The following is a 57,671-nucleotide window of genomic DNA, read 5'->3' on the forward strand; positions in this document are numbered from 1 at the left end:
ATCCCTCTTGTCAAACGGTCCCTATGTCCCGTCCCTGTCTCTCAAAGCGGGTGCAAATATACAACCCTTTTCGAAACCGCCAAATAAAAAAGAAAAAACTTTTTTTCCCTTAAATCCGACTCAACAAACGATCAATGAACGTGGCCGCAAAGGACCTTTTTTCCCAACGACCTGAATCGTTTCGGGCTGCAAATCTACAACCATTTTCCAGTTCAACAATACTTTTTTGAAAGGTTTTTTCAGATATTCAGAAAAAGGCTTACTAAGATACTGAATATCAGACAACCTAGCAAGAAAAAAATTTAAAAGAACAATGTTTTCAGTACACAGTCCAGGTGACACGTACGGCCAATACCCTTACAAACATATACGTATCTATTCCCAAATCCAACCCCACAATTATTCAAAACACTGAAACACAGTACAATACACCTTTTAATCCCAAAAAAAACATCATGAAAGCATCATCATTATGGAAAAAAGGGGTGATTTTACACCAAACAGGGTTTAACGCATAGGAGCAGCAAAGTAAAACCTTACCTTATACATGTATGTTAAGCCTCAACGTCCCATACTTTGTACAAGAGATACCACGCTTTGGCTTGGGCATCGATCAGGAAAAGAAATTCCAGACCAATCCGAAACGAATTACGAAGTCACGATAGGGGTAATTGGGCGCGGAATAAAAGTCATATCCCGAAAAGGAGGAATTGAAATGCTCAGCCTTCAGATAAATACGTGTCTGCTTCACCTTGGCATTGATGAAAAAGTCGAGCATGGGGTAACCACCTAATTTCTCGTCGTTCTGAATATAGAACTCTCCCAGTAATGGATTATAAGCATCCATATTATAGGATGTGAAATACTTAAAGGTAATACCTGTTTGCAGGTACATGGCCTTCTTAAAAACATCGGAAGAGAAATAAAGGGTATTCCTGGTTACCAACTGGGGGACATTGAGCACATCATTGCTCTGGGAAACATTTTGGTACATTACCGTATTGTTTAACGCAAAACCACCCAATTTAAATTCCTTCTGATACTTCACCTTTAAATGACCGACACTGGCATTCTCTTGAAAGGGGGTCAGGGTTGCCTGTTCCTCGTCCTCTACCAATTCCTGATCCGGGTCTGCCCCGAAATAGGTATAGTTATCTATGTTCGAATATTTAGCCGACAAGTCGCCCCATTTGTTGGAAGAGAATTGAAACTGCAAACTATTCACTTTTTCGTTTCCGAAGTTTGAAGTATTGTCCCAATTGTAATTTTCATAATCGCTTTGATACAACAAGAAATTAAAGTCGGGCATCCTAGCCGATGAATGCAATGTAAACTCAATTTTATTGTTTTCATTGAACCGATAGCCCGCCGTTGCATCCAAAATACTGGTCGATAAGTCCCCTATAAGGTTATACTTGGCATTCCCATTGACCAAAAAACCCCCAATTTGTTTGGAATATCTGGCCCCAAGACTAATTTCATCACCTTTCAACTGACTCGGGATCGATTCCCCATCGGCAGTTACCAACAAACTGTTGAAGTAATAATTGTATTGATAATGGCTGATATTACCTTGCAACCTTCCTAATGTGGCATTGTAAAATTCCGCATAAAACTCGTTGAAGGTCGTTTTTAAAACCGCCTTGTCCTCGACTTCCGATAAATAAGCGGACCCAAAATAATCATTGGAACTATCCTGCAGAAATTGATAATATTTCGTTTCATAACTAAAGGTATGCCCTAACGACAGCGAGGTCTTTTCGACACGACTGGAGTCCTTATCCTTTCTCAGCACCTTATATTGATGCTCTAAATAGTAACGTTTTCCCAAAACCTTACTTTCTCCATAATCCGAAGAAGAGAACCTGGTGTCTACCCGGGAACGATCTATATAATCGGGGTCACCCGATTCAAACTGTTCTTCCCCTTTCGTAATCCCCCCGTTTTCTTCGGCATCTATATTTTGACCGGTAATATGGGCCCTGATGGCATACCTCCCATTTTTGGTGATGTAGTTTGCCGTAGTCCTGAAATTACCGGACTCCGTTTCACTATAATCATATTTACCCAAAGACCTGAATCCTTTAAAGGCCAAGGAAAAATTAAAACGCCTAGAGGTGTTCACCGCTAGGGTGGCATCCAACATTTGACCTTCTTCAAACGTAGTCTTGAAAAACAGATCGGTCATTGGCGTAGCTACATTATAATAATCGATATCCTCGATCTCGAAATAATTGAAATGTCTTGCCCTGGCACCCAATTTGGGATACATCCGTGACCGTTCAAAATCAACGCCCAATTTATTATAGGGTTGCCCTACATTGGCAAAGGGCATTAATTCAAAATCGTCCTTGCGCAAATAGTTGTACTTGTACTCTTTCTTTATCGTTAAGGTGGTGTCCAAATAGGTCGTATCCCTCTCAAAAGAAATGATCTTATAATCCTTATAAGTGATTTCAGGGACATCTGCATCAGGGGCTTTCTTTTTGTCGAAGCCCTTGAATTTGGTGGAATCTGATTTTTTTTCGGGCCGATCAGGTTTCCCTTGCGCATGGAGCATAGGGAAACTGAATACAAATAGCAGTAGGAAAAAGTATTTCATATAACAGGTTACCCCGCAAAGTTAATTTTTTTGTTTCGAATAAAATGTGAAAGTTTTTACAAGAAATATTAATTATGTTGCACTTTATGACAATAACCCTTCCTCTGATGGATACAAAAAATTATCTTCGTTTTTCGTGAGAACTGATTTTTATGCTTAAAAGATTTCACCACACCTGCGATATAGTCGGTACAGATGAAGCCGGTCGCGGCTGCCTTGCCGGACCGGTAACGGCATCGGCCTTGATTTTGCCCAAACGATTCAAGAACATCCTATTAAACGATTCGAAACAACTCTCCGAAACGAAGCGCCAAATCTTACGGCCCATCATTGAAGAGAACGCCCTATGCTATGGTGTGGCACACATCTTTCCTGAGGAGATCGACAAAATCAACATCCTGAATGCATCCATATTGGCCATGCATAAAGCCATTGACCAGCTTAATGAAGACCTCAAATACATCATCGTGGATGGCAATAGGTTTAAACCCTATAAAGATGTTCCCTTTGAATGTATAATAAAAGGAGATGGGAAATATGTAAGTATTGCGGCCGCCTCTGTCTTGGCAAAAACCTACCGGGACGACTATATGGCCAAATTGCACGATGAGTACCCTATGTACAATTGGAAAAAAAACAAGGGATATCCCACAAAGGAACACCGGGAAGCCATTCGAAAATATGGCATTACCAAATACCATAGAAAAAGCTTTAGACAATTACCCGATCAGTTGACACTGAAGCTTTAAAAAAGTAACTTCGCCCCAAATTCCATTCAATGAGATCCAGATTTTTTTTAGGCCTTGTATTTCTATTGACCCTAAGCTGTTCCAAAAAACAAAATACCACCACCTCTTTATTGGATTTCGTTCCGAAAAATGCTTCCATTGTCATTAAGATCAACAATCTTGATGGACTTAAAAGCGATTTGAACAACAATGATTTCATGACCCAATCGGAATCGACCGGAATGTACCAAGAGATATTGAAAAAAATAAAACATTTAGACTTGGTAAAGACCCGATCGGAATCCTTATTGGCTTTTTCCGTTTTGGACAACAACCATTACGAATTCACCTTCATAACCCCGGACAGCACCTTTACCACTGTTCTCGACAGTGTACAGGACATCAAAAAGGAATCGTTATACATTGAAAGCAGGTCTGTAGACAAATACGAAATAGATGGCGACTCCCTATTTGCCATGCATTTCAAAGGACTGCACACCTTGAGTTCTTCGAAAGCCATACTTGAAAACCTTATGAAATATCCCGACACCCCCAAAAACCGGGAAGGGCTAAGTAAACTTTATGAAGTTTCCAATACGACCAAGAATGCCTCCATCTTCATTGACCTGAAAAATAGCGACCCCTTAATGGACCACCTTACCAAGAAGAATGCGGGGGTACGACTTTCCGATTACTCGGACTGGGCACTCTTGGATATAAACGCCGACCAGAACCATTTACACCTGAACGGTATTTCGGTTGTCGCCGATACGACCCCAAAATTCCTAAACCTCTTTAAGGATACGCATCCTCTTGCCGACAGGACTTCCTCGTACGCACCAAGCTCTACTGACGCGGTCATCTCTTATACCTTTGACGATTATACTATTTTCTCCAACAACCGACACCTCTATCTAAAACTGGATTCACCCAAGGATTCACTTTTGAATACGGTTGAAGAAATCGGGGTGATCCTTAAAGGAGAGGAAAAAGCCATTTTCCTGAACACTTATGGTTCGGAACGATTATCGCAATACCTTTCGGACATTAAAAAATCAGAGTACGAATATCAAGGCAACCAAATTCTTCAGCTCAACGCTCCTGATTTTTTGGTTTCCCATTTAAACCCCTTGGTCAATAATTTTTCGGCTAATTTTTGTACCCTTTTTGAAAATGCCTTTGTTTTCGGGGAAAGCCAAGCTATGATCCAGGACATTATCCTGAACTATAAAAATGGAGTTACCTTTGATAAGACAGATGAGTATGCCTCTGCCAAAGACGCCCTGGCCGACGAATCAACGATATTATACATTTCCAACCCCAATGGCATACAACAAATTACAAAGGAAGGTTTTTCAAAAGAATCCATCAGTGATATCCAAAAAGCGACATCAGGGAAAAACACCTTTGCGGCACAGGTAGTAACTGACAAAGGGTTCTTTCATACCAATTTCGCCGTTCAACAGACGGCAAGAAAATCGAAGATCGCCAACGTCTCCCCCCTGTTCACATTTACCTTGGACGCCGATTTGGCCACCGCACCCCAATTTGTAACCAACCACCGCACCCATAAAAAAGAGATCGTGGTACAAGACCAGGAATACAATCTGTACTTGATTTCCACCAACGGAAAATTACTTTGGAAAAAGCAATTGGAAGGCCCCATACAAGGAAAAATACATCAGGTAGACATCTATAAAAACCGAAAATTGCAGCTGGCTTTTACGACCAGCAACCAATTTTTGGTCCTAGATCGCAATGGTATGGAAGTGGCACCTTTCAATAAAAAGTTTGAAGGCGGCAACCTTAACGGGTTGGCCGTTTTTGATTATGAGAAAAATAAAAATTATCGCTTCGTAGTAACCCAAGGAGACAAAATATTCATGTACAACAATACAGGGAACATTGTTCAAGGGTTTAAGTATACAAAAGCGGAAAGTGCCATTATAGCCCCTCCAAAACATTTTCGAATAGCAAATAAGGACTATTTGGCCTTTATGCTCGACAACGGTTCATTAAAAATCATGAACCGTGTGGGAAGTGTTCGAACCAAAGTCGACAATCCCATTGATTTCTCAAGGAATAATGTGCAACTCTATAAAAACAAGTTTGTTTTAACCGACAAAAAAGGGGTGCTTTACCAAATTGGAGGCAATGGGAAATTGAATACGACCAACCTTCGATTAAACGAAGATCATGGCATTGATGCCACCAGCAATACCTTTGTCTATATGAACGACAATGTACTGAGTATTAAAGGCAAAAAAGTGGAACTTGATTTTGGCGTGTATTCAAAACCTGAAATATTTTACATTTACGATAAGATCTATGTAGGGGTTACCGATATTCAAAACCAAAAAGTTTACCTCTATGACAGTCAAGCCAAACCCATCTCCGGATTTCCTGTTTTTGGGACCTCCCCTATAGCGCTGACCGACATGGAGAATGATCGGAAATTGGAAGTAGTCGCTAAAGATCAAGGGAACTCCATCATAGTTTATCAAATGAATTAACTCCGATTTACCTCTTGTACTTGATTCTTAACTGATTATACATTTCTTTCCACCGTATATAGGATTTCACTTTGAATTGGGGTTATTCTTGTTATTTTTATATACCTCCTGAAAACCAACCTCAATTACCTATTGCAACCCATTGATTATCAATGGATCTTGCGAATTCATTGACTTGTAGAGAACACCTAATGTATAAAGATCATGAAAACTCCCATAAGATTTTTAAGGCAACTGATATCTTTCCTTTTAATAGTAGGATTCGCGACCCAGGTGAATGGTCAGATTTTAAAAAAACTGGGCAAGGTGGCCGAAAGGGCAGCAGAACGGACCGTGGAGCGACGTGTTGATAGTGAAACCTCCAAAAAGACCGATGAAGTCTTGGACAGCATTTTGGAACCCGGAAAAAAGGAGGAGCAGCAAGTCCCACAAATTCCACCTATGGATGGTGGCAATGATCCCGGAACCACTGGAAATCCCCAAGGTACAAACAGCCCAGTGGGTAATGGTGGGAGCAGTGGCGTTAAGCCCATTGAAGTTTACAGCAAATTCGACTATGTACCCGGTGACAAACTTCTGTTCTTCGACGACTTTTCAAATGATTTTATTGGGGATTTTCCATCCAAATGGAATACCAACGCGGGGGGTGAACTCGTGACCATTGGTGATTCACCCCAAAAATGGTTTGAGCTGAAATCCGGATATAACATTTATTTTATTCCTGACGTACCTAAACTTCCAGAAGAATATACGATTGAATTTAATATAATGGCCTTGGGCCTTACCAAAAGAACTTCTTCAACGGCCCATTTGAGAGTTGATTTAAGCGATGATCAAAAATTCAAGGAAGGGGGCAACTTTGCCCAAGCACACATCCCCTTCTGTCAATATTCACCCATAGGCATTACCATTGAGAACAGAATCAACAATAAGAGGGAAATCTATAGTACCGTTAAAGCCGATATCAGAAACGAAATAGTGGATGGCCCCCATGTTTCCATAGCCGTTAACAAGGAACGATTCAGGCTCTGGGTAAATGAGGTCAAATATATTGATGTCCCAAGGCTAGTGCCTTCGGGAAGTATCTTGAGCACCTTGAAATTTCATGCCAATAATTTCAAGGACGGGGAAGAACGGGTTTTTATAACCAACCTGAAAGTGGCCGAAGGTGGACTTGATTTGCGCCAAAAACTCATTTCAGAGGGTAAAGTATCTACCAATGGCATTTTGTTCGACTCGGGATCGGCCAACATCCAACCCCAGTCTATGGGTATCATCCTCCAGATTTCACAGGTATTGCAACAAGAAAGTGGAATGAATCTCAATATTATCGGGCATACCGATGCTGATGGGGATGACGCCTCTAATATTCAACTCTCCAAAGAAAGGGCAGATGCAGTTAAAAAAGCCCTTGTAGAGGTTTACAATATTGACCCGAATAGGCTTCGGACCGATGGGCGGGGAGAATCAGAACCGGTGGGCGACAACGGTACCCTGGATGGTAAGGCCCAAAATCGTAGGGTTGAATTCGTAAAACAATAAGTATAAATTAAAAAACCCATAGAAAAGAGATGAAATACCCAAGAAAAAACCTGAAAACCTTAGTTATCCTATTAGCTTTTTGTCTACCAGGAGGTCTGGCCGCCCAAATGTGTGATACCTTTTTCCCTATGAAAGAAGGCCTACGGTTGGAATATACCCTCTACAACAAGAAAGGAAAAGTCGAGGGATCCCAATGGCAGGAATTCAAAAATGTCCGGAAAACGGCTAATGGCACCGAAGCGGAAATCAATATGGGTTTCATGGATGACAAAGGGAAAAACCCATATGAAATGTCCTATACCATGACCTGTGACGGCAATGTCATCCGTATCGACTACAAATCCCTGCTTTCGACCCAGATGATGGAACAATACGGTGAAATGGAAGCGGAAATCACCGGAACTGATATAGAATGGCCCACACAAATGCAATCAGGTATGGAACTACCCGATGCGGGAGTAAGCATGAAAATCAATATGGGGGCCATGAATATGAAAATGGAGGTGGAAATGACCAACCGTAAAGTAGAGAAGAAAGAAACCATTACCGTACCGGCCGGGACATTCGATTGTTATGTGATCTACAGCGATAATCGTTCAAAGATGATGATGGTCGACAAGAATTTCCCGAGTCGTAGCTGGATTTCCGAAGGAGTGGGTACCGTAAAGACCGAATCCTACAATGGCAAAGGGAATCTCCTGAGTTCCATGGTACTTAGTTCTATTTCTGAATAAAGCACGGACTTCGAAAATACCACCCCCCTAAGAAGGTCTTAACTCAAAATGCCAAAAGGTCTGGAATTCTTGATCTAAACAGGGAGCTATCCCAGGTAACCGTATTCGAATCCACTTGCGCCTAGGTACCGAATAGCTTGCTGAAAGATTTGAACATGTCAATCATAAACTTCTTCGGTAAGATTAACCATCCTTCCCGAATGCCAATTAGAACCAACCAAAAGCACGGGAACTTGATATTACCGATATACCTTAAAGAACCTTTATAACCGACATATTAGAATAATATAAAAATCCAAGGACTAAACCGGTTTATTTTGTTTGATGAATTGCGCATGAAACAAATTCTCGAAATGTTTCAATAATTTTCCCTTAACCTCATCCATTGGCACCTCTTGCTTTCCCAATTCGACATTCAGGGAAGTAACTGCTTTGCCCCTGATCCCACAGGGAATCATCAAGTCAAAATAGCCCAGATCGGCATTTACGTTCAATGCAAACCCGTGCATGGTCACCCAACGGCTGGCGCGTACGCCCATAGCACATATTTTTCGGGCAAACGGGGTGCCTACATCCAACCAAACCCCGGTCTCCCCTTCGGAACGCTCGGCTTTTAGACCGTATTCGCCGAGGGTCAATATGACCATCTCTTCCAAAAACCTCAGGTATTTATGAATATCGGTGAAAAAATTGTCCAGATCCAAAATAGGGTAACCCACGATCTGTCCAGGACCGTGATAGGTAATGTCCCCACCCCTATTGATCTTATAAAAGGTAGCCCCTTTTTCTTCCAGGACTTTTTCATCGACCAACAAATTGCCGATATCCCCACTTTTACCCAGGGTATAAACATGGGGATGTTCCACAAAAAGAAAATGATTGGGCGTTGGCACTGCCGATCCCTCCCTTCTATTTTTGATTTTCAGGTCAACGACTTCCTTAAAAAGGAGTTCTTGGTAGTCCCAGGTCTCCTTATAATCCTTCAGTCCCAAATCCCGTAATTCAACATTCTTGTTCATAGGTGCAAATATACGAAAAGCGAATGCCTAATTCCCCAATTCAACTTCAATCAGAATGGATTCCGGGTCCTTGATCATATCCAGGAAATTGACCTCATAGACCATGGTTTTTCCATCGATGGAAAACGTGGCATCCTCGACATTCGTTTTCTTTACCCTTTTCGGAAAATGGTATTTAAACGTATAGGTAGAACTTGATAAAAACATTTCCGCGACCTCAAGACTATCCAAGCTTTGACGAAATAGTTCTTGATCTACTATGGTCGCCTTTCTTACAAACCTTTTTTTATCGAATACGTAACTAACCTTGGTCGCCTCATTCCCCGAATTCCCGGGCATGGGTTTGCCGCCTGCCACCGGCCCTACCGAACTAGCGCTTTGAAAGGCATTAAAAGCATCGTTTACCTCGGATACGTCCTTAAAATCGGTAAACATATCAAAGTTCATTATACCCTTTTCGGTATCGACCAACATATGAAGGCTAAAGGGTTCGAGCTTTTTGAGTTCTGCCTGTTGTTCTGGGGATAATTGGGCAATGCTATCCTTTTTTTCATGAAGTAAATCTTTGAATACAATGGTTGAATCGACAACTTCCTCTATCCGTGTCGAATCTGAGGCAGGCAACATCCTTAGCATTTCACTGCCGTCAAAACCTATGTCCATCTTTCCGGTACCATCTGCGTTAAAATAAATTTCCTCTGTAAAATTGCAACCGGTAACCAAGGCCAGAACAAGCAGTAATGACCAAAATCGAAATTTGAACATATTTAGATCGTCAATTAGGGTTATTCAGAATGACCAAAGCCGCTATGACTCCGGGAACCCATCCACAAAAAGTCAAAAGTAAGACAATCAGAAACGACCCACAACCCTTCCCGATAACCGACAAAGGTGGAAATATGATGGCCAAAAGCACACGAATTAAACTCATAGAAGTAGGATTTTATTGATTGATGTACTTATATGACGTAAAAGAAAGTACTATGTTACAGTTTTGTTCAAAAAGACCCCTTATCATCTAAGGCCTTTATCCCATATAAAACTCAAACCAATGCCGCCTTTATAAAACTTAAGGTGAATTTGACCTGGAAGCCGCTGGTTTACAAAGCGCTTCAAGGGTATCCTCAATGTCCCCGGGGGTACTCATTATCTTCATGAAGGTCCCCATCGTCAAATTGGGCCAATGAAGTGCAATCCTGTATTTGCCGTGCAACATAGTGGCCTGTTTACCTTGTAAAATTATCTCATAAGGAAGGGCCGCCACATGCTCAACGCCAATTTTAGGTAAAAAATAGGCCTCACCGTCTTCTTTGCCAGTAAGTCCTACACCAAAGACCGCAACTTTATTATTGGGATATACCAATTTGTATACTTGTACGGTTTGTCCTTTTTTTGCCTTTAAATTGGCCTCAATGATTTTCAGTCCTTCTTCAAATGAAGCGAATTCATTGAGTTCTACCGGATCGGTAAAGTAGGGCATCATTATTTTATAATGGTATTTTTTAAGCTTATCGGCGGGTACGGTACCTCCAAAAGGAACAAAATCATTGCCAATCGCGGAAAAAGTACTTTTTAGATCGGCACTGAACTTTTCGAAAACACCTTGATTGGAAGTATAATCATCCCTTAAATAGGCCCTAAGGATATAATCGGGATTTGTATAGGACACGGTAACCTTTCCGCCTTTCTCAACCAGACCCACTTTGAATGCTGCTGCGAGTGCTCCCCTATCGGCTGTCTTTACAACCGTGTTTTCCAAATCCTTTCGGGTGAATACGATTACCTTCAATGAACTTCGGTTTGCAGGGTAATACGACCCTAAAATCCGGAAAGAATTTTCCTTGAGTACTTCGATGATCTTTTCTGAAGATTGTTCAATGGATCCATTGGTCCCAACAATCCTTATGTACGGTGCCAAATCTTGCGCCACAGTGTTAAAACCAAAACCCAAAACAGCGACAATACCTATTATAATATTTTTCATTGAGTAAAATTTAAAGTTTCCTTAAGCTTGATAATACAGACACTTTTTTCCTGACTAAAGGAAAATTTTCGGTGATTTGGGTATTATTGAAACCGATTAACTTAACCTTACAAAAGAAGTACTGAGTTCTTCGGTATCCTATGATTTTTATCATAATCATCAATAGTCATCATTAAATAAGCTTAAAAATCAAAAAGTAGCTTTTCTCTTTTTTGAAATAATGTAATTTTGCAGCCTTAATACCATTATATGCAACTTTCAGAACAAGAAGTAATCCGGAGACAAAAATTGACCAAATTGAGGGAATTGGGAATAAACCCATACCCCGCACCCTTATACCCCATTAATGCCAAATCAAAGGACATTAAAACAAATTATGAGGAAGGGAAAAAAGTAATCATTTCAGGAAGGTTAATGTCCCGTCGTATTCAAGGTAAGGCATCTTTTGCCGAGTTGCAGGATAGTGAGGGTAGAATACAGCTCTATTTCAATAGGGATGAAATCTGCCCTGGGGAAGATAAAACCCTATATAATGAAGTGTATAAGAAACTTTTGGATATTGGGGATATTATCGGTGTCGAAGGGGAATTGTTCACCACCAAGGTAGGTGAAAAAACAGTGATGGTCAAAACCTTCACGATGCTCAGTAAGGCATTACGACCTTTACCCCTACCCAAAAAAGATGCGGAAGGACATGTTTTCGATGAATTCAACGACCCCGAATTAAGATATCGACAACGCTATGTTGATTTGATCGTAAATCCGTCGGTAAAGGAAACCTTTGTAAAGCGTACCAAAATTACCAATAGCATACGTGAATTCTATAATGAAAGAGGTTATTTGGAAGTGGAAACCCCTATTCTACAGCCCATTCCCGGTGGGGCCGCAGCCAGACCGTTCCTTACCCACCACAACGCATTGAACATTCCGTTGTACCTGAGAATTGCCAATGAACTGTATTTGAAAAGATTGATCGTCGGTGGTTTTGATGGTGTCTATGAGTTCTCCAAAGATTTCAGGAACGAAGGTATGGACCGTACCCATAACCCTGAATTTACGGTAATGGAACTCTATGTTGCTTACAAGGATTACAATTGGATGATGGACACCACGGAGAAACTGTTGGAAAAAGTGGCCATAGATGCCAATGGAACCTCGAAGGTGACCGTTGGCAAGCATGAAATCGAATTCAAAGCGCCTTATGCAAGAGTGCCTATTTTGGAAGCCATCAAAATACATACCGGTATTGATGTAGCCGATATGGATGAAGAAGAGCTACGTGACACTGCGAAAGGATTGGGTATCGAGGTCGACGATACCATGGGGGTCGGCAAATTAATCGATGAAATTTTCGGGGAGAAATGTGAGCATCACTACATTCAACCTACCTTCATCATCGATTACCCAAAAGAAATGAGTCCGTTAACGAAGGAACACCGAAACAATCCTGCGCTGACCGAACGTTTTGAATTGATGGTCAACGGTAAGGAATTGGCCAATGCCTATTCGGAATTGAATGACCCCATTGACCAACGGGAGCGTTTTGAAGAACAGCTGAAACTTTCCGAAAAAGGGGATGACGAGGCCATGTTCATCGATCAGGATTTCTTACGTGCCTTGGAATATGGGATGCCCCCAACTTCGGGTATAGGGATCGGTATTGATCGTTTGGTCATGTTATTGACCAACAACTCCTCGATCCAAGAGGTTTTGTTCTTTCCTCAAATGCGCCCTGAGAAAAAACAGATCGAATTATCGGAGGAAGAGAAATCGATATTGGACCTGTTAAAACCTGAAGGTCAAATGGAATTGGCAAGCCTTAAGAGCACCGCCGGTTTAAGTGGCAAGAAATGGGACAAGGCCATGAAAGCCCTTTCCAAACATGATTTGATCAAGGTCGTTGTTGAAGGGGACTCAAAAACCGTTCAACTCAAATCCTAGGTTCGGGCTGCCCGCAGCAGGCAATGAAGGAAGTCCCTTAGCACCGTGATATTCAGCAATACGCGCCTCTGGACGATATAACCATATACACCCGGAAGTATCCATGAAATGTAGGATATCGCCAGGGTATTGCTCAATAGTCAAAAAAAAACTAGTTTAGGGGTCATATAATATCCTATGACGCTAGGCAGAAAAATTGGACTCTTTCTTGGACCCCTATTATTTATTATCCTTTTAAAATTTCCCGTATCCCTTATTTCCGTTAAGGGCGATATGGTCATTGCCGTTGCCCTTTGGATGGTCGTATGGTGGATTACCGAAACCGTCTCCATTTCGGTAACTGCTTTATTACCGTTAATTCTATTCCCCGTTTTGGATATTATGCCCATGGAGGATGTAGGGGCCAATTATGGTAGTCCCATCGTATTTCTCTTTTTCGGGGGATTTGTTATGGCCTTGGCCTTGGAAAAAGTAAATCTTCATCGAAGAATTGCCCTGAACATCATTCGATTGACAGGAACTACCCCAAATAAGGTCGTATTGGGTTTCATGATTGCTACCGCCACGTTGAGTATGTGGATCAGCAATACCGCAAGTACGGTAGTCATGCTACCCATAGCCATGTCGGTAATCGGCTTATTGATCGATGATCGGGACGGATATACCAAGAATGACAAGAACTTCGCTTTGAGCGTCATGCTCGGTATCGCATTTTCAGCCAATGCAGGAGGAATCGCAACGGTCATTGGCACCCCACCCAATTCCGTAATGATCGGACTATTGGAAAACGAATACCATATTGAGATTTCATTTTTGAAATGGATGATCATTGGTGTGCCCTTTTCTGCCGTAATGCTGGCCATCAGCTATTTCGTTTTGGTAAAATGGATGTTCCCCAATAAGGAATTGAAGTTTACCGCCTCAAAGGAAGTGATACAGAACGAACTGGCAAAACTTGGGCCAATGGGCGGAAAAGAGAAAATGGTTTTGGTCATTTTCGGTATTACCGTATCTCTATGGATTTTCAGAACGTTGATCAATTCGATCGTCCCCGGCCTGGGACTTTCGGACACCACAATAAGTATGGTGGCCGCCGTCCTTTTATTTACGGTTCCCTACAATATAAAAAAGGGGGATTTCATAATCGTATGGGGAGACACCCATAAATTGGCTTGGGGAATATTGGTGTTATTCGGGGGTGGTTTGGCCCTCGCCAAAGGGATGTCGGTGAGTGGCATCGTCGATATGGTGGCCCAATTAATAGCCGCTAGCGAAATAAGCATATTATTTACGGCTATCCTATTGATATTCTTGATGTTGTTCATGACCGAGATAATGAGTAACGTGGCATTGGTGGCCGTTTTGGCCCCGGTGGTTGCCGGTATTGCCATAGGTCTTGAGGTTCCCGTGCTCTATTTGCTCATTCCTGTTACCATAGCGAGCAGCTGTGCCTTTATGCTCCCGATGGCCACCCCACCCAATGCGATCGTTTTTGCCAGTGGGTACATTAAGGTACATGAAATGGCCCGAATCGGTTTCATATTGAATTTGGTCGCGGTCGCCTTATTGGTATTCATGTTCCAATTTGTGATTCCCTTGATTTTTTAAATATAAAAACCCCCGTACATACGGGGGTTTTGTTTTACATTCTAATTTTTGAATTTATTTTTTGGAGAACGCATTAAAATTTTCCGGCAAGTATTGTTCGGTGTCGAAACCAACTTCGACCGGCGTGTCTTCAACCACATTATAATAGTTGATACTTTGTACATCGGTAGGATAAGCATATGCATCGAACCCTATAGGTAGATATGGTTTGGTGTTGAAATCGTTGTCGTACTCGTCTTCCATAAAGGAAAGCCCAGCCACATCAAAATAAAATTCATAGGCATTGAAGCCTTCCGGAAGGTAATCCGATGTATCAAAACCAAGTTCAACTTCCGTATCCTCCTCGATATAAACTATGGAATTGATATCGAAGTTATCATCATTCCTATGGAGGTCTATTGCAAACATCCCGTTTACAAATAACAGACCAGTGATAAGACCTAGAAAGATTGCTTTTATATTCATAACATTTCATTTAAATATCATACAAATATATAACAGATTTGAGCAGCTATTATTGTTTGTGAATTTGCACTTACTCAATATCTACCCTAATTTAAAAAATTTTTATCAATAAAACACCATATATTTTGTCATATTATCAATTATATTTCGTGAAATGTATCTGGAATACATGCTTTTCAATGGATTGTTGCGAAGGGAATAAATCGAATTCGAGGTGTTATTTTTTTGTTAAACCCCATATTGCTAACCATTTAACGACCAAAACCGTTGTTTTTAAGATAAAAAAATAAAGCCATTGCAATGCAACAGCTTTATTTACCGACTAATTCAAATCCCGATATCCATCGGGGTGGAAAGAATGAAATTCTCTAACCATAAGACTACATCATCCCAAAAATGTTACACCCCCGAGACGATTTTCCACGATTTTTCCTTTCTTCATTTCATTATTCCCCGCCCATAAAATGGGAAAATCCGTTGAAAAGCAGCATTCATCGATAAGCAAAAAACCCTAACCACAGAAATCGGATATTTCACCTTATAAAATGTTTCATTGGCAACAATTCAAAATACGAAGCTGAATCTATACCTATATTTGATGGTATAATCAAAAAGCCCCACACATTATGACCTATTTTATAGCTTTAGGAACTTACATGGTATTAATGTTACTTTTCAAAGTTTATTTCCATTATAACCATTAATGTATCTTACATAAAAATCGAATCGGGTCGATACATCCGGTTAAGATTTCCAAAGATTTCATAATAAGGGCAAGGAGACATCTTCTTGCCCTTTTCTTATGTCAATATCTGTTAAACTAAATACAAATCAAATTCGGTTGTTAAACCATTGTAGCTAATAAAAGTCTTACTATCAAAATCCATTAAAAATAAAAAACATGAAAAAAGTAATCGTATTGGTTGCCTTGATAGTAGGTACAACCGCTATGGCGCAACAAAGAAAAGGTAACAGGGGAAATTCAATGAAGGATTTGACCGTTGAACAAATAGCGACCCTTCAAACTAAAAAAATGACTTTGGAACTCGATCTTACCGAAGCACAACAAACGAAAATCCAGGCATTGAATTTGGAGAATGCCACCAAACGAAAAGCCAAAATGGAAGAACGCAAGGCGTTAAGGGATTCCGGGGAACGGCCTAAATTATCAGCCGATGAAAAATATGCACTTCAATTGGAACGTATGGATGCAGCCATCGCCCAAAAGGCCTCAATGAAGAAAATCCTTAATGACGAGCAGTACGCCAAATGGGAAATGAAGAGGCAAAAAAGAGGGAATCGCGACATGGGCGAGGGAAGAGAATCCAAAAGGAGGAAATAACATCAAATAAAGAATAAAAAAAGGCGCTAAATGCGCCTTTTTTTATTTTAAGTCATCCACAATTCTTTCCAAGCTTTTTATGGTAAAATCCAAATCGCCATAGGAAAGGGCATCATTCAAGAAATAACTTTCAAAAGCGCTGGGGGGCAAATAAACCCCTTGCCGTAACATTCCGTGGAAATATTTTTTGAAGGTCTCGTTATTCCCTTTGGCCGATGATGCGAAATCCACCACAGGTTCGTGGGTAAAATGCACCGAAACCATACTTCCGAATCGGTTTATTTGATGTGGAATCCCATTCTTGACCAAAACTTCCTCCAAACCGTTATGCAAATAGGCGGTCTTATCGGCTAAACTCTTAAAAACACTTGGGTTTTTATCAAGCTCGGTCAACATGGCCAACCCTGCCGCCATTGCCAAGGGATTCCCACTTAAGGTACCTGCTTGGTAAACGGGTCCGTCCGGTGCCAAATGCCCCATGATCTCATCCTTTGCCGCAAAGGCACCGACAGGCAAACCTCCACCGATAACCTTCCCGAAGGTCACAATATCGGCATCGATTCCCAAAGCCTCCTGGGCACCACCTTTTCCCAATCGGAAACCGGTCATTACCTCATCAAAAATCAATAGGATATTTTCTTGCGTACATAGTGTCCTCAATCCGTTGATAAATTCTTTCTCAGGGATAATACATCCCATATTCCCGGCGATAGGTTCAATGATCACGGCAGCTATGCTCCCCTTATTGGCTTTGACCAATTCCTTTACGCTTTCCAAGTCGTTATAATTGGCCAATAAGGTATCTTTGGCCGTTCCTTGGGTAACCCCCGGACTGTTGGGGCTTCCGAAAGTAACCGCCCCACTGCCGGCTTGGATCAAAAAAGAATCGGAATGCCCGTGATAACAGCCTGCAAATTTTATGATTTTGTCCTTTCCCGTATATCCACGTGCCAATCGAACGGCACTCATACAGGCTTCGGTCCCACTATTGACGAACCTGATTTTATCGATATTGGGCACCATGGATACCGCAAGTTCGGCCAAATCGGTTTCAATCTCGGTCGGCATACCGAACGAAGTCCCTTTCTTGGCCTTTTCAATAACAGCATCAATTACCGGACCATGGGCATGACCTAGGATAAGCGGCCCCCAGGACGCAATATAATCGATCAATTTATTTCCATCCTCGTCATATAAATATGCCCCTTTTGCCTGTTTTACAAAAATGGGATCACCGCCAACGGCCTTAAACGCCCTTACCGGGGAATTGACCCCACCGGGGATATACTTCCTGGCCTCGGCAAACAAGGCACTACTTCTTTTATAAATCATTTCTATTTTTTGGTCTACTTGGTCTGGATAGTGATTTTCTGTCCTATCGCCAAATTATTGGAATTCATATTATTGATCCGTTTTATCTCGTCAACGGAGATAAAATATCTTCTTGAGATGGAATATAAAGTGTCGCCCTTTTTCACTACGTGAACCTTGTTCGCCATAACCTTAGGTTCCGCAGCGACTATTGCATTGTCCAATCGTACTCCCTTGTCGAACCTGTAAAGCTTGTACTTCTCTATAAGATATATCAGTTTTTGTGGATATTTACGATCGGTGGCATAACCGGCTTCACGAAGGCCTTTCGCCCATCGTTCGTAGTCGGTACTGCCATAGTTGAACAAAAAGGCATAACGGGCCCTACTGGTCAAGAATTCACTATGGTCCCTATAAGAATACATGGGGTGATTGTATTTCCGAAAGCATTCCCCTTTTTCATCGTCGTCGTGATAATCATAATCGCCTTGCCAACCCTTATGGCATTTTATACCAAAATGGTTATTGGTCTTTACCGCCAACTCCCCTTTTCCATATCCACTTTCGAGCAGGCCTTGTGCCAAGGTTATACTCGCCGGGATGCCATACGCCTTCATTTCGTATTGTGAAATTTCAGAAAAGGTATCTATATACTCTTCCGCAGAGCCTATCGAAAATCTTTTGAATTTCCCGTCATCCTCCGGGAGGGGATAACGTCCGGTGGATGCATAGGTATGCCGGGTATTTTCATTCGTGGTTTTAGCCTCCCTTTGAACGGACCTATCGGTATGTGTGGTTCGCTTACTGGCCTTACAACCGATAAGGAAAATCCCTAAAACCGCTATTGAAATCAGTTTTTTCATCATAAATCGATCAATGGTAAGTTCTTTATTTTCAATTTGGCATTCATTCCTTTTATTCCCTGCAACCCTCCTGTGTGGATGGCCAATATTTTGGTGCCCGGTTTAAATTGACCCTTTTGGACCATATCCAACAAGCCAAACATCATTTTACCCGTATACACCGGATCTAAAGGAATTTTGGTTTCTCGTTTAAAATCATTCATGAATCTTATCAGCTCAGGAGTTACTTTCGCATACCCCCCAAAATGATAATCGGTCTGCAAGTCCCAATTCCCTTTGACGGCAAATTTACGAATATCTTCCTTTAAAAAATCCCCTTTCAAGGCAGGGAAACCCAAGACGTGTTGATCGATTCCCGAAGCATTGATGATCCCCGCAACGGTACCTCCTGTACCCACACTACTGCATATGATATCAAAATCGGCATCCTCCCCGGTCAAGATCTCTTCACAACCTTTAACCGCCAAGGTATTGGAACCCCCTTCCGGTAAGGGATAAAACCGACCGAATTCATCATTCAACCGGGCCAAAAATTCCCCATTCTTTATTTTTCTATAATCCCCTCGAGGAACAAACTTCAACTGCATCCCCATTTCGGCCGCCAGTGCCAAAGTCGGGTTATCCTTCCATTTAAAAGCCAATTCCTCACCACGGATCACCCCTACACTCTGTAATCCATATTCCTGTGCAGCACATGCAGCAGCTGCGATATGATTGGAATACGCACCGCCGAAGGTCAAAAGGGTATCATGCTTCCCGAGCATGGCCTTTTGGATATTGTATTTTAATTTACGGTATTTATTCCCCGAAATGAGCGGATGTATTTTATCCTCCCTTTTTATAAAGAGGGCAACCCTTTTCTCCTCCAAAATCGGGAGGTTCACTTTTTGGTTCTCAATTCGCATTTAACGGATTTTCAGCACCAAAGATATTTAATAAAGCTGAAAAAGGAACGGTTTGCAAGGTAATCCAAGTTTTTTTCATTGCGATAGGCCTCCCGTTCAAAACTAAGGTTTTGATACCCTTTATAACAGTTTAAATAGTACAGGGACTTTACGAGCCATTCGGTTATATAAAGGATATAGAAAGGGAAAATCAACAATTCCTTTTGTTGAACCAGGTGTATTCGCTCATGGTTAATGAGATAGACATCGTTTTTTAAGGCATCATTTTTTAAAAAAATGAAAGGCCAAAGGGAAAGACCTACATAATTTTTATAGAAAAAATGTCTGAATACTAAAATCATGATCCGATTATATAACGACTTATTCCAAATATAATTGTTAAAATATAAACGTCCTCGATAAATCAGGGCGTGTTACCCCAAAAATCGACAAAAACACCCTTCCCTTCAAAAAAGCAATAAATTCAAAGGACTTAACATTCCCAAAACAGGCTATATCGACAGAAACCATTAATTTTGGCGCATAGGACAAAAAACATTCCGTTCCCAATGAAAAAAATAATCAAGCCCGAAGAAGGTGATTTTTACCTCTCAGAAATGGGCTATAAGGTCTTTACGGAACAGTACCATCTTAAACGTGGCTATTGCTGCGAGAGCGGATGCAGGCACTGCCCTTTTGGGTATAATTCCAAGACAAATTCAAGATGATTTTTTAGTCTTTCGGCACGATTTTTGAGCTTATTTATTTTAACATGAAGCATTAATTCCTAAATAAAATAAGTTATGAAAACAACGAAAATTCTAGCGCTCCCCATAATGGCACTGCTTTTTTTAAGTTCCTGTGTATCGGTCCGCGTTTTATCCGATTATGACAAGGAAGTCGATTTCAACGGTTACAACACCTATGCTTTTTATAAAACAGGAATCGATAAGGCACAAATATCGGACTTGGATAAAAAGAGGATCCTTAAAGCCATAGATGCCGAATTAACTGCTAAGGGCATGGTAAAATCCGATAATCCGGATGTTTTGGTGAGTATATTCACTCGGGAACAGGAACAGGTTGATGTATACAACAACTACTGGGGTGGTGGTTGGGGATGGCATCCCTACTATTGGGGTGGTTTTGGTCCCGGTTGGGGATGGAACAATCCGGCGGTAAGTACACGCACCCAAGGTTCGCTCTATATCGATTTGATCGACGCCAAAAACAAGGAATTGGTATGGCAAGGTAAGGGAATCGGCACCTTGGACAACACCAGTAATATTGAAAAGAAAGAACAGCGTATACGGGAATTCGTTTATGAAATACTACAACAATATCCCCCTGGAAGTGCTTCAAAATAAAAAATAAAACGAGTGAAACCGCCTTTAAATTGGCGGTTTTTTATACCCAAGCCCAAAAGAGTCCAAATCACGACCCATTTTCGTAACTTTAGATAAAACAAAACCAAAAAAAGTGTCGTACAAGAGCAATCCCATACTGGACAAACTTCCCGGTCATCTGAGGCAGTTCATAAAACCCCAGGATTACGGGGAATATTCTGCCATAGATCAGGCCGTATGGCGTTACGTAATGCGAAAAAACGTGGATTATTTAGGTCGTGTTGCACATGGCTCCTATCTGGAAGGCTTAAAAAAAACAGGGATTTCGATTGAACAAATCCCGAACATGTACGGCATGAACCGAATCCTTAAAGATATTGGATGGGCAGCGGTAGCGGTAGACGGTTTTATCCCGCCTTCGGCATTTATGGAGTTCCAGGCCTATAACGTTCTCGTTATTGCCTCCGATATCAGACAACTGGAGCATATTGAATATACCCCTGCCCCGGATATCATACATGAAGGTGCCGGGCATGCCCCGATTATCGCAAATCCTGAATACGCGGAATACCTAAGACGCTTTGGGGAGATCGGATGCAAGGCCATCTCAAGCGCCAAGGATTTTGAGTTGTTCGAGGCCGTACGGCATCTTTCCATTATCAAAGAAGCCAGTGGTACTACGCAAAGTGAGATTCAAAAGGCCGAGGATAAGATCGGTACACTACAACAAAATATGGGGGAACCCAGTGAAATGGCCCTTATACGGAATTTACATTGGTGGACGGTTGAATACGGCCTAATCGGTACCTTGGACAAACCTAAGATCTACGGTGCCGGACTTTTGTCATCCATAGGGGAAAGCAAATGGTGTATGACCGATAAAGTAAAAAAAATACCTTATTCCATCGAAGCTGCCCACAAGACTTTTGATATCACCAAACCACAACCCCAACTGTTCGTTACCCCTGATTTCGCATTTCTAAGTCAAGTATTGGAGGAATTCGCAAACACCATGGCATTACGACAAGGTGGACTACTAGGCATCGATAAATTGATCAACTCCAAGGAATTGGGAACCATTGAATTAAGCACCGGTTTGCAAATTTCCGGAAATTTCGATAAGGTACTATCCCACAAAGGCCAACCAATATTCTTCAAAACCAATGGCCCCACCGCATTGGCGTATCGCGAAAAAGAACTGATCGGCCATGGGATCGACAAACACCCTGCAGGTTTCGGGAGTCCATTGGGAAAATTAAAAGGCATCAATTTGGCCATTGAGGACATGAGTCCCCGTGACCTTAAAGCCTATGACATTTATGAAGGAAAGCAAGTTACACTCGATTTCGAGGGAGGCGTGACCGTTTCGGGCCAAATCATTACCGGAACACGTAATTTAATGGGGGAAATTATTTTGATTACCCTCAAAAACTGCACGGTTGTTTACCGTGACGAAATCCTTTTCCAATCCCATGGGGAATTTTACCATATGGCCATCGGGGAACACATCGTATCGGCATATAACGGTCCGGCCGACTTAAATAGTTTTAACCTTATGACCCATAAATTACATACAACTACCATAAAACCGGAGAAAGACACCAAAAGAATCCAGCTCGAGCAGCTTTACCGACAAGTTCGGGATTTTAGGGAGGGTAAGAATACCACGATCTCCCGAAACAAGATCTTTAAGGCCATTAAGGACAACTACCCTGAAGACTGGCTGTTGTCCGTTGAACTTTATGAACTTGCCAAATCCAACAACGATTTCATATTTGCAGAAGATATACGTGACCATTTGGAAAATGTAAAACTAGACAACCCGACAGTAGGTCATTTGATCGATGACGGGATTGCACTGGTCAATGAAAATTTCCATACACATCGCGCCAAATGAAAATGAATCAATAACCTTACCGCCCAATACTATGAGAACCTATGCCTTAATCGCTATATTATTCTTTAGCGCCCTAGGCCTTGCACAATCGCAGGCCAATTACGACGAAACAAAAGTTCCCAAATTCACACTTCCGGATGTGTTAACTTCCTTTAGTGGCAATCCTATCACCAATCAGACCGAATGGGAAGAAAACAGGCGCCGTGAAATCCTGCAATTCTTCGAAAAGCAGGTATACGGTAAGGTTCCCGATCGGTTGGATGAGTATGGCTTTAAACTTTTGGAAGAAAGCAATGACGCCTACGGTGGAAAGGCAAGGCGCAAACAGGTGGCCATTACATTAAAGAAGAACAAAAAAAGCATTACTTATTACATGCTTATTTATCTTCCAAAAGGAAACCCAACAGCACCCGTTTTCCTCGGGTATAATTATTACGGCAATCATACGGTGACCAATGACCCCAACGTACCGATTACAAAAGCTTGGGTAATGAACAATGATTCTTTTGGCATAACGGACAACAAAGCTACCGAAAGCAGTAGGGGGATAAGAGCACACAGGTGGGCCATAGAAAAGATGTTGGATAATGGGTTTGGCCTTGCGACCATTTACTATGGCGAAATCGACCCGGACAAAAACGATTTTTCAGATGGTGTACATCCACTATTTTACAGGGATGGACAAACCAAACCCAAAACGAATGAATGGGGAAGTATTTCTGCATGGGCCTTTGGGTTGAGTAAAGCGATGAACTATCTGGAAAGCGACGTCAATATTTCCAAAGTGTTCGTTTTCGGACATTCGCGCTTGGGTAAAGCCGCACTCTGGGCAGGAGCTACCGATAAAAGGTTTGCAGGGGTCATAAGCAACAATTCCGGTTGTGGCGGCGCGGCCTTGAGCAGGCGTAAATTCGGTGAGACCGTAGCGCAGATCAATACTTCTTTCCCACATTGGTTTGCAGACAGCTTTTTAAAGTATAACAACAATGAAAGAACACTTCCGGTAGACCAACATCAATTATTGGCTTTGATAGCGCCAAGACCTTTATACGTGGCCAGTGCACTTGAAGACCAATGGGCAGACCCCAAAGGTGAGTACCTCTCTACATACCATGCCTCCAGTATCTATGCACTTTATGGTAAAAAAGGGATGACGTCCAAAGAAATGCCTGAAGTTGACCGCCCCTTGCAACAGACCGTGGCCTACCATATAAGATCGGGAAAACACGACGTTACCGATTATGACTGGGAGCAGTACATTAAATGGGCAAAGAATTTTGCTCTATAAAAATCCAATCCCCAAAGGGGTAGGTCGGGCGAATTTACCTAACCCTTCCCTTACCCTATAATGGCCGAGGCTTAAAAGGTGATGAAGGGGTGTTTTTGTTGTAGCTTTTCAATTTTCAGTTTCAACGATTGTAAGAACTTACGATGCTGTTCCGATTCAGGGAAGAAGGGACGGTGCATTATACCTTTCTGTATTTCTTCAACGGCCCCCATAGTTTGTTGGGCGTTTGCTGAAATCCATACCCCGCTGAATTTCTCCCAAATATAATCCACCGCCAAATCATTGGGATGTACCATATCATTTTTATAAAACCGATAATCGCGAAGCTCATCCATCATAAGCTCAAAACTCTCAAAATAAGCCACTTGGGCCTCTTGTCCCGATTGACTAACCACTTCATGTATCGCACTGATCAAATGGGCCTTACTTCTTTGGTTCCCTACAAAGCCATCCTTAAGATGCCTTATAGGCGATACGGTCAGTACGCATTGGATTTTCGGATTCACGGATTGCAACAGACCTATCATTTCTTTTAGACTGTCGACGACTTCAGTTGCCGAAAGCAATTCCTTGGCAAAGGCTTTCTGCGGCACTTTATGGCAATTGGCCACAAGTGCATTGCTTGCCCTATGCCGATATACCCATGATGTACCTAAGGTAACCAAGACATGGGTAGCAACGGTAAGTTGTTCCCTGCTTAGGGTTAGGGCACCATTCAGTTTCGATAACAGCTCGTCTTTGGACGAATCACTCAAATCGGAATGTACGTCAAAGCAATGCCATCTTTCATTGTAATGGAAAATATCATCCTCTGAATAAAACTCTCCCCTAATGGCCTTCGAAAGCAACTTTTCAATCGCTTTGGGGTGAAACAAAATACCAAACGGATTCTGGAGTGTCCTAAATTTATAATACTCCAATTTAGCCCCGATATTCTCCACAAAACAAGAACCCAATAGCAGTACTCGACTTTGATAATCAATTTGATTATTGGCGGATTGTAGCGGTACTCGGGTCTGTAGTTCCATAGGTCTAGGAAAGGTATCCTTTCGCTTGTTCCAATGCCTTCGCAATACCTTCAGGGTTCTTACCCCCAGCCGTGGCGAAGAACGGTTGCCCTCCTCCGCCTCCCTGGATAAACTTACCCAGTTCCCGGACAATGGCCCCTGCATTCAAGTTCTTTTTAGCCACCAATTCCTTGGAAATATAGCAAGAAAGCAGGGCCTTTCCATTCTGTTCCGTACCAAAAAGCAAGAACAGATTATCTTTATCATTCCCCATTTCAAAGCAAAGGTCCTTGATTCCCGCAGCATCCAAATCCAATTTTTTGGCCAAGAAAGCCACGCCATTGATCTCTTCCATCTGCCCCAACAATTCCCCTTTAAGATTTTTGGCCTTATCCTTCAATAAAACTTCCACTTCTTTTTTGAGTCTGGCATTTTCAGTCTGAAGGGCTTCTATGGCCTTGACCGGGTCTTGGGCATTGTTAAGAAGGTCCTTTATTTCGAATAGGCTACGGTTATTCTGATGGTAAAAGTCCTTTACGGCATCCAGGGTAATGGCCTCTATCCTACGTATCCCTGCGGCAACGGCCCCTTCCGACCTAATTTTAAAATGCCAGATATCCGCTGTATTCCTTACATGGGTCCCCCCACACAATTCTATGGATTGCCCAAAACGGATGGTTCGTACGGCATCACCGTATTTTTCACCAAATAGGGCCATGGCCCCTTCCTTCATGGCTTCTTCCATTGGAACGTTGCGATTTTCCTCTAAGGGCAATTGGCCATCGATCCTTGCATTTACGAAATTCTCAACAGCCCTCAACTCCTCTACCGTTAATTTTGCGAAATGGGAGAAATCGAAGCGTAGATATTTGGAATGGACTGCAGAACCCTTTTGCTCTACGTGCGGACCTAAAATCTCCCGTAGCGCTTGATGCAATAAATGCGTCGCCGTATGGTTGGCGGCCGTTCGCAAACGTTGTTTCCTGTCAACTACCGCCTTATAGGTCTCCCCCGTATGCTTTGGCAAATGCTTTACAAAATGTACGATCTCATTGTTTTCCTTCTTCGTATCCAAGATATAAACCACATCGCCATTGGCGGCCTCCAAGTAACCTTTATCCCCTACTTGTCCGCCTCCTTCGGGATAAAAAGGCGTAAGGTTGAATACCAATTGATATTGCTCCCCTTCTTTTTTAGAAGTCACTTTTCGATATTTGACCAGCTTTACCTTGGTTTCCAGGATGTCGTACCCTACAAACTCCTGTTCGGCGTCATTCATCAGGACTATCCAATCCCCTTTTGCCACCTCGGAAGCCGATCGTGATCGATCTTTCTGTTCTTGCATGGACTCATGAAAACCTTTTTCATCCAGGGTATAGCCTTTTTCTTCCAATATCAATGCGGTAAGATCGATGGGAAAGCCATAGGTGTCATACAATTCAAAGGCTTTTCTACCGGAAACTTCCTTTCCTTTGGTTTGTTTGACCACATTGTCCAACAAGACCAAACCCTGCTCCAAGGTATGTAAAAAGGAATGCTCTTCTTCCTTGACCACATTCTCTATCAATTGGCGCTGCTCCTTCAGCTCCGGGAATGCATTTCCCATACTTTCCGTAAGTACATTGACCAACCGGTACATAAAAGGTTCCTTGGTATCAAGGAACGTAAAGCCGTAGCGAATGGCCCTCCTAAGAATCCTACGTATGACATAACCCGCCCCGGTATTGCTAGGCAATTGTCCGTCAGCAATTGAAAATGAAACGGCCCGAATATGATCAGCGATGACCCTGATGGCGATATCAGAAGCTTCATCCTTACCGTAATCCGTTCCTGTAATGGCTTCAATCTCACGGATGATCGGTGTAAAGACATCGGTATCGTAATTCGATTGCACGCCCTGCAATACCATACACAAACGCTCGAATCCCATTCCGGTATCCACATGTTTTTCCGGTAAGGGTTCCAAACTGCCGTCTGCCTTACGATTGTATTGCATAAAAACCAGGTTCCATATCTCAATGACCAGGGGATGATCTTTATTCACCAAGGAAGCACCGGGTATTTTGGCTTTTTCTTCCGCCGAACGGATATCCACATGGATCTCTGAGCATGGACCACATGGACCTTGGTCTCCCATTTCCCAGAAGTTATCTTTTTTGTTCCCCATGATAATGCGGTCTTTGGGCACAATGGCACTCCATAATTCCAAGGCCTCCGAATCGACCCCAAGCTTATCGGCATCATCGCTACCTTCAAAGACGGAAACATATAGACTCTCCTTGTCTATTTTCAGCGTCTCTGTCAACAACTCCCATGCCCAGGCGATGGCTTCTTTCTTAAAATAATCGCCAAAACTCCAATTGCCGAGCATCTCGAACATCGTATGGTGATAGGTATCTTTCCCAACCTCTTCCAAGTCGTTGTGCTTACCACTTACCCGCAAACATTTTTGAGTATCGGCAACACGTTTGTCCTTGACCACGCTATTCCCCAAAAAGAACTCCTTAAACTGGTTCATACCCGCATTGGTGAACATCAATGTGGGGTCATCTTTTATGACCATGGGTGCCGAGGGTACGATCTTATGGTTTTTTTCTTTGAAAAAGTTTAAAAACAGGGTCCTAATTTCCTTGGAATTCATCTAAAATGGTAAGGTTTTAATAATTTTCAGAAATTGTACGAAACAATTTTTATATTTGTTTGTTGCCTAAAAATGAAAGCACAAAAATAGGATAAAATCCATTTATGTCTAAAGTAAAGTATTATTACGATCCCGACACACTTTCATATCGAAAGATAGAGCCAAAAAAATCAAGACGGTACAGAAATATCGCATTCTTTTTTTTAGGCTCCTTTCTTTTTGGATTACTATCATTGGTATTGCTTTTAAATACCAATTTAATAAACACGCCCAGGGAACTTTCCTTACAGCGAGAGGTCAAGAACTACGAATTGCAGTTTGAGCTCCTCAATAAAAAAATGGAACAGATTGAGGATGTCCTGGCCAATGTGGAAGATCGTGACAACAACATATATCGGTTGTATTTTGAAGCGAACCCAATACCCGAAGAACAGCGTAGGGCAGGTTTTGGTGGGGTAAACAGGTATAAGGCCCTTGAAGGCTTCAACAATTCGGAAATGGTGATCGCCACCACGAAAAGGCTCGATATCATCAAAAAACAACTGGCCATCCAATCAAAGTCTTTGGATGAAATTACCAAGTTGGCCGAAGAAAAAGAAAAATTACTGGTTGCCATCCCTGCCATACAACCCATCAACAACGAAGACCTTACCCGCATGGCCTCTGGCTATGGATGGCGTACGGACCCGTTTACAAAGGCGAGAAAAAAACATTGGGGAATGGATTTTACCGCTCCCAAAGGAACCCCGGTCTATGCATCGGGTGATGGCAAGGTCACTCGGGCCGATAACAATTCTTCGGGCTACGGTAAGCACATTCGCATAGACCATGGTTATGGATATTTGAGCCTATATGCGCATTTAAGCCAATATAACGTAAAGAGAGGCCAGAAAGTCAAACGGGGTGACCTCATCGGTTTCGTCGGCAATACCGGCCGTTCCGAAGGTCCACATTTACATTATGAAGTTTGGAAAGACAACCAAAGGATCAACCCGATAAACTTCTATTACGGTAGTTTATCGCCTGAGGAGTATGAGAACATGTTGAAATTCGCCAATCAAGAAAACCAATCCTTGGATTAATGCATATAGACTTACCCGAAAAACGATACTACGGTATTGGCGAAGTCGCCAAAGCTTTTGGGGTAAACACCTCCTTAATACGTTTTTGGGAAAAAGAATTTGATGCCCTTAAGCCCAAAAAAAATGCAAAAGGCAATCGCAAGTTCACGCCTCAGGACATAAAGAACCTTCAATTGATCTATCATTTGGTCAAAGAGAGGGGATTTACACTCGAAGGGGCCAAAATTCATTTGAAGGAAGAAAAGCAAAAAACACTATCGAGTTTTGAAATCATCCAAAAGTTGGAACGTGTTAAAAGCGAACTTGAAAAAATAAAAGATCAACTCTAAATAACTATAAACACAATCAACATGAAAAAATGGTTAATACCCTTGATTATAGTGGCCGTCGTGGTCTTTGGATTCTATCGTTGGGGTGTAGGCTTCAACAATACGGCCATAAAACTAAAGGAAACTTCCACAAAAACCTGGGCCAATGTTGAGAGTGCCTACCAGCGTAGGAACGATCTTATCGACAATTTGGTAAAAACAGTACAGGGTGCCGCGGATTTTGAAAGGGGTACCTTAACGGATGTTATCGAAGCCCGGGCAAAAGCCACTTCGGTTTCTATAGACCCTACGAATATTACCCCTGAACAATTGGCCAAATTCAATGAAGTCCAAGGCGGATTAAGTGGGGCACTAAAAAGTCTCCTGGTAACCGTTGAACGGTATCCCGACCTTAAGGCCAACCAAAACTTTCTGGAATTACAATCCCAATTGGAAGGCACTGAAAACCGGATCAATGTTGCCCGTGACCGCTTCAATGCCACGGTGGAACCCTATAACAACCATATAAAAACCTTTCCGAATTCATTATTGGCCGGATTGTTCAATTTTGAAGAGCTCACTTACTTTAAATCCGAGGCAGGAGCTGAACAAGCCCCCTAAGTCAACTTTGATTTTAAATAGACCGCACCATGTCCAAAGTGGAAGAATTTTTAACGGCCGGGGAAGAGCAGGAAGTCATACGTGCCATCATAGCGGCCGAAAAGAATACTTCCGGTGAAATTCGCGTACATCTGGAGCCCAGTACGAAAATCGATCTTCTCGAGCGGGCCAAAGAGGTATTCCACTTATTGAAAATGGACCGAACCAAGGAAGAAAACGGGGTACTGATCTATATTGCGGTAAACGATAGAAAATTTTCCATTTATGGTGACCGGGGTATAAACAAGGTCGTTCCCAAGGATTTCTGGGATTCCACAAAGGAGGTTATCGAGGCCCATTTTAAAAAGGGAAGATTCAAAGAAGGGCTCATCGAAGGCATAACAAAAGCAGGAAAAGAGTTGGAAGTACATTTCCCATGGCAATCCGGGGATGTAAATGAACTGAGCAATGAAATATCTAAAAATTAGTTTACTCGTATTGCTTTTATGCTGTGGATCGGGTACATACGCCCAATTCAGCATTCCCGAAAAACCAAAGAAGGAAACCAGTGTTTATGACTACGTTAGTCTCTTAAATGAAACCCAAGAAAAGCGCTTAGAACAAAAACTCATCCGGTATTCAGACAGTACCTCCACCCAAATAGTCGTCGCCATCATCAATTCGACGGAAGGTGAGCAGATCAATTACCTTGGAGCCAATTGGCTGACGGAATGGGGGATCGGACAAAAGGGGAAAGACAATGGCGTATTAATACTCTTAGCGAAAAACGATCGTAAAATCGGCATCAATACCGGTTATGGCGTTGAAGGTTCCTTGACCGATGCCATGTCTAGAAGGATCATCGAAACCGTTATCATCCCCCATTTCAAGCAAGGGAATTTTTATGAGGGGTTGGATAGTGGCACCGATGCCATTTTCCAGGTCTTGAATGGAGAATTTAAAGAAGAACGCTCATTCAACGATGACCCCGGTTTTCCTTTCGACACGTTTTTACCTATCATCATTTTCATTGTCATTATGATCATACTATCGAGTCGCAACCGCGGAAGCGGGGGTGGCAAAGGTGGTGGCCGAAAATCGGGACTCGACCTATGGGACGTCATCATCCTTAGCAATATGGGACGCGGAGGCCGATCCAGTGGCGGATTTGGTTCTGGCGGTAGCTTCGGTGGTGGTGGCTTCGGTGGCGGCTTTGGCGGTGGTATGGGTGGAGGTGGCGGAGCCTCCGGGGGTTGGTAATCCTATTTTGCACCTTTTCACTTAAGGATGAAAAGCAACCCTATCCCCTTTCTTTTATCTTACCATAAAAAGACAAATGGTTTTAAAGAAAATTCTTATTGGCATCCTCTTCCTATCCTTTGTATTTTCTTGTGAGGATGACAAAATCGATTGTTCTGCGGTTTTATGTTTAAGCTCCCCTTCGATAGGTTTTGATATCCTAACTGATGGCACTAATGTTTTTTCCAATGGAAATTATACTTTGAACAGTGTTACCATTGCGGGTGAAACGGCCATGGAAACCAATATTTCCCTTGAGTCGGATTTAGACTCCACCCAAAATCCGATCCTTTTTATGCAAAATCCCAAGTGGACCGATGGCGAGTATACATATACCGTGCATTTAGGAAATGACGAACTCTTTCAAATGAAAGCAACCTTCATTGAATCAGAGGTAAAAAACAGTTCTTGCTGTGGTAATGTGGCAACAGTACAAAGCTTGGAGATTAACGGAAGTCCAATTGAAAAAACCAACGGATTCTACATAATTTCACTTGAATAAAGTTGATTTGACTACTTTTTTCTCATAAAGACCTTTATCGGCACTCCGGTAAAATTGAAATTCTCCCGAAGTTTATTCTCCAAAAATCTTCTGTAAGGATCCCTTACGTATTGAGGCAAGTTACAGAAAAATGCAAATTGCGGATATGGAGTCGGCAATTGCGTACAAAATTTGATTTTGACGAACTTCCCTTTATAAGCCGGAGGCGGATAACTCTCAATGATCGGCAACATAATATCATTGAACTTTCGTGTAGGTATTTTGTTGCTACGGTTTTTATACACTTCGACTGCCGTCTCTATGGCTTTATAAATACGCTGCTTTGTAAGCACGGAAATGAAAAGAATGGGAACATCGGTAAATGGTTCTATGGCCTTTTTGATCTTTTCGGTATATTGTTTCATGGTATTGGTTTCCTTGTCTTCCACCAAATCCCATTTATTCACTAAAATCACGATCCCTTTATTATTGCGATGTGCCAACCAAAAGATATTCGCTACCTGGCCATCAAAGCCTCTGGTAGCATCCAGGATCAATAGGCAAACGTCACTATGCTCAATGGCCCGTACCGAACGCATTACCGAATAAAACTCAAGATCTTCCTTAACTTTTGATTTTCTTCGGATTCCGGCCGTATCGACCAAATTGAACTCAAACCCAAAACGATTGTATTTCGTATCGATACTGTCGCGCGTGGTACCTGCTATATCGGTTACGATATAGCGTTCTTCCCCGATCAAAGCATTGATGAAAGATGATTTACCAGCGTTGGGCCTACCCACAACGGCAAATCTCGGTAATTCACTTTCTTCTTCCACAGTGTCTGGCAACACCTCGACCAAGGCATCGAGCAATTCCCCCGTACCACTACCATTGATACTTGAAAGCGTATAATACTCCCCTAAACCAAGTCCGTAAAACTCGACGGCATCTTCTGCACGTTTGGCATTATCAACCTTGTTTACGGCCAAAAATACGGGTTTGTTCACCCTTCGTAATAATTTGGCCACATCCTCGTCCATACCGGTGACGCCACTTTCAACATCGACCATAAATATCAATGCATCTGCCTCCTCGATGGCCAATTCGACCTGCTTATCTATTTGTTGTTCAAAAATATCATCACTACCAACAACATAACCCCCGGTATCGATCAATGAGAATTCCTTGCCGTTCCAATCACTTTTCCCATAATGCCGATCTCGTGTCACCCCACTTATGGCATCGACAATAGCCTCCCTTCTCTGGATCAATCGATTAAAAAAGGTAGATTTCCCAACATTAGGCCTTCCTACAATGGCAACAATAGCACCCATACATATTTATTTTGCCGCAAAGGTAGTACTATTTAATCTTCAAAAATTCAAAATAAACCCCAAAATAGTGGATATACCGCCTTGATAGGGGTATATTTACCTCTTTATGAATTCGATTGTGGCCTATTTTATCCTCGCCAGAACCCCTTAAGTATCAAAAGTTTTGACAGGTATCGCTATGGTATGTTGAACTCACGATGCCATCATGGTCCCCTATATTTTGAACATTGTCCGACAGAAAACACCAAGGTGCCCGATACGCCAATGAATACTACATTTTTAAAGTCGAACAGGGGAGTGCTCTATTTCGCTCCTATTGGGAAAAGATTGCCCATGGGCAAGATGTTATCCATTTTTTTGTTAAATTCAAAAACACTTAATGGTTATATATGAGCATTTTACCCAATGAAATTGTATTACGCCCAAGGTTTCAACTTCAACTGAACCAACCCAAGGATCTGGTCTTGAAGTCTTTTGAAATAAAGAACACTCCCCCATTCATCGTTAAACGAATGGATGACCATGTATTCATAAAATTCAATAGGGAAAACGTTCATTTTTGGTCTCCACAATTGCACCTGGAAATCAATGATGCAGAGGAAGGAGGTTGCAAGGTCTTTGGTCTTTTTGGACCGAACCCTACCTTATGGACATTTTTCATGTTCCTACATTTTGGTGTGGCCACCGTTTTTATCGGGCTCGGAATTTGGGCTTATTCGAGTGCATCACTAGGCAGACCCATTGGACTTCACATCGGTCTTATGGCCGTTATGGTCATCCTTTGGTTCGTCCTTTATGCATTTGGAAGGGCCGGAAGAAGTAAGGGCAAACCACAAATGCACGAATTGCATCGGTTCATGAATCAAAGGTTAGGCCAATAACCCGTTATTTTTTGTTATAACCGAACCGCTTCAATTGTTTGGCGTCACTCCTCCAATTTTTATTTACCTTAACGTATAGCTCCAGATGTACCTGTTTGCCGAAAAACTTTTCCAAATCTTTACGGGCCTCGATCCCAACGCGTTTTAAAGCGCTTCCTTTATGGCCAATGATGATCCCTTTCTGGGAATCGCGTTCAACCATGATCACGGCCCTCATACGAATGATGTCCGGTTCTTCAAAAAACTCCTCCGTTTCGATTTCAACGGAATATGGAATTTCCTTTTTGTAAAAAAGCAGTATTTTTTCACGAATGGTCTCATTCACGAAAAACCGTTCGGGCTTATCGGTAAGTTGATCTTTAGGATAGTATGCCGGTGCCTCCGGAAGCAATTCAAGAATGCGTTCAAACACCCCTTTGACGTTAAAATTATTCAAAGCCGAAATCGGATGGATCTCAACCATTGGCAACTGTTCTTGCCAATATTGCACCTGTGTTTCCAATTCTTCCTGGGTTGAAGCATCTATCTTGTTCAATAAAAGCAACACAGGAATTTTACTGTTCGCTATTTTTTTAAAGAATTGTTCATCCTTTAAGGCCTTCTCCCCTATCTCGACCATATACAATAGCACATCGGCATCTTCGAAGGCCGACTTCACAAAGTCCATCATGGATGACTGGAGCTCATAGGCCGGTTTTATGATTCCCGGGGTATCTGACAAAATCATTTGAAAATCGTCTCCGTTCACAATACCCAAAATCCGATGTCGGGTAGTTTGTGCCTTTGACGTGATTATGGATAGTTTTTCCCCTACAAATGCATTCATCAAGGTAGACTTGCCCACATTGGGGTTTCCGATAATATTTACGAATCCGGATTTATGTGTTCCCATACTTGTTACTTTTTATGCCTTCGCGGTTTCGGCAGGTTCCTATCGTACATTACAATACTCCCCGCAACGGCAACATTCAAACTCTTTATCGACTTAAATTGAACCAGATAATGTGCTTTTTTACAGGCCAAATCACTTAGCCCGTGGTCTTCGGCCCCTAAAAGATACACACATCTTCTAGGATGGTTAAATTCTTCCAAGGCCACGGCTTCTTCTTTCATTTCCACCCCTACCAATTGCGCCCCTTTGGGCAGGTTGGCATAAAAATTCTTAAAATGATCATAATGAAAATAAGGCATCGCCTTAACGGCGTGGTGGGTATCGCAGGCCTGCTTGGCATAACGGTTCCCTATGGTAAAAATAAAACTAGCCCCTAAATTTTGGGCGGTTCGCCATAACACACCCAAGTTTTCCGGCGTCTTTCCGTTTTGGATGCCAATACCAAAAAACTCATGTTCGAAATTATCGGTGCTCACTTTTTAGCCTCTTAAAGTACTTTTTAGCCTCTACATTCACTTTAGGTGCCAACAAAAGTACGGCAATCATGTTGGGTATTACCATTAATGCGTAGGAAAGATCTATTAAGTTTTTGACCAACTCCAAGGATGCGACCGCGGCAAAGACAATCATTACCACAAAATACACATTGTACCATTTGCCGATTTTGGCATTGGTCAAGAACGATAAACTCTTGACCCCGTAATAGGAATAGGTAAACAAGGTAGAAATGGCAAAGGCGGAAACAATGACCATTAACAATACACCTCCCCAACTGCCCAAAGAGGTATTAAAAGCATTCAGTGTCATGACTATTCCACTACCTTCTTCCAAATAGGCACCACTTAAAATCAAAACAACTGCCGTAAACGTACATACCATAATGGTGTCTATAAATGGACCTAGCATGGCTACCAAACCTTCGCGAATAGGCTCATCGTTTTTGGATTGCCCGTGATACATGGGGGCACTTCCCAGTCCGGCCTCATTGGAAAACATGGCCCTTCGGACCCCGATGATCACCAAGCCCCAAAACCCTCCGGTAACCATGGTATTGAAATTCCAGGCTTCGACGAGGATCATTTTGAGGGAGGGGACGATCAGCGGGGCATTCAACACCATGACCACGACCACGGCAATTAAATAAACCGCTACCATAAAAGGCACAATGGCCGAAGCTACCTTAGCTATTTTTGTAAGTCCACCGAAAATCACAAAGGAAGTAACCACTGCCAACACCAAGCCTATGGTCCATTTCCAATTTTCATCCCCCATATTGTATAAGGTCTCCGACGGTGCAACCACATTCATGAAAGTCTCTGTAAATTGATTGGCCGTAAAAACCCCCAAAAAGCCGAACAGCCCACAAAAAGCAAAGAAGATAGCCAGGGGTCTGGCCCTTTCTCCCAGACCTTTGGTAATATAATACATGGGACCACCTTGAAGCTTCCCATCTTCATCGGTACCCCTGAACATGATCGCCAGACTACAGGAATAAAATTTAATGCACATTCCTATAAGGGCGGTCATCCAGATCCAAAAAACGACCCCTGGTCCGCCATCGTGGATGGCAATGGCCACGCCCGATATGTTCCCGAGTCCTACTGTGGCAGCAACGGCTGCGGAAAGTGCTTGTAATGAACTTACGTCACCCACGGCATTCTCATCGTCATATTTACCTCTGGTAATATCCAGTGCATGTTTAAAGTACCTATACGGCAATCCCCTAGAATACATCACCAAAAATACCCCTCCTCCAATAAGCAAGATAAACATGGGCCATTCCGTCCATTTAATGGCATCTTGCAAAAAGCTATTTAAAATTTCCATAAGGCATGAAGGTAAGAAATTTTTACAACTGACCTTGGTTAAGAACTAAACTAAGTACCAAATTAATTTCCTCAACTTTTTAAGGGTTGATTTTCTTATCTTTAGCAAAAACCCTTCTTTAGCAAAAACTGTTATGAGGTTAAAATTAATTCCGTTATCACCCCTTATTTGCTGTCTTTTGTTGTTCGCGTGTAGTCAGGAAACGCAAGAAGTTACACCTACTTTTTACCAAGTAACTATAGAAAGCAGTTCTGGTGGCACTACCGATCTAGAAACAGGAAAATATGAAGAAGGCACAAGCTTAACGATAACAGCTTTGGCAGATGATGGTTATATTTTTGAAAATTGGTCCGGAGATAGCACGAGTACATTGACAACGTTAACCCTTACCGTAGACAAAAACATAAATCTCAAAGCTAATTTCATAACGGAATCCAATTTCCAGGTACCAACCGATAACGTTGTCTTGATAAATGAGGAATCGATAGACCAAAGCGGTTATATTTTTGCTGTTGAAAATGGCGGAAAAGCTTGTTATCTCATAGATCACAACGGGCAATTGATCCATGAGTGGATCTTTGAGTTGGCTTTAGGCCAAGATGCCGAGCTTACTCCGGACGGTAACCTTATCGGATTATTTAAAGCGGAAACAAGTCCGGTTGGTTTTGGTGGTCAAGGGGGTATTTTAAGGGAAATTGCACCTGATGGCAGTATCTTATGGGAATATGAGATAGCTACGGAAGACGAGATATTACACCACGACTTTACATTAATGCCCAACGGAAACATTTTGGCCTTGGTTTGGTATCGTATTTCCAATGAGGAAGCGGTTGCCGTAGGCTTAAACAACACCACCGATGTATTTATGGAAAAAGTGGTAGAAATAAACCCACAAAGCAATACTGTCGTCTGGGAATGGAAAAGTTGGGACCACATAGTACAGAACTTCAATACAGAGCTACAGACTTATGGGGAACCTGCCGCCAACAAAGACAGGATCAACATACTGTATTCCAACAACGACGTACACGAATTTGTTGCCAAAGGCGATTTGGTGCACCTAAACGGAATTGCCTATTACCCGGATAAAGATATCATTGCACTAAGTGCCAATTTTTATAGTGAAGTTTGGTTTATAGACCATAGCACCTCTGCTCAGGAAGCCACGACCAATAGTGGAGGGCAGTTTAATAAGGGGGGGCGTTTATTGTACCGCTTTGGCAACCAGAAAGTATATGGAGACAACGATGCCAACAGTGATTTAAATTTTAATCACCATCCTAGTTTCATTAATACAAATGGCGAGCTGAGCCTATTGATCTTCAATAACAACACTAGTGTTGGGCAGTCTCGGGTAATGGAATTTTCCCTGCCAAGCATAGATGGCAATTCTTTGGACATCGGTACCGAATTACGCTTTGATTTTACCGATGAAGAACTATATTTTGGCCGTGTAAGTGGTGCCGTACGGTTACCCAATGGCAATACGCTTATTTGTGAAGGCGATTATGGCTTCTGGGAAGTTACCCCGAAAGGTGAAATCGTCTGGAAATACGACGGAAATGGACAAGGCTACTGGCGCGGTCTTTACTATGGACAAACGAGTATGACCATAGTCAATTTACTATCCAATCTCTAAAATTGGAACATTTCGATTAGATAAAACCAAAATGAATGCAAAGTTAATTTGGCGCAATCTAAAAATGATTGTATATTTGTCGCCCGTTACGGATAGTAGCGTTCTTCTTGTCAGTGTTATGGACTGAAGTTGTAAAACAAGAAAGAAGAAAAACCCATATCGCGGGGTAGAGCAGTAGGTAGCTCGTCGGGCTCATAACCCGAAGGTCGCTGGTTCGAGTCCAGTCCCCGCTACTAAGCCAAAAGCCATTTGATTGATTTTCAGTCAGATGGCTTTTTTTCTTCCCGATATTTTCCCGATTTTTAGCCCACCCTCCATTAATGGTGATTGATTAATCATATTAAATACAAGACTAATATAATTCTCTTCCAATAAATTAAATACACATTACCTATTTATATAAGAAATTTTGAAAACCCATACCAATACACAAAAAGAACGGGGGGATGTTCATTTTTTCATTCCTTTTGAGGCATACTTTGGCCATACCATGATGACTATCGCATTCTTGGAACAATTTCCGATACGATTTGCATTTGAAAAATTGCTATATTTTTATAGTCTCGTTAGTAACTGGGGCAGAATCAAGAACATCAACTTCCCTTAAAGTCCAAACTTCACATGTAAGTCTGGTGTACTGAAACTCCATTGGTTTGAAATTACAAGCTTTAGTTTGTTCTGTTTCCACACCCATTGATTTCAATAGTTCCTAAACCCTCCTTTGAATTTGGTTATTTAGTTAAAATACACATCTTTATTCATCTAATTTAGAATAAAGTCCGGCATTTTATAATCGTTTATTTGAACTTTTATAAATGTTCAATGAAGTTCATGCGTTTGCCCAAAATTCTAACAATAAAAATTTCATCTGCACTGTCAAATTGATAAAAAACAACATGGGCTTTATAACTGTAGTATTTTAAGGTATTGGCAATGGTCGAAGCATCCTTGGCCAATTCTGGACGTTCAGCTAGTTCTTCTAAAAAGGTTTCTAAATCCAATAGGTAATTGGTGGCCTGGTCAGGACCAAAAAACTTGATACCGAACTTATATATACCCACTAAGTCGTGTTGGGCTCTTGTAGATAAACTATAATTGCCCATTATCCACTTTTGTGATAATGTCACTTATTTTTAAATTGCTTCTGCCACTTTGCAAACCTTCATCAATGGCTGTCTTAAGCTCTAGGAGCTTCATATTCTGTTCTTGGTCCTTTCTTACCAAATCCCTTATGTATTCACTATCATTGGTGAAGTCACCGGATTGAACCCTAAGTTTTATCCAACTGTCCTGTTGATCTGTAAAAGTGATTGATTTTCTAACTGTTTCCATAATTTAAACTATGGTGCAATATAGTTCTTTTTTGCACCATATACAAAAATCATTTCGCTTATTACAATCCTTTATTTGAACTTTTTTAAAGATAAAGATTTTGAGTTTTGAACTGTGCGAGAAAAGGGGAAGCTTACACTCTTCTTAAAAAATCGCTTCCCTGAATTTAACCTTTCGCGGTTCTATAATTAGGGAATACTCAAACCCTATTATTCACTTCGGAATAAATTTCTTCCATACCTGAACATATAAAAGGTTACTAACCAAAAAAAAACATTTAGCAAAAAAGTGAACGTAAATTCACCCCAGTAATAACCTAGGTTTTGTGTTACAGCCTGAGAAAATTGAGAAGCTAAAATCGGCAATGCTAAAATAAGTCTTGCAAGAAAACCAATACTCATTAGAATAAATGCTACTCCTATAAACCTCTTTATAACGGTTGGTAACTTCATAGATTCTAAATATTGTTCATCCTTTATTTGAACTTTAATTGCCTCAGTCCATTGTTACACACAGACTTTTTTATTTTTCAGTAACTTGATAATAAATCATAACGTAAGACGGTGACATCGCCAAAAGTTCGTTGGTATCTTTTCCATTGTCGGTTAAATGTGCAACTCCACAAAATCGGTCAAATCCATATTTTTCATCTTTCCATGATGATGCAAATACCATTAAAGGTATTTTTTTATTCAATTTCCAACTGGTATTCTTATAATTTCTCCAGTTGAAAAAGGAATTTTTGTTTGTACGTTTCAATTCAATCTGCACTTTTGAGTAAAAGGCATAAGTTTTAATGAATAATTCACTTTTGGTATCGTCGTCCTTAGTGATGATTTTTATTTTATCCATATAGTCATAATATGGCTTTTCTTCCTCAGAATAACGATACGTACTCTCAAATTGACCCAAAGTATCTGTCTTTATTAAATTTCCGTTATCGTACTTGTCCGAGAGCAACAATATTTTGTAATCTTTGTCGAATTTTCCAAATTCAAATTTATTCATTCGGACTCCTTGAACTTCAATCATCTCAAGTAGGTCCAAAATAGAGGTTTCCTCAGGATGAAATGTTTTCATTGGATCTTCTTTCTCCATTTGAGTCCTCTGGTCAACTTTAAATTCTTGTCCAAGTGAGAATTGAATGGTCATTAAGCAAATGGAATATAATAAATAATATTTCTTCATTCTACGGTATTTAGTTAGTATATAACGGTTCGGCTCGTATGTTCGGTTCTTAATTTGAAGATAAAATCGTTTAATTGAACTTTCATGAAGATAATAATTTCGAATATTGAGCTGTGCGTTAATAAGGGAAGGCTACAAAATGACCAACCATGGTTGAAAACGGTTCTAGTTTTAATTGAAAACTATTTTATAATCAGTATTGCGCTATTGTGTCTATTATGCATAAGGTTCCTTTTATCAAGTTTAGATTTAAAATTCATCTGAGGTGTTTTCAACATCTCATTGTTTCCTTTTCGGTGAAATATATTTATAACTCTTTGGTCATTAAATGTTACTTATCCCCGCTGGAATTTCATTCCTTAACAGTGACGATTTCTTTCAATCGAATGTCTTTACTGGAAGCTCCCACCTGAATTTCAAATTCACCTGGTTCCACCTTATATTCACGATACATAGCATCAAAATAGCGGAAGTCCTCTTTTATATCCAATGTAAATCGAACGGTTTTTGATTCACCTTTTTTAAGGTCTATACGTTCAAACTTTCGCATTTGTTTTACAGGCATCCATGTATCTGATTTTACATCTTTAACATAGAGCTGTACGACTTCTTCCCCATCAAATTTTCCTGTATTTTTAACATTTACCGATACAGAAAGCTTATCAGTGCTCTTTAGTGTGGTTTTATCGGTACTTAGCTTAGTGTATTCAAAATTGGAATAACTCAGGCCATGTCCAAATGGATATAATGGCTCACCGGTATAATACCTATAAGTAAACCCTTTACCGGCACGCATATTATAATCCTTGAAATCTGCCAATTCATCCGTTGATGAGTAGAACGTAACGGGTAGTCGACCTGCAGGATTATAATTACCCAATAACACGTCAGCTACGGCATCTCCCCCTCGTTGTCCAGGATACCAAGCCATTAGGATTGCATCCAATTCGTCTTCCAAACCATCGAGAGATATGGCACTACCGGACATTAAAACAAATATGACTGGAGTTCCAGTATCTTTCATCGCTTTCAAAGCCCTTAACTGGGTTTGTGGTAGTTCAATTTTAGTTCGATCACCACGGTTAAAGCCTTCAATATTATCACGTCCTCTCATTTCTTCACCTTCCCACGATGCATCCAATCCACCAACAAATATGGCAACGTCTGCATTTTTAACTTCGGATAATGTTTCTTTGGATATTAGGGTAGGATCAATCGTGTTCCTAGCAATATACTCTGGTGTTTCCCAAATAAGGTTTACCTCTCCACCTCCCGTGTTTTCGTAATAGTCTACCTTAATATCATAGGATTGTCCTTTCTTCAATTGAATTTCCCCAAAATAAGGAGTTAAGGATTGATTTGTCCAACCATCGGCAATCTTTTTTCCATCGACCCAAAGCCTACATCCATCATCTGAAGCTACACCCAGCTTATAAGTACCTGTCAGTGGAACTTGCAATTTACCTGTCCAACTGACCGAAAAAGCATCATTCCGAATCGCTTTATCAGGACTTATAATTCCCTGGGCGACTTCAGTACTTGTTGGTGATGTTTCGCTAGGCCATTTGAACTTTATTTGAGAATCCACTCTTATAAAATCGGCTTCGCCTTCTAGTTTCATGTTATTAAAATAATGCCCCGTTAAACCTTCTATAGTTTCCCCATTCTCATCAACAGTAGATAAGTACTTTGCTTCAATTATTGGAAAGTCTTTATTAGTGATATCAGGTATTACCATGGGTACACCTTGAGAATAAGTCACCTCAACATCTTTACCTACGGCATTTTCTATCCCCTCTTTCACCGTAACAAGGTGTGAAGCTTTTCCAAAATAGTTGCCGCGTAAAGCCTTGATATTATCTGCGTTCGGACCTACTAATGCAATTCTTTTCAGCTTATTCTTATTCAAAGGAAGGATACCATCATTCTTCAGCAAAGTCATTGATTTCTGAGCCACAACCAAAGCCATTTCATTATGGGATTTACTATCATTGACCTCAATAGGAATATTGGCATAAGGTACAGTTTCGGCTGGATCGAACATGCCCAATTTCATTTTTGCCAATACCAAACGATATAAGGACAAATCAATCTCACCTTCGTCAATTAAACCCATTTCAACTGCCTTTTTTAAATGATTTTGATATACAGACCCACAGTTTAAATCGCAGCCTTTACGCACTCCAATGGCAGCAGCTTCCTCTGGAGTATTAACTATTTTATGAAAGGCATGAATGTCTCTAATAGCGCCACAATCGGAAACGACATAGCCCTGAAACTTCCATTTGTTACGTAAAATATCTTCAAGAAGTAACCAGCTTGCACAAGCCGACTCTCCGTCTACACGGTTATAAGCTCCCATTATGGAATATGCTTTGGCATCTACAATTAAATTTTCGAACGCAGGTAAATAGGTTTCCCACAAATCGCGCGAATTGGGTGTTACATTAAAAACATGCCTATCGGGTTCTGGACCATTGTGCACTGCAAAATGTTTTGGGGTAGCAACAAGCTTCATGTATTTAGGATCATCGCCTTGAAGTCCTTTTACAAACTGCATTCCCATTTGACCTGTTAGGTATGGGTCTTCTCCATAAGTTTCATGACCTCTACCCCACCGCGGATCCCTGAAAATATTGATATTAGGTGACCAGAAAGTTAATCCATAATATCTATCAAAATTTCCTTTGCGAACTGCATCATGATGTTTTGCACGTGCTTCATCACTAATTACATCGGCAACTTTCTTCATCATGGCAGGATCAAACGAAGCAGCCATACCAATAGCTTGAGGGAACATGGTGGCTACCCCTGAACGAGCCACTCCATGTAAACATTCGTTCCACCAGTTATATTCGGGAACACCTAAACGAGGAACAGCAGGAGCGTGGTCTCCTAATTGTGCAATCTTTTCATCTAGGTTCATTAGGCTAACCAAATCTTTGGCCCTTGTTTCAAAGTCCAAGTTAACATCCATGAACTTATGGGTTTGGTTTGATACTACCTGACTGCAAACTGGCAGTGTTATTAAAGTAATTAGTAATGTTGCTAAGTAATTTTTCATAATTCTTTGTTTTTCAATGTTGGGCACATAATAAAATCGTTTAATTGAACTTTCTTAAGGGTAACCATTTTTAAAGATTCATTGTACGATGTACGCGTGAAGCCTAAACAGGGAAACTTCATACGACGGTATCTATTAAAATAGTCTTCAATACTCCCTTAGTTTTCATACAAAGTATCAAAAACTGCGTCCCCACTTCCGACCGGACTTGTAAAAAAGCCATGGCTTTTTAATGGTTATAGGTGTTAGGTGCCGGTTTTATTCATTCATTAAATCAGTGACTTTCTTTTCCAATTCCTTTCCTCTTAAATTTTTTGCCACGATAATTCCATTGGGATTTAGAAGAAACGTTGTTGGATATCCCCCTATTCCATAGGTTTCTTTTATTCTATTTAAATCGTTTGATATAATTTGAGGCCAAGATATTGAATGCTTAATTATCATTTTTTCTAAATCTTCTGCTGGACTATCGCCAACAATGCCAATGATTTCAAACTTTGACCTGTCAATGTTTTCATATAAATAAGTTAGGTTAGGCATTTCCTGGATACAGGGACCACACCAAGTGGCCCAAAAGTCAAGAAATACGTATTTTCCTTTAAAACTGTCTAATGTAATTGGAGTTTTTGTCTTGAAATCATCCCCAGAAAAATCATAAGCCTTAAATCCAATTTGGGTAGAGGGCAATTTGCTTTTGGGTAAATCCATTTTTTCCAATACCAATACATTTTCGTTCTTTTTTACACCTAAATTCTTATAGATCCCATTTTCAATTTCAAGAAATTCATTTTTTGCGATCAAGCTTTGGTAATGGGCCTTTTCTCCTTTTTCAATCAAGTCGCCAACCTTTATAATGCCCACTTTGTCATACGACAAATTTGTAAAATCGTTAGACGAAATAGCTATTTCCTCCCCTTGAAATCTTGCTGTTGCATATTGTGCGAAATTGCTTAAGAATATGTTGTATTGTTTCATGTGCACGATTAAAAGTGGAGCACTAACTTGGATTATCCTATCATTTGAAAATTGCTCAAAACTCACTTTGATGGCGCTACTCTTTACTAATGAATCATTATTGATAGTACCCTTCGGGTTGACTTCCGTAGGTTTAAAAATATCGTCATCACTAAAATCATGATTATTATTTGCGTCGACTATCATTTGCAGTTCGCCAACAGAATCTTCCCCAAAAGCAAAAGCGATTTTAGATTTTATAGGTTTTTTCGATAAATTGATCGAGTCTGGCTCCCAATTCCATGTTTTTTGTAATTCCTCATACCTTTCTTTTGTAATATTCCCTAAATAATAGTTTTGATATACGGATTGGTATATATCTGTATCCACATCTCCAATTTTAACATCAGTCCAGTTTTTAGGTATTCCGGATGTTTTTAGATGTGTTTTCTTCCAAGGGTCATTTTCATTATCCGAATAAGGTGATATTCCTACCATGGCTGGATCAAAAGGTCCATACCCCTCTTGGAATGTTATGGGTAATTTGAAGATTTTCTCATTTGAGCAGCCTTGTATGAATAGAAGGTAAATACTGAGCAACAAAACAACACTGAATTTCATCTAATTTATTTATGGTTAATGGTTATTTAGAGCAAGCGTAAAGGCAACAGTTGAACGTCGAGAAGACAGGGAGGGATTCACTCCAAGCCTCCTACCTCCCCGTTTGTGCCGATCCCGCATCTTACAACCCTTATTATATATATCCAAATGAATGTTTTGATCTTGTAAATCCTACTTTCCATTCCGTTTATACGCAATGCTATCAAATGACAGAAATTAAATACGTATTTTCTTTCAGCAAGCACAGGGGATAATGTAAAAATAGATTACGTAATCAATATCGGTTATAAAACATTACCCATAGGTTATAAATTACAGCCTATTTTGAAATTAAATCCCTTAATTCCAATACTTTAATAATAATGACAACGCTAAGGTAGTTTTAGAAAACTAAGCTGTTACAACTGAGGGAAACTTACGATAAACTGCTCAATGACCGTTAAAGGGTTTGATTCGTCTTTGGTCCAAAAACTTTCCCTTATTTCATCTACTTGCGATTTGATGTTTCCTGTAATCATGAATTATTATGAGGGATTTGATTAAATAAATAAAAAATGACATTTTAACTTATCAAGTTAATTAAAATTAAATGACTATACTGATTAAATTTTTAAATACTAATTGTATTGTTAGATTTGCCTACGTTCGGCTATTAATAGGTTTATAACTTATCAATAGTTTCAAATAATATTCATGAAATTTTCTAATCTTAATGAATCTCATACTTGAGGAAATTAGCAATAAAAACGAAAAAGTTTTTAAAACATTTTTCAAGAAACACTATCCGGAATTAATTGTTTATGCTAATGGCTACCTTTTTGATAAGGATGCAAGTGAAGACCTTGTACAAGAAGTTTTCATCTATATATGGGAGCATGCCGATAGATTGAAAATAGAAACATCGTTAAAAGGCTATCTCTATACCATGACAAGGAATAGATGTTTAAATTACCTAAAGTCATTGAAGATTCATGATGATTTTGGAATTCTTGAATTTAACATCAATTTAATTACTGAGACTGTTTTCGATGCTACTTCCGAAGAGGATAAAAAAATTGTTTACCATCAAATCTTAAAAATTGTTGACACGCTTCCCGATAAAATGCAGCAAATAGTAAAACTCAAGTTTTTCCAAAATTACAAGTATCAAGAGATAGCAAAAGAGATGAATATTTCTGTAAATACAGTAAAAACACAATTAAAAAGGGCAAAATTAAAAATTACAGAATTGACAACAATTCTTCTTATTTTGCTTGAAATGAAGCATTAAAATTCTTTTTTCGCCACTTTAATTTTAGTGTTTTTTGAATTTTGTTGAATTAAAATTATTTTTTTGTCACCCATTATTGATTTTTCGTTGTCTTAACTTTAAAACAATGTAAACTTTAAAATGGATTTCAAATTAATTTTAAAAAAACTAAACAATACTCTTTCTGAAGAGGAATCCGCTATTTTCTCTAAATGGTATAATGATTCTAACCAGCACAAAGATTTTTTTGAAAAAGTAAAGCAAGCACAACAAGATGAAGCTTTATTAGTGGATATCGAAAAAGGCTGGAAATCCATAGAAAATAAAATAAAGCCAGTCTCTGCTAAGAAAACCAATTATTTAAAATATGCCGTTGCCGCATCCATAGTGTTATTGGTATCGATTACCATTATAGTCCAACAGAATACTGAACATAAGGTTGTTGCTCCTGAAGTGGCAACAAAAAACATTAAAATCGGTACGGACAAAGCAACGCTTACGTTGGCTGATGGCACCAATGTGACACTAGAAAAAGGGCAACATTATATTTCAAATAATATTGAGAGTAATGGTGAGGAATTAGTGTATCAACCCTCTAAAAATCAAAATCCTGAAATTGCATACAATTATTTAGCCATCCCCAGAGGTGGGCAATATCACGTGGTGCTTTCTGATGGCACGGAGGTTTGGTTAAATTCAGAATCGAAATTAAAATATCCAGAAGGTTTTATTAAAGGAGAACCTAGAGCTGTGGAATTGGTATATGGTGAAGCTTATTTTGATGTGTCTCCGAGCTCAAATCATGAGGGGGCAAAATTTAAAGTAATAACCAATGACCAAGAAATAGAGGTGTTGGGTACTGAGTTTAATATAAAAGCTTACCGAGATGAAAATTTAATCTATTCTACTTTGGTGGAGGGGAAGATTTTAATAAAATCCGACTCTTATGAAAATATTTTATTGCCCAATCAGCAAACCATCATTAACAAAAATAACAATGCTGTTGACCTTATAAATGTAGATGACCTTTACAGTATCACGTCATGGAGAAAAGGTGTGTTTAGTTTCAAGGATATGCCTTTAAGTAATATAATGAAAGTATTATCCAGATGGTATGATGCCGAGGTAATATTTGCCAATAAAGAGGCAGAAGATATTTTATTTACAGGGATATTAGATAAGAACCAATCCATTGAAGAGATTTTATTCTCAATTTATAACACCAATAACATCACATATGAAATAAATGATAAGACTATAATCTTCAAATAAAAAAGAAAGGGAATCAAGGTTAGGAATTCTCACAACACAAACCTCTTTTCCCTCTTAAAGATAATTAATCAAAAGTTTAACTAATTAACTCAAGCAAATTTATGGAAATTAAATTAACCAAGGTTTTTTTCTTTCTCCGAAAGAAACTGTTAAAAATCATTATGAGAACTTTTATCTTTTTATTGTGCTCAACAGTATTTAGTTTTTCTCCAGTAAATGTATTATCACAGAACTTGAAAATTAAAATACCGGAAGATAAAACCCTTACCGTTGACCAAGTTTTCGACATGATAAAAGAACAAACAGACTTTAGATTTATTTACCGGTCAGACATATTCAAAAATTACCCCAAAGTAAACGTTAAAAAAGGGGTTATGAAAGCGAATAGATTGTTGGAAAAGAGTCTGTCAAAAGGGAATTTCAAATTCAACATTTCAGCCAATAACACCATTACGATAAGAAAGGCATCTGCCGTTCAGGAACTAGAGATCTCAGGTATTGTCACAGATGAAAACGGCCTACCTATACCTGGAATAACGGTGTATATTTCAAGTAGGGAACCTGGTAGCGGGCCAATAAACAGTGATTTTTATATTAGGGGCACAGCCACAGATTTCAATGGTGAATTTAAGATAACAGGAGAAGTTGGCTATTATCTAATAGCTACTGGTCTAGGGTTTGAATATTTTAAAGCCCAAATTACCCCTGGTCAAACTATTTATAATATTTCTTTAAAGGAATCGGTAAGTGAACTCGATGAAGTTGTTGTTATATCATCGGGTTTCCAAGAAATATCAAAAGAAAGGGCCACTGGCGCCTATGTGGGGGTTAAAAAAGACCTAATTAATAAGCCTGCATCCAGTATTTCAGAAAGAATCATAGGCGCAGTTGCAGGGGTTCAAAGTACCGTTGCAGCAGATGGATCCGTTAGTTTTCAAATTAGGGGTTTGTCAAGTTTAGTGGCTAATGCAGATCCTTTAATTGTTTTGGATGGTTTTCCCATTGAAGGGGCGTTTGAAACCATTAACCCCAATGACGTAGAAAGTATTACGGTATTAAAAGATGCCGCTGCAGCCTCCATTTGGGGAGCAAAGGCAGCCAATGGGGTGATTGTAGTTGAATCAAAAAAGGTAAAAAAACAGAAGACCAACGTTTCCATTTCTACATTTGTTCGTACTTCCAGCAAGTTGGATCTGGATTATGTACTTGCGAGGGGCTCAAGTGCAGATTACTTAGAATATGAACAGGCTGCCTTTGATACCAATTTTTTTGGCGATTACTTTGGACCTCCTAGTATCTCGGCAACTCAGGTATCTTCCCCTTATTCCCAGGCCATAGTAGCAATGAACGAGGCAAGATTAGGGAGAATCACGGAAGCTGAAAGAGATGCCACTTTAGCTACCTTGGCCGGTCTGGACAACTCTGATCAAATAAGGGATTATTTGTTGGCTACCCCCTTAACTGCTCAGTATAACATCAGCATCTCCGGTGGAAATGAGAAAATGGCCAATAGCCTTTCCTTATTGTTCGAAAATAAAAATAGTTATTTCATAGGTGATGACACCAAAGAATATCAGGTAAACTTCAAAAATCAAACGCAGTTGGCAAAGGGTTTAAAGTTAGACTTCGGTGCTATGTTACAGTACTCCGATGTAACAGCGAACTCTGGTGATATGCTAAACGTCATTAAAGGTCTATCGCCTTGGGATATGCTAAAAAATGAAGACGGTTCTTTAACAGATATGTCTTACTTAAATTATTACATGCCCAATTTCAACGAATTTGTACCTTCTGAACTTTTCCCTTATTCCGATTGGTCATACAACCCCATAACCGAAGTTCAAAATAGAGATTTAAATACAAAACAATTAAATACTCGCATAAATGCCGGTTTGACCGTGGATATCATCGACGGATTACAATTGTCCTCTAAAATCCAATATGAGTTGTTCAACACTAAAAATAGGGATTATTACAATGACGAAACATATGCTGTCAGAAAATTTGTAAACGAGACCTCAGGACCTGAATGGCGAACAGGTGATGTGCCGACTCAATTGGTTCCAAGTGGTGATATCTTAAATTTAAGTTCTAGCGAAGTCAATGCCTATAATTGGAGAAATCAATTAAATTTCAATCGCACATTTAGTGAAAAACATCATGTGGATGTATTGTTGGGCAGCGAGTTAAGTAATAGAACGGCCAAAGCTACGATCAACCCTGCTTCATTTGGTTATAATCCAGAGACATTAATAAGTTCAGACCTCTTAGAGGATCGGGACACTCATCGTTTATGGAATAATTTGCCGGCAACATATGCAGGTTATTTCCATTCATTTGGTTTGTCGTTTCAACATTATTTCAGTGAAACCACAACCAGACTGTTCTCATTATATGGAAATTTAGCTTATACCTTTGATGATAAGTATGTAGTAACAGGGAGTTATAGAACAGATGCGGCTAACATAATTTCGGAAAACCCGGCTTTAAGATATGATCCCTTTTGGTCAGGTGGTTTAGGCTGGCACCTTGGAAAGGAAAATTTCATGGAAGGGGCTTCTTGGCTAGATAAGATTTACCTAAGAACTACCTATGGTTCTGGCGGTAATATTATTCCAAACTCATCATTTACCCCGATTATCAGTTTGGGCAGTAGCCTTGATCTGGTTACAGAACAACTTACAGCAACGGTTATTGATGAGGGCAACCCTGATCTTAGATGGGAAAGAACCACTAGTTTAAATATTGGCGTCGATTTTTCAACCTTTAAAGGTAGGTTGTATGGTAGTATAGATATTTATAATAAGAAAGGTGAGGATTTAATAGTTGACCAAGCTACATCCGGGGTTTATGGAACAACATCCCAGAGATTGAATAAGGGAGAAATGGTAAATAAGGGTATAGAGCTAAGCATTGGTACCTCGCTACCTATAAAAGGAAACGACATTGTGTGGTCCGGAACTTTTAATTATTCCCATAATGATAATGAAATTACTGAATTCAACAAATTGGTATATGGCTCTACAGAGTTGTCCATAGGGCCTACAACTTCTTATGTTGAAGGGTATAACGCAAACGAACTTTGGTCTTTTGAATATGCCGGCTTATATGATGCAGGAGGTGGTGTTATGGCACCCAGCGTATATGGGGAAGATGGCAGCAATATCGATCTTAACTTGGGAGCAGGTGGTAATCCTCTCGATTATATGATTGCAGGTGGTACAACGAATGCCCCAACAATACTAGGCGTTAGAAATGCTTTTAAAATTTACGATTTTGACTTTTCATTTATCTTCACCGGAAAATTTGGTCATGTTTTTAGAAGACAGGGCTTTAACTACGACGATCTTTCAAATGGAAACTCCTATGTTAATGAGAAATTTAGCGAGGTAGCCAACGGTGATCCCAACGAAATTTTACCATATCCATCAACTGGGGGGGTATCTAGGTATTATTTTTATTCTGTTTATTACCCTTATTTGTCTTACCTAACAGAAAACGCATCACATATTAGATTGCAAGAGGTCAATCTTACCTATAATCTACCAAAAAGTATCACAAATAAACTAGGAATAAATTCATGGAGCCTTTTTGCACAAGCCAATAACTTGGGAGTCATTTTGTTCAATGATTTTGGTGAAGATCCAGAATACCCCAAAGAAAGTCTAAGGCCACAGGCCACCTTCACATTAGGCATGAATTTAAACTTTTAAAAAAAACATAATGAAAAAAGGATATATATATACACTGTTTGTTGCTCTATTAACTTTATTTAGTAGTTGTGATGATTTTTTGGACGAAACCCCATCCAAAACATCGGCTATAAGTCCAAGTTCTCTAGAGGAGTATGAAGCTATATTGGACAATTATACCCAGTTTTATAAAGAGGGCATTTATCCAGCGATTTTTGGTACGGATGATTTTGGATTAATCACCGATCTACACGACAATGGTGGGCTCTATAATACATACCATGCCATCTATGGTACGTGGAACAACGAGTTGGGCCCAGATGCAGGAAATTCTGGATGGTCAGGGGAATGGAGAAAAATTTTCATGGCTAATATGGTTCTCGCCGAAATTGAAGATGTTGACGCCACTGACGAAGAAAAAGCCAATATTATAGCAGAATGCCATTTTATCAGAGCATATAGCTATTTTGTTTTAGCCAATACATTTTGTTTACCCTATACAGAGGCAAATAAACAAGAGTTGGGACTGCCCATAAAGCAAACAACCAGCTTTGATGAAAGTATTAAAAGAGCGAGTCTTGAAGAAACTTATGAGTTAATTGAATCAGATCTCACAAAAGCTTTGGAAATAACCCGAGAGTTTGGAGAAGTCAATGATTTAAAACAATCTTGGCGGGCAAACACAGCTGCTGTAAATGGTTTTGCGGCACGCTATTATTTGTCTTTAAATGATTATGGGACCGCGCAAGCTTTCGCCCAAATGTCCCTTGACGAGTATGACTTCTTGAGAAACTATAATACAGATATGCGGTATTCGGATATTACTTATAACGTAACCATTTTTGATCCAGACCCAACTCAAGTAGAAATACTTTATCCCTATACCCGTGAATTACAGAGCGTGCATGAAGATAGATTGGAGTTTGGGGAATTATACTATTATAGAATGATGTACAACGGTAATTGGGCCTATTGGCCATCACCGGAATTGCTTGATCTTTATGATCAAACCAATGATTTAAGATACAAATACCATGTGGTGGAAGATTATTCATATGACCGTGGGGCCAAAGACCCTCCATATAGCTATCCAGGTTATATTTTCTTCTTTAGGAGTGATCTTCCCAGTGGGCCATCTGTTTCAGAAATGCTCCTAATCAAGGCAGAATGCCAAATAAGACAGGGGGCCTGGGCCGAAGGGATTGAAACAGCCAATATATTAAGAGCTGCCAGAATGGATGCCATGGCAGATGCTTCCGAAATTAATTTAAGTGCAACTTCTCAAGGAGAAGCCTTAACGCTGCTATTGGAAGAACGCCGAAGAGAAATGCCTTTTGTTCACAGATGGTATGATATTAGACGCTACAATAACAATGAAGATACCTCGGATGATGTCATTGTCTCCAGAACGTTCTATCCATATAATGCAAACGTCATTTTAGGCGATGAAAGTCCGGTTACCATAACCTTGGATATAAACTCTAGAAAATATGCCTTCCCGATCCCAAATTCGGAAATTCTTATTTCAGAAGGAGCATTGGAACAAAATCAATATTGATTTGTGAAAACAAAAGGCTTGTTAAACTTTCTTTAGCAAGCCTTTTAAACCGAATCTATCGTTTTCCTATCGGTAAAAATCCGAAATAAAGGCTCTTGTTTCAATTGTCGGACTGCGAATTGTTCTGTTTGCACATGCCCTTTTACGGCAAATTACCGAGGGGTTATTTCTTGTTAATCCAATCAAATCATAAAACATGAAAAAAATAAAATTCATGCTGTTTCTTACAATTTTAGGAATGGTGGCCTGTAAAAAAAACATCCCCGAAATCAACTATGTTATTTTAAAAGGGGTTATCAATAATACAGAAGGAGGCCAGCTTAAAATTAGTTCCATTGAGGGGTTTTCCAAAACTATAAATTTTAAAGATTCAGTAGCATTTATAGATACCCTAAGGATTAAGGAAGGGCTCTATTACATTCGTTATGACAAGGGGTATTCACCTGTTTACATGGCACCAGGCAACGTTATACATTTTTCTGCTGACCACCAGCTTTATGGCAGAGCATTGAATTTTAAAGGGGATAATGCAAGTATAAATAATTATTACTCTAAAAAGTTTCTAGATGTATATGCTTTCAAATTGAAAAACAAGGAACATTATGCTTTGGAAGAATCTGATTTTGAAAATCTTATAAAGAAGCTTCAACTCAGTGCGGAAATGAAACTTGATGTTGTTTCAAATATACCTGACGAACTCAGGGCCAAAGAAAGACGTGCTTTAAATTATGAAAGAATAAACAGAAAAAGTATTTATGAATATTATCATGCCCACTTTGCAAAAAAAGAAGGGTTTAAAACTACTGATGCCTTTCAAAAGGAAATCAATGATTTACCTTTAAACAACACAGCGGACTTTTTCTATTCTTCAGATTATAAAAGCTTGGTAAGTCAGAAAATCACAAAAGACGCCAAGGAAATTGCCAAAAGGGATTCTATTTCCTCTCCCCTGGCCCAATTGGATGCAGCTTCAAAACTAGAAAAAGACACCATTGCCAACCAGCTTATGTACAATACTTTAAACATGTATTTACCCATGGCAAAGCAAAAACAGCTGCTGATAGATAAGTACATGACTTTATCTACCAACCAAGAGCACAAACAAAAAATAAAGGTCCTTTACCAAGAACTGCAAGCCTTGGATTCCAATAATCCCTCGCCCGAGTTTGTAAATTACGAAAACCATGATGGCGGAAGTACGTCATTGGTAGATTTAAGAGGAAAATTTGTTTACATGGATATTTGGGCCACCTGGTGTGCACCGTGTAAATATGAAATCCCTTATCTAAAAAAAATCGAAAAACAATACCATGATAAAAACATCCATTTTGTAAGCATTTCTACAGATAAACAAAAAGATAAAGACAAATGGAAAAAAATGGTAACCGAAGATGAAATGGGGGGAATTCAATTAATTACGGATAATGATTTTAACACCTCTTTCATTAAAAAATTTAAAATCATGGGCATACCCCGATTTATATTATTGGATCCAGAAGGAAACATTGTTAGGGCCAATGCACCAAGGCCTTCGGACAAAAAGTTAATTGATTTGTTTAACGAACTAGGAATTTAATCCACATAGGTTAAAAATAAATTGGTAAAGTTTTCATCTGTTTGTATTTCTCAATAGGGAGCTACATTATTAGCTGATAACCGACACCTCAAAACACTAAAATCAATGCATAAACTTTTTTTATTACTCGTATTATTCGCATTTACCGGTTCTTGTAAAAGGCAGGTAAATACAGAGGGCTATACTATTTCAGGCAATGTAAAAAATCTTGATAATGTTTATATCAAACTCAAAGAAGGAGGGTTTCGTGATCGGTCTAAAATAAAAACCATAGATAGTGTTAAAATTGCCAATGGTAAATTTGAATTCAAAGGAAAGGTAGACCATCCAGATATGGTAAATTTAGTGGTTGAATCCAAATTTCAAGCTCAATTCATAATTGAAAATAGCGATATAAAAATTGATATCGATGTTACCCGGAAAAAGGAAAAAAGCCCTTATTTTAAATTCGAAGTTACGGGCTCCAACAGCAATGAATTATATCAAAAAGCGGATGCAGCCTGTCTAGCAGTTTTTAAAGACGCCAAGTATAGCCAATTAGACACTTTAAAAGCCTTATTTGTTAAAGCAAAAAAGGATACATCATACCTTGAAAAAGCACAAAAATTAAAAGTTGAATTAAGTCCTTTGACTAAAGAAAGATCTGAAAGATACAAAAACAAAAAGTATGATTTTGTTCGTAATAATCCGGAGGATCCGGCATCGGTATATATCTTAGGATACTTTTACAGCGAAGTTAGAATGACCGCTGAAGAGCTAGAAGAGTTCTATAACCTCTTTAAAGGAGACGCTCGCAAAACAAACTTTTTTATATCCCACATTTCAAAAATTTATAAAAATTATTTTGAAAAATTAGGTGTTGGCAGCATTGCTCCAGATTTCACTTTAAATAATCTAGAAGGCCAACCGGTACGTCTTTCAAAGATCAATGCCAAGTATAAGTTGGTAGATTTTTGGGCCAGTTGGTGTATTCCCTGCAGAAAATCATTTCCGCATTTGAAAGAATTAAGAGAAAAATATAAAAATGATGGCTTTGAAATTATAGGTATAGCCACTTCGGATGGTGAAGATAAATGGCGAAAAGCAATTGAAGAAGACCAGACACCATGGTTACATGTATTTGATGCGACCAATACATCAAAGGGCACAGCAAATGCCAATAAAGGCGATGTTTCAACAAATTACGGGGTTTCCTTTTTACCTACCTCCTTTTTAATGGATAACAATGAAAAAATCATTCTTAGAAACCCATCAAAGGAAGAATTGGATATGAAACTAAAAGAGCTATTTGGCTATTAAACTAACTAATTGAAAAATGCAAAATATTAAAAATATAATTTTTATCGGTTTAATTCTACTTATAGGAATAGCGCATAGTTCAGCTCAAAACAATGATAACAGCTTTACCCTTACAGGAGAAATTAAAGGCTTAAACGGTAATTTATATTATAGGCACCCAGATAAAAAATATGACCGAGCTACACCATCAGATTCCATTGTAGTCAATAATGGCAAATTTACATTAACAACTACTGTTTCTGAATTATCCATGCTCAGAATATTTCCTTCATTTAGGGGGGCAGATAAAAAGTTGTCCAAAATACCTAAGGGGGGAAAAGGCTATTTACCCGTAAAATGTGCCTCTATTATGGTCTATGCATCTCCAGGTGCACATGTTACCATAAATGGTGAAGCAAAAGATTTTTTTGATGCCTATCCAAGTGGAAATGCATATAATGATGGCTTAGCAAAGGTTAATAAGCTAATGTACCCAATGTATAACGAAATGGGCAACTTAGCCGTACAAACCACTTATGAGGAAGAGGAAGTTAAAAAAGAAGCCATTAATAAAGAATCTGAAGCCATTTTCAAAAAATCCATTGATGCTTTAACCGATCACATTAAAAATAATCCAAACGATTTAGCTTCTGCCTGGTACTTAAATGATTTAATGTTACGCACCCAAATATCCAATGACCAAGCTAAAATGTTGTTCAGTTCATTATCTACAGATTTAGCTGAATATTCAGATTATCAAAATGTATCATCGCGTATACAAGGTATAAAAACAACTGCCGATGGTTTTCCCGTACCAAGTATAAAAACGAATGCAACCCTGAACGGAAAGGAATTTGATATCACTTCTTTGAGAGGTAAATATGTCCTGATAGATTTTTGGGGTATTTGGTGTAGACCCTGTATGGCAGAAATGCCAATTATAAAACAGTTTCAAGAAAAACACAAAGATAAATTGGTGGTGATAGGAATTAACTCAGGTGATACCAAAGAAAAAATCCAAAAGTTTGTTCAAGAGCATGATTATACTTGGCTACAACTAATGAGCGACAAAAAAAATACTGCCGATAATTTTGTAAATAGGTTTAACGTACAAGGCTTTCCAACAAAGTTCATTGTAGATATGAAAGGAAAAATCATTAAAAGAATTGTTGGTAATGGCGAAGAGGCCTTTAATCTTTTAGAAGATCTTTTGAGCAAATAAACACCAAAATAAATCTAAAATGATATTACTCTCCATGACCTCTAAATCAAAATCAAATAGCTATAGAAAACACTAGTAACAAACCGTGTTTTGATAATTGATATTTAACTGCCAGGGGGAAAGGGATAATTTAATACCTACAATTCAAATAAACATATAAAAAACATTACATGAGAAAATTATCAGCTTTGTTTCTACTAATAAGTACAAATATTTTTGCACAAGATTTACGGGCTCCAATTCCAGAAGACGAAAGTATCAAAAAAGGGGTGCTACCCAATGGTTTAACGTATTACATTAAAAGTACGGATGTAGTAAAAGACGCTGCCAGTTATTACATTATTCAAAATGTAGGGTCTGTTTTAGAAAATGACGACCAACAAGGTTTAGCTCATTTTTTGGAACATATGGCATTCAATGGAACCGAGAATTTCAAAGGCAAAGGAATCCTTAATACGTTTGAAGAAAAAGGTTTGGTATTTGGTAGGGATATAAATGCCTACACTTCTTTTGACGAAACAGTTTATAACATCAACAATGTCCCAACAACCCCGGAACTCATAGAAAAAGGCTTATTGGTGTTGCATGATTGGTGTAATTACCT

The 57,671-nt window shown here is 39.8% G+C and carries 47 protein-coding genes and 1 tRNA gene (1 of these 48 running past the window's edge); 28 read left to right on the forward strand and 20 right to left on the reverse strand.

Translation table 11 applies throughout. The features are described 5' to 3' along the window. Window positions 1-613: 613 nt before the first annotated feature. A complete protein-coding gene (locus PHU20_RS12815; protein ID WP_274825782.1) occupies window positions 614-2,602 on the reverse strand; it encodes a putative porin in 1,989 nt (662 codons plus the stop codon). Window positions 2,603-2,754: 152 nt separating this feature from the next. Here PHU20_RS12815 and PHU20_RS12820 point away from each other — a divergent pair, with 152 nt between their 5' ends. The 4 genes from PHU20_RS12820 to PHU20_RS12835 all read left to right on the forward strand — a co-directional run bounded on the left by PHU20_RS12820 (window position 2,755) and on the right by PHU20_RS12835 (window position 8,119). Then, on the forward strand, window positions 2,755-3,351 hold the full coding sequence (locus tag PHU20_RS12820) for a ribonuclease HII (RefSeq protein WP_274825783.1): 597 nt from the start codon (window positions 2,755-2,757) through the stop codon (window positions 3,349-3,351). 29 nt (window positions 3,352-3,380) lie between these two features. Further along, on the forward strand, window positions 3,381-5,843 hold the full coding sequence (locus PHU20_RS12825; RefSeq protein ID WP_274825784.1) for a ribonuclease HII: 2,463 nt from the start codon (window positions 3,381-3,383) through the stop codon (window positions 5,841-5,843). Window positions 5,844-6,047: 204 nt separating this feature from the next. Further along, window positions 6,048-7,385: an OmpA family protein gene (locus tag PHU20_RS12830; RefSeq protein WP_274825785.1), complete on the forward strand. Its 1,338-nt coding sequence runs from the start codon at window positions 6,048-6,050 to the stop codon at window positions 7,383-7,385. Window positions 7,386-7,414: 29 nt separating this feature from the next. Beyond that, entirely contained in the window at window positions 7,415-8,119 is a 705-nt protein-coding gene (locus tag PHU20_RS12835; RefSeq protein WP_274825786.1) for a TapB family protein, read from the forward strand. 302 nt (window positions 8,120-8,421) lie between these two features. Here PHU20_RS12835 and lipB read toward each other — a convergent pair whose 3' ends face one another. From lipB to PHU20_RS12855, 4 genes are all read right to left on the reverse strand, one after another. Next, the gene (lipB, locus tag PHU20_RS12840; RefSeq protein WP_274825787.1) at window positions 8,422-9,138 is read right to left on the reverse strand and encodes a lipoyl(octanoyl) transferase LipB; all 717 of its coding nucleotides are present in this window, start codon (window positions 9,136-9,138) and stop codon (window positions 8,422-8,424) included. Window positions 9,139-9,165: 27 nt separating this feature from the next. Further along, entirely contained in the window at window positions 9,166-9,903 is a 738-nt protein-coding gene (locus PHU20_RS12845) for a hypothetical protein (protein ID WP_274825788.1), read from the reverse strand. Between the two features lie 10 nt (window positions 9,904-9,913). Then, the gene (locus PHU20_RS12850; protein WP_274825789.1) at window positions 9,914-10,069 is read right to left on the reverse strand and encodes a YqaE/Pmp3 family membrane protein; all 156 of its coding nucleotides are present in this window, start codon (window positions 10,067-10,069) and stop codon (window positions 9,914-9,916) included. 138 nt (window positions 10,070-10,207) lie between these two features. Further along, the gene (locus PHU20_RS12855; RefSeq protein ID WP_274825790.1) at window positions 10,208-11,122 is read right to left on the reverse strand and encodes a hypothetical protein; all 915 of its coding nucleotides are present in this window, start codon (window positions 11,120-11,122) and stop codon (window positions 10,208-10,210) included. 249 nt (window positions 11,123-11,371) lie between these two features. On the opposite strand from PHU20_RS12855, the gene lysS reads away from it, so the two are divergent. Both lysS and PHU20_RS12865 read left to right on the forward strand, forming a co-directional pair. Then, window positions 11,372-13,063 (forward strand): lysine--tRNA ligase, encoded by a 1,692-nt coding sequence (lysS, locus tag PHU20_RS12860; RefSeq protein WP_274825791.1) that lies wholly within the window; start codon window positions 11,372-11,374, stop codon window positions 13,061-13,063. Between the two features lie 177 nt (window positions 13,064-13,240). After that, a complete protein-coding gene (locus PHU20_RS12865; RefSeq protein ID WP_274825792.1) occupies window positions 13,241-14,671 on the forward strand; it encodes an SLC13 family permease in 1,431 nt (476 codons plus the stop codon). 54 nt (window positions 14,672-14,725) lie between these two features. Here the strand turns inward: PHU20_RS12865 and PHU20_RS12870 are convergent, their stop codons facing one another. Then, entirely contained in the window at window positions 14,726-15,136 is a 411-nt protein-coding gene (locus PHU20_RS12870; RefSeq protein WP_274825793.1) for a hypothetical protein, read from the reverse strand. Between the two features lie 901 nt (window positions 15,137-16,037). Between PHU20_RS12870 and PHU20_RS12875 the strand changes: the two genes are divergently transcribed. Further along, window positions 16,038-16,478 (forward strand): Spy/CpxP family protein refolding chaperone, encoded by a 441-nt coding sequence (locus tag PHU20_RS12875; protein WP_274825794.1) that lies wholly within the window; start codon window positions 16,038-16,040, stop codon window positions 16,476-16,478. A gap of 42 nt (window positions 16,479-16,520) precedes the next feature. Here the strand turns inward: PHU20_RS12875 and hemL are convergent, their stop codons facing one another. Genes hemL through PHU20_RS12890 form a run of 3 tightly spaced genes read right to left on the reverse strand, consistent with a single transcriptional unit; the run spans window position 16,521 to window position 19,557 of the window. Continuing rightward, complete coding sequence (hemL, locus tag PHU20_RS12880) at window positions 16,521-17,810, reverse strand: glutamate-1-semialdehyde 2,1-aminomutase (RefSeq protein ID WP_274825795.1); 1,290 nt, start codon at window positions 17,808-17,810, stop codon at window positions 16,521-16,523. Window positions 17,811-17,824: 14 nt separating this feature from the next. Beyond that, window positions 17,825-18,655, reverse strand: a complete 831-nt coding sequence (locus tag PHU20_RS12885; protein WP_274825796.1) for a glucosaminidase domain-containing protein — start codon at window positions 18,653-18,655, stop codon at window positions 17,825-17,827. Next, a complete protein-coding gene (locus PHU20_RS12890; RefSeq protein ID WP_274825797.1) occupies window positions 18,652-19,557 on the reverse strand; it encodes a 1-aminocyclopropane-1-carboxylate deaminase/D-cysteine desulfhydrase in 906 nt (301 codons plus the stop codon). The genes PHU20_RS12885 and PHU20_RS12890 overlap by 4 nt, the downstream gene beginning before the upstream one ends. 548 nt (window positions 19,558-20,105) lie before the next feature. Here PHU20_RS12890 and PHU20_RS12900 point away from each other — a divergent pair. The 4 genes from PHU20_RS12900 (at window position 20,106) to PHU20_RS12915 (ending at window position 24,067) form a co-directional block, all read left to right on the forward strand. Continuing rightward, window positions 20,106-20,264 (forward strand): C1orf53 family protein, encoded by a 159-nt coding sequence (locus PHU20_RS12900; RefSeq protein WP_274825799.1) that lies wholly within the window; start codon window positions 20,106-20,108, stop codon window positions 20,262-20,264. A 75-nt stretch (window positions 20,265-20,339) separates the two neighbouring features. Continuing rightward, a complete protein-coding gene (locus tag PHU20_RS12905; protein ID WP_274825800.1) occupies window positions 20,340-20,903 on the forward strand; it encodes a DUF4136 domain-containing protein in 564 nt (187 codons plus the stop codon). 112 nt (window positions 20,904-21,015) lie between these two features. Beyond that, entirely contained in the window at window positions 21,016-22,779 is a 1,764-nt protein-coding gene (locus PHU20_RS12910) for an aromatic amino acid hydroxylase (RefSeq protein WP_274825801.1), read from the forward strand. A gap of 31 nt (window positions 22,780-22,810) precedes the next feature. Beyond that, window positions 22,811-24,067: a glucuronyl esterase domain-containing protein gene (locus PHU20_RS12915; RefSeq protein ID WP_274825802.1), complete on the forward strand. Its 1,257-nt coding sequence runs from the start codon at window positions 22,811-22,813 to the stop codon at window positions 24,065-24,067. Window positions 24,068-24,138: 71 nt separating this feature from the next. On the opposite strand, the gene PHU20_RS12920 is transcribed toward PHU20_RS12915, so the two are convergent. After that, window positions 24,139-25,095 (reverse strand): GSCFA domain-containing protein, encoded by a 957-nt coding sequence (locus PHU20_RS12920; RefSeq protein ID WP_274825803.1) that lies wholly within the window; start codon window positions 25,093-25,095, stop codon window positions 24,139-24,141. A 4-nt stretch (window positions 25,096-25,099) separates the two neighbouring features. After that, a complete protein-coding gene (gene alaS, locus PHU20_RS12925; protein ID WP_274825804.1) occupies window positions 25,100-27,715 on the reverse strand; it encodes an alanine--tRNA ligase in 2,616 nt (871 codons plus the stop codon). A gap of 104 nt (window positions 27,716-27,819) precedes the next feature. Here alaS and PHU20_RS12930 point away from each other — a divergent pair, with 104 nt between their 5' ends. The 6 genes from PHU20_RS12930 (at window position 27,820) to PHU20_RS12955 (ending at window position 31,506) form a co-directional block, all read left to right on the forward strand. Further along, window positions 27,820-28,797, forward strand: coding sequence for a M23 family metallopeptidase (locus PHU20_RS12930; protein WP_274825805.1), 978 nt, complete (start codon window positions 27,820-27,822; stop codon window positions 28,795-28,797). Then, entirely contained in the window at window positions 28,797-29,126 is a 330-nt protein-coding gene (locus tag PHU20_RS12935) for a MerR family transcriptional regulator (RefSeq protein ID WP_274825806.1), read from the forward strand. The genes PHU20_RS12930 and PHU20_RS12935 overlap by 1 nt, the downstream gene beginning before the upstream one ends. A 21-nt stretch (window positions 29,127-29,147) precedes the next feature. Beyond that, window positions 29,148-29,726 (forward strand): LemA family protein, encoded by a 579-nt coding sequence (locus PHU20_RS12940; protein ID WP_274825807.1) that lies wholly within the window; start codon window positions 29,148-29,150, stop codon window positions 29,724-29,726. Window positions 29,727-29,755: 29 nt separating this feature from the next. Continuing rightward, a complete protein-coding gene (locus tag PHU20_RS12945) occupies window positions 29,756-30,193 on the forward strand; it encodes a TPM domain-containing protein (RefSeq protein ID WP_274825808.1) in 438 nt (145 codons plus the stop codon). Next, window positions 30,174-30,965 (forward strand): TPM domain-containing protein, encoded by a 792-nt coding sequence (locus tag PHU20_RS12950; RefSeq protein WP_274825809.1) that lies wholly within the window; start codon window positions 30,174-30,176, stop codon window positions 30,963-30,965. Before PHU20_RS12945 ends, PHU20_RS12950 begins: the two co-directional genes overlap by 20 nt. A 76-nt stretch (window positions 30,966-31,041) precedes the next feature. After that, window positions 31,042-31,506 (forward strand): hypothetical protein, encoded by a 465-nt coding sequence (locus tag PHU20_RS12955; protein WP_274825810.1) that lies wholly within the window; start codon window positions 31,042-31,044, stop codon window positions 31,504-31,506. Window positions 31,507-31,517: 11 nt separating this feature from the next. Here the strand turns inward: PHU20_RS12955 and der are convergent, their stop codons facing one another. Further along, window positions 31,518-32,822 carry a ribosome biogenesis GTPase Der gene (gene der / locus PHU20_RS12960; protein WP_274825811.1) on the reverse strand — a complete coding sequence of 435 codons (1,305 nt, stop codon included), beginning with the start codon at window positions 32,820-32,822 and terminating at the stop codon, window positions 31,518-31,520. Window positions 32,823-33,211: 389 nt separating this feature from the next. On the opposite strand from der, the gene PHU20_RS12965 reads away from it, so the two are divergent. After that, on the forward strand, window positions 33,212-33,703 hold the full coding sequence (locus PHU20_RS12965; protein ID WP_274825812.1) for a GTP-binding protein: 492 nt from the start codon (window positions 33,212-33,214) through the stop codon (window positions 33,701-33,703). A 4-nt stretch (window positions 33,704-33,707) separates the two neighbouring features. Here the strand turns inward: PHU20_RS12965 and era are convergent, their stop codons facing one another. From era to PHU20_RS12980, 3 genes are read right to left on the reverse strand one after another with little or no spacing between them, the layout of a single operon-like run. Next, entirely contained in the window at window positions 33,708-34,595 is an 888-nt protein-coding gene (era, locus tag PHU20_RS12970; RefSeq protein ID WP_274825813.1) for a GTPase Era, read from the reverse strand. Between the two features lie 5 nt (window positions 34,596-34,600). Next, window positions 34,601-35,071: an RNA methyltransferase gene (locus tag PHU20_RS12975; protein WP_274825814.1), complete on the reverse strand. Its 471-nt coding sequence runs from the start codon at window positions 35,069-35,071 to the stop codon at window positions 34,601-34,603. Beyond that, complete coding sequence (locus tag PHU20_RS12980; RefSeq protein ID WP_274825815.1) at window positions 35,058-36,422, reverse strand: alanine/glycine:cation symporter family protein; 1,365 nt, start codon at window positions 36,420-36,422, stop codon at window positions 35,058-35,060. Before PHU20_RS12980 ends, PHU20_RS12975 begins: the two co-directional genes overlap by 14 nt. 133 nt (window positions 36,423-36,555) lie before the next feature. Here PHU20_RS12980 and PHU20_RS12985 point away from each other — a divergent pair, with 133 nt between their 5' ends. Then, a complete protein-coding gene (locus tag PHU20_RS12985) occupies window positions 36,556-38,061 on the forward strand; it encodes an aryl-sulfate sulfotransferase (RefSeq protein ID WP_274825816.1) in 1,506 nt (501 codons plus the stop codon). A 160-nt stretch (window positions 38,062-38,221) separates the two neighbouring features. Further along, a tRNA-Met gene (locus tag PHU20_RS12990) sits at window positions 38,222-38,294 on the forward strand. A gap of 576 nt (window positions 38,295-38,870) precedes the next feature. Here the strand turns inward: PHU20_RS12990 and PHU20_RS12995 are convergent. The 5 genes from PHU20_RS12995 to PHU20_RS13015 all read right to left on the reverse strand — a co-directional run bounded on the left by PHU20_RS12995 (window position 38,871) and on the right by PHU20_RS13015 (window position 45,220). Next, window positions 38,871-39,164, reverse strand: coding sequence for a type II toxin-antitoxin system RelE/ParE family toxin (locus PHU20_RS12995; protein WP_274825817.1), 294 nt, complete (start codon window positions 39,162-39,164; stop codon window positions 38,871-38,873). Next, entirely contained in the window at window positions 39,151-39,393 is a 243-nt protein-coding gene (locus PHU20_RS13000; protein ID WP_274825818.1) for a type II toxin-antitoxin system ParD family antitoxin, read from the reverse strand. Before PHU20_RS13000 ends, PHU20_RS12995 begins: the two co-directional genes overlap by 14 nt. A 522-nt stretch (window positions 39,394-39,915) precedes the next feature. Beyond that, complete coding sequence (locus PHU20_RS13005) at window positions 39,916-40,581, reverse strand: DUF5041 domain-containing protein (protein WP_274825819.1); 666 nt, start codon at window positions 40,579-40,581, stop codon at window positions 39,916-39,918. 352 nt (window positions 40,582-40,933) lie between these two features. Then, on the reverse strand, window positions 40,934-43,645 hold the full coding sequence (locus tag PHU20_RS13010) for a glycoside hydrolase family 3 protein (RefSeq protein WP_274825820.1): 2,712 nt from the start codon (window positions 43,643-43,645) through the stop codon (window positions 40,934-40,936). Between the two features lie 258 nt (window positions 43,646-43,903). Then, entirely contained in the window at window positions 43,904-45,220 is a 1,317-nt protein-coding gene (locus PHU20_RS13015) for a TlpA family protein disulfide reductase (protein WP_274825821.1), read from the reverse strand. A 712-nt stretch (window positions 45,221-45,932) separates the two neighbouring features. Here PHU20_RS13015 and PHU20_RS13020 point away from each other — a divergent pair. The 8 genes from PHU20_RS13020 to PHU20_RS13055 form a co-directional block, all read left to right on the forward strand. Beyond that, window positions 45,933-46,490, forward strand: coding sequence for an RNA polymerase sigma factor (locus PHU20_RS13020; protein ID WP_274825822.1), 558 nt, complete (start codon window positions 45,933-45,935; stop codon window positions 46,488-46,490). Between the two features lie 120 nt (window positions 46,491-46,610). Beyond that, window positions 46,611-47,741, forward strand: coding sequence for a FecR family protein (locus tag PHU20_RS13025; protein WP_274825823.1), 1,131 nt, complete (start codon window positions 46,611-46,613; stop codon window positions 47,739-47,741). Window positions 47,742-47,842: 101 nt separating this feature from the next. Continuing rightward, window positions 47,843-51,454, forward strand: a complete 3,612-nt coding sequence (locus PHU20_RS13030; RefSeq protein ID WP_274825824.1) for a SusC/RagA family TonB-linked outer membrane protein — start codon at window positions 47,843-47,845, stop codon at window positions 51,452-51,454. Window positions 51,455-51,464: 10 nt separating this feature from the next. Continuing rightward, the gene (locus PHU20_RS13035) at window positions 51,465-52,991 is read left to right on the forward strand and encodes a RagB/SusD family nutrient uptake outer membrane protein (RefSeq protein WP_274825825.1); all 1,527 of its coding nucleotides are present in this window, start codon (window positions 51,465-51,467) and stop codon (window positions 52,989-52,991) included. Window positions 52,992-53,187: 196 nt separating this feature from the next. Then, window positions 53,188-54,567, forward strand: coding sequence for a TlpA family protein disulfide reductase (locus tag PHU20_RS13040; protein WP_274825826.1), 1,380 nt, complete (start codon window positions 53,188-53,190; stop codon window positions 54,565-54,567). A gap of 105 nt (window positions 54,568-54,672) precedes the next feature. Then, entirely contained in the window at window positions 54,673-55,866 is a 1,194-nt protein-coding gene (locus PHU20_RS13045; RefSeq protein WP_274825827.1) for a TlpA disulfide reductase family protein, read from the forward strand. Window positions 55,867-55,882: 16 nt separating this feature from the next. Next, window positions 55,883-57,067: a TlpA disulfide reductase family protein gene (locus PHU20_RS13050; protein WP_274825828.1), complete on the forward strand. Its 1,185-nt coding sequence runs from the start codon at window positions 55,883-55,885 to the stop codon at window positions 57,065-57,067. A 170-nt stretch (window positions 57,068-57,237) separates the two neighbouring features. Beyond that, window positions 57,238-57,671: the 5' end (the start) of a M16 family metallopeptidase gene (locus PHU20_RS13055; protein ID WP_274825829.1), read on the forward strand. Its footprint extends 2,368 nt past the window's final position; the window shows 434 of its 2,802 coding nt (coding positions 1-434); its start codon is at window positions 57,238-57,240; its stop codon lies off the right edge, out of view.

The organism is Maribacter polysaccharolyticus (assembly GCF_028882255.1).
Lineage (GTDB): Bacteria > Bacteroidota > Bacteroidia > Flavobacteriales > Flavobacteriaceae > Maribacter_A > Maribacter_A polysaccharolyticus.

What these genes read in the sequence shown, in the direction of transcription:
- PHU20_RS12815 (WP_274825782.1), bottom strand. Translation starts at nt 2,602, where the DNA reads ATGAAATACTTTTTCCTACTGCTATTTGTATTCAGTTTCCCTATGCTC.
- PHU20_RS12820 (WP_274825783.1), top strand. Translation starts at nt 2,755, where the DNA reads ATGCTTAAAAGATTTCACCACACCTGCGATATAGTCGGTACAGATGAA.
- PHU20_RS12825 (WP_274825784.1), top strand. Translation starts at nt 3,381, where the DNA reads ATGAGATCCAGATTTTTTTTAGGCCTTGTATTTCTATTGACCCTAAGC.
- PHU20_RS12830 (WP_274825785.1), top strand. Translation starts at nt 6,048, where the DNA reads ATGAAAACTCCCATAAGATTTTTAAGGCAACTGATATCTTTCCTTTTA.
- PHU20_RS12835 (WP_274825786.1), top strand. Translation starts at nt 7,415, where the DNA reads ATGAAATACCCAAGAAAAAACCTGAAAACCTTAGTTATCCTATTAGCT.
- lipB (WP_274825787.1), bottom strand. Translation starts at nt 9,138, where the DNA reads ATGAACAAGAATGTTGAATTACGGGATTTGGGACTGAAGGATTATAAG.
- PHU20_RS12845 (WP_274825788.1), bottom strand. Translation starts at nt 9,903, where the DNA reads ATGTTCAAATTTCGATTTTGGTCATTACTGCTTGTTCTGGCCTTGGTT.
- PHU20_RS12850 (WP_274825789.1), bottom strand. Translation starts at nt 10,069, where the DNA reads ATGAGTTTAATTCGTGTGCTTTTGGCCATCATATTTCCACCTTTGTCG.
- PHU20_RS12855 (WP_274825790.1), bottom strand. Translation starts at nt 11,122, where the DNA reads ATGAAAAATATTATAATAGGTATTGTCGCTGTTTTGGGTTTTGGTTTT.
- lysS (WP_274825791.1), top strand. Translation starts at nt 11,372, where the DNA reads ATGCAACTTTCAGAACAAGAAGTAATCCGGAGACAAAAATTGACCAAA.
- PHU20_RS12865 (WP_274825792.1), top strand. Translation starts at nt 13,241, where the DNA reads ATGACGCTAGGCAGAAAAATTGGACTCTTTCTTGGACCCCTATTATTT.
- PHU20_RS12870 (WP_274825793.1), bottom strand. Translation starts at nt 15,136, where the DNA reads ATGAATATAAAAGCAATCTTTCTAGGTCTTATCACTGGTCTGTTATTT.
- PHU20_RS12875 (WP_274825794.1), top strand. Translation starts at nt 16,038, where the DNA reads ATGAAAAAAGTAATCGTATTGGTTGCCTTGATAGTAGGTACAACCGCT.
- hemL (WP_274825795.1), bottom strand. Translation starts at nt 17,810, where the DNA reads ATGATTTATAAAAGAAGTAGTGCCTTGTTTGCCGAGGCCAGGAAGTAT.
- PHU20_RS12885 (WP_274825796.1), bottom strand. Translation starts at nt 18,655, where the DNA reads ATGATGAAAAAACTGATTTCAATAGCGGTTTTAGGGATTTTCCTTATC.
- PHU20_RS12890 (WP_274825797.1), bottom strand. Translation starts at nt 19,557, where the DNA reads ATGCGAATTGAGAACCAAAAAGTGAACCTCCCGATTTTGGAGGAGAAA.
- PHU20_RS12900 (WP_274825799.1), top strand. Translation starts at nt 20,106, where the DNA reads ATGAAAAAAATAATCAAGCCCGAAGAAGGTGATTTTTACCTCTCAGAA.
- PHU20_RS12905 (WP_274825800.1), top strand. Translation starts at nt 20,340, where the DNA reads ATGAAAACAACGAAAATTCTAGCGCTCCCCATAATGGCACTGCTTTTT.
- PHU20_RS12915 (WP_274825802.1), top strand. Translation starts at nt 22,811, where the DNA reads ATGAGAACCTATGCCTTAATCGCTATATTATTCTTTAGCGCCCTAGGC.
- PHU20_RS12920 (WP_274825803.1), bottom strand. Translation starts at nt 25,095, where the DNA reads ATGGAACTACAGACCCGAGTACCGCTACAATCCGCCAATAATCAAATT.
- alaS (WP_274825804.1), bottom strand. Translation starts at nt 27,715, where the DNA reads ATGAATTCCAAGGAAATTAGGACCCTGTTTTTAAACTTTTTCAAAGAA.
- PHU20_RS12930 (WP_274825805.1), top strand. Translation starts at nt 27,820, where the DNA reads ATGTCTAAAGTAAAGTATTATTACGATCCCGACACACTTTCATATCGA.
- PHU20_RS12935 (WP_274825806.1), top strand. Translation starts at nt 28,797, where the DNA reads ATGCATATAGACTTACCCGAAAAACGATACTACGGTATTGGCGAAGTC.
- PHU20_RS12940 (WP_274825807.1), top strand. Translation starts at nt 29,148, where the DNA reads ATGAAAAAATGGTTAATACCCTTGATTATAGTGGCCGTCGTGGTCTTT.
- PHU20_RS12945 (WP_274825808.1), top strand. Translation starts at nt 29,756, where the DNA reads ATGTCCAAAGTGGAAGAATTTTTAACGGCCGGGGAAGAGCAGGAAGTC.
- PHU20_RS12950 (WP_274825809.1), top strand. Translation starts at nt 30,174, where the DNA reads ATGAAATATCTAAAAATTAGTTTACTCGTATTGCTTTTATGCTGTGGA.
- PHU20_RS12955 (WP_274825810.1), top strand. Translation starts at nt 31,042, where the DNA reads ATGGTTTTAAAGAAAATTCTTATTGGCATCCTCTTCCTATCCTTTGTA.
- der (WP_274825811.1), bottom strand. Translation starts at nt 32,822, where the DNA reads ATGGGTGCTATTGTTGCCATTGTAGGAAGGCCTAATGTTGGGAAATCT.
- PHU20_RS12965 (WP_274825812.1), top strand. Translation starts at nt 33,212, where the DNA reads ATGAGCATTTTACCCAATGAAATTGTATTACGCCCAAGGTTTCAACTT.
- era (WP_274825813.1), bottom strand. Translation starts at nt 34,595, where the DNA reads ATGGGAACACATAAATCCGGATTCGTAAATATTATCGGAAACCCCAAT.
- PHU20_RS12980 (WP_274825815.1), bottom strand. Translation starts at nt 36,422, where the DNA reads ATGGAAATTTTAAATAGCTTTTTGCAAGATGCCATTAAATGGACGGAA.
- PHU20_RS12985 (WP_274825816.1), top strand. Translation starts at nt 36,556, where the DNA reads ATGAGGTTAAAATTAATTCCGTTATCACCCCTTATTTGCTGTCTTTTG.
- PHU20_RS12995 (WP_274825817.1), bottom strand. Translation starts at nt 39,164, where the DNA reads ATGGGCAATTATAGTTTATCTACAAGAGCCCAACACGACTTAGTGGGT.
- PHU20_RS13000 (WP_274825818.1), bottom strand. Translation starts at nt 39,393, where the DNA reads ATGGAAACAGTTAGAAAATCAATCACTTTTACAGATCAACAGGACAGT.
- PHU20_RS13005 (WP_274825819.1), bottom strand. Translation starts at nt 40,581, where the DNA reads ATGAAGAAATATTATTTATTATATTCCATTTGCTTAATGACCATTCAA.
- PHU20_RS13010 (WP_274825820.1), bottom strand. Translation starts at nt 43,645, where the DNA reads ATGAAAAATTACTTAGCAACATTACTAATTACTTTAATAACACTGCCA.
- PHU20_RS13015 (WP_274825821.1), bottom strand. Translation starts at nt 45,220, where the DNA reads ATGAAATTCAGTGTTGTTTTGTTGCTCAGTATTTACCTTCTATTCATA.
- PHU20_RS13020 (WP_274825822.1), top strand. Translation starts at nt 45,933, where the DNA reads ATGAATCTCATACTTGAGGAAATTAGCAATAAAAACGAAAAAGTTTTT.
- PHU20_RS13025 (WP_274825823.1), top strand. Translation starts at nt 46,611, where the DNA reads ATGGATTTCAAATTAATTTTAAAAAAACTAAACAATACTCTTTCTGAA.
- PHU20_RS13030 (WP_274825824.1), top strand. Translation starts at nt 47,843, where the DNA reads ATGGAAATTAAATTAACCAAGGTTTTTTTCTTTCTCCGAAAGAAACTG.
- PHU20_RS13035 (WP_274825825.1), top strand. Translation starts at nt 51,465, where the DNA reads ATGAAAAAAGGATATATATATACACTGTTTGTTGCTCTATTAACTTTA.
- PHU20_RS13040 (WP_274825826.1), top strand. Translation starts at nt 53,188, where the DNA reads ATGAAAAAAATAAAATTCATGCTGTTTCTTACAATTTTAGGAATGGTG.
- PHU20_RS13045 (WP_274825827.1), top strand. Translation starts at nt 54,673, where the DNA reads ATGCATAAACTTTTTTTATTACTCGTATTATTCGCATTTACCGGTTCT.
- PHU20_RS13050 (WP_274825828.1), top strand. Translation starts at nt 55,883, where the DNA reads ATGCAAAATATTAAAAATATAATTTTTATCGGTTTAATTCTACTTATA.